Annotated in this window: 34 protein-coding genes, 4 tRNA genes and 2 pseudogenes; 23 read left to right on the top strand and 17 right to left on the bottom strand. The window is 68.6% G+C overall.

Features of this window, described 5'->3' with window-relative positions; translation table 11 throughout:
• Together NY1_RS43970 and NY1_RS40030 are read left to right on the top strand one after the other, a co-directional pair.
• A partial coding sequence (locus tag NY1_RS43970) for an MFS transporter (RefSeq protein WP_501193567.1) occupies positions 1–530 on the top strand: 530 nt, incomplete at its 5' end.
• A 20-nt stretch (positions 531–550) separates the two neighbouring features.
• Positions 551–1,126 (top strand): DUF2771 domain-containing protein, encoded by a 576-nt coding sequence (locus tag NY1_RS40030; RefSeq protein WP_067723003.1) that lies wholly within the window; start codon positions 551–553, stop codon positions 1,124–1,126.
• Positions 1,127–1,201: 75 nt separating this feature from the next.
• On the opposite strand, the gene NY1_RS40025 is transcribed toward NY1_RS40030, so the two are convergent.
• Positions 1,202–1,630, bottom strand: a complete 429-nt coding sequence (locus NY1_RS40025; RefSeq protein ID WP_084536275.1) for a cold-shock protein — start codon at positions 1,628–1,630, stop codon at positions 1,202–1,204.
• 187 nt (positions 1,631–1,817) lie between these two features.
• On the opposite strand from NY1_RS40025, the gene NY1_RS40020 reads away from it, so the two are divergent.
• From NY1_RS40020 to NY1_RS40005, 4 genes are all read left to right on the top strand, one after another.
• The gene (locus tag NY1_RS40020) at positions 1,818–2,051 is read left to right on the top strand and encodes a hypothetical protein (protein WP_067723001.1); all 234 of its coding nucleotides are present in this window, start codon (positions 1,818–1,820) and stop codon (positions 2,049–2,051) included.
• A 434-nt stretch (positions 2,052–2,485) separates the two neighbouring features.
• Positions 2,486–3,109, top strand: coding sequence for a resuscitation-promoting factor Rpf1 domain-containing protein (locus NY1_RS40015; protein WP_067723000.1), 624 nt, complete (start codon positions 2,486–2,488; stop codon positions 3,107–3,109).
• Between the two features lie 155 nt (positions 3,110–3,264).
• Complete coding sequence (locus tag NY1_RS40010) at positions 3,265–3,453, top strand: hypothetical protein (RefSeq protein ID WP_067722999.1); 189 nt, start codon at positions 3,265–3,267, stop codon at positions 3,451–3,453.
• A 209-nt stretch (positions 3,454–3,662) separates the two neighbouring features.
• Complete coding sequence (locus NY1_RS40005; protein WP_084536273.1) at positions 3,663–6,002, top strand: helicase-associated domain-containing protein; 2,340 nt, start codon at positions 3,663–3,665, stop codon at positions 6,000–6,002.
• Positions 6,003–6,202: 200 nt separating this feature from the next.
• Here NY1_RS40005 and NY1_RS40000 read toward each other — a convergent pair whose 3' ends face one another.
• On the bottom strand, positions 6,203–6,706 hold the full coding sequence (locus tag NY1_RS40000) for an LppU/SCO3897 family protein (protein ID WP_233434690.1): 504 nt from the start codon (positions 6,704–6,706) through the stop codon (positions 6,203–6,205).
• Positions 6,707–7,038: 332 nt separating this feature from the next.
• Entirely contained in the window at positions 7,039–8,598 is a 1,560-nt protein-coding gene (locus NY1_RS39995; protein ID WP_067722997.1) for an endoglycoceramidase I, read from the bottom strand.
• 276 nt (positions 8,599–8,874) lie between these two features.
• Here NY1_RS39995 and NY1_RS39990 point away from each other — a divergent pair, with 276 nt between their 5' ends.
• The 4 genes from NY1_RS39990 (at position 8,875) to NY1_RS39975 (ending at position 13,556) form a co-directional block, all read left to right on the top strand.
• Entirely contained in the window at positions 8,875–10,533 is a 1,659-nt protein-coding gene (locus tag NY1_RS39990) for a DNA repair helicase XPB (protein WP_067722995.1), read from the top strand.
• A gap of 37 nt (positions 10,534–10,570) precedes the next feature.
• Complete coding sequence (locus NY1_RS39985; protein ID WP_067722993.1) at positions 10,571–11,239, top strand: DUF3239 domain-containing protein; 669 nt, start codon at positions 10,571–10,573, stop codon at positions 11,237–11,239.
• A 210-nt stretch (positions 11,240–11,449) separates the two neighbouring features.
• Complete coding sequence (locus tag NY1_RS39980; RefSeq protein ID WP_067722991.1) at positions 11,450–12,088, top strand: LysE family translocator; 639 nt, start codon at positions 11,450–11,452, stop codon at positions 12,086–12,088.
• A 49-nt stretch (positions 12,089–12,137) separates the two neighbouring features.
• On the top strand, positions 12,138–13,556 hold the full coding sequence (locus tag NY1_RS39975) for a M1 family metallopeptidase (protein WP_369690473.1): 1,419 nt from the start codon (positions 12,138–12,140) through the stop codon (positions 13,554–13,556).
• 18 nt (positions 13,557–13,574) lie between these two features.
• Here the strand turns inward: NY1_RS39975 and NY1_RS39970 are convergent, their stop codons facing one another.
• The 3 genes from NY1_RS39970 to sigJ form a co-directional block, all read right to left on the bottom strand.
• The gene (locus NY1_RS39970) at positions 13,575–14,219 is read right to left on the bottom strand and encodes a LysE family translocator (RefSeq protein WP_067722987.1); all 645 of its coding nucleotides are present in this window, start codon (positions 14,217–14,219) and stop codon (positions 13,575–13,577) included.
• A 195-nt stretch (positions 14,220–14,414) separates the two neighbouring features.
• On the bottom strand, positions 14,415–15,590 hold the full coding sequence (locus NY1_RS39965) for a pyridoxal phosphate-dependent aminotransferase (RefSeq protein WP_067722985.1): 1,176 nt from the start codon (positions 15,588–15,590) through the stop codon (positions 14,415–14,417).
• 213 nt (positions 15,591–15,803) lie between these two features.
• Entirely contained in the window at positions 15,804–16,724 is a 921-nt protein-coding gene (sigJ, locus tag NY1_RS39960; protein ID WP_067723010.1) for an RNA polymerase sigma factor SigJ, read from the bottom strand.
• A 91-nt stretch (positions 16,725–16,815) separates the two neighbouring features.
• On the opposite strand from sigJ, the gene NY1_RS39955 reads away from it, so the two are divergent.
• Entirely contained in the window at positions 16,816–17,397 is a 582-nt protein-coding gene (locus tag NY1_RS39955) for a GNAT family N-acetyltransferase (protein ID WP_067722982.1), read from the top strand.
• A gap of 3 nt (positions 17,398–17,400) precedes the next feature.
• A complete protein-coding gene (locus NY1_RS39950) occupies positions 17,401–17,943 on the top strand; it encodes an SAM-dependent methyltransferase (RefSeq protein WP_067722980.1) in 543 nt (180 codons plus the stop codon).
• A 118-nt stretch (positions 17,944–18,061) separates the two neighbouring features.
• Here NY1_RS39950 and NY1_RS39945 read toward each other — a convergent pair whose 3' ends face one another.
• The 3 genes from NY1_RS39945 to NY1_RS39935 form a co-directional block, all read right to left on the bottom strand.
• Positions 18,062–19,153 carry a 3-deoxy-7-phosphoheptulonate synthase gene (locus NY1_RS39945; RefSeq protein ID WP_067722978.1) on the bottom strand — a complete coding sequence of 364 codons (1,092 nt, stop codon included), beginning with the start codon at positions 19,151–19,153 and terminating at the stop codon, positions 18,062–18,064.
• A 269-nt stretch (positions 19,154–19,422) separates the two neighbouring features.
• On the bottom strand, positions 19,423–19,785 hold the full coding sequence (locus NY1_RS39940) for a PH domain-containing protein (RefSeq protein WP_067722976.1): 363 nt from the start codon (positions 19,783–19,785) through the stop codon (positions 19,423–19,425).
• A gap of 20 nt (positions 19,786–19,805) precedes the next feature.
• Entirely contained in the window at positions 19,806–20,687 is an 882-nt protein-coding gene (locus tag NY1_RS39935) for an oxidoreductase (RefSeq protein ID WP_067722974.1), read from the bottom strand.
• 159 nt (positions 20,688–20,846) lie between these two features.
• Between NY1_RS39935 and NY1_RS43965 the strand changes: the two genes are divergently transcribed.
• Both NY1_RS43965 and NY1_RS39930 read left to right on the top strand, forming a co-directional pair.
• Entirely contained in the window at positions 20,847–21,011 is a 165-nt protein-coding gene (locus NY1_RS43965; protein ID WP_169815480.1) for a DUF5993 family protein, read from the top strand.
• Entirely contained in the window at positions 21,008–21,667 is a 660-nt protein-coding gene (locus NY1_RS39930) for a disulfide bond formation protein B (RefSeq protein WP_218028565.1), read from the top strand. The genes NY1_RS43965 and NY1_RS39930 overlap by 4 nt, the downstream gene beginning before the upstream one ends.
• Here the strand turns inward: NY1_RS39930 and NY1_RS42495 are convergent.
• Positions 21,664–25,638: pseudogene (locus NY1_RS42495) on the bottom strand (non-ribosomal peptide synthetase); the annotation flags it as partial. The gene NY1_RS39930 and the pseudogene NY1_RS42495 overlap by 4 nt on opposite strands.
• A 285-nt stretch (positions 25,639–25,923) precedes the next feature.
• Between NY1_RS42495 and NY1_RS39920 the strand changes: the two are divergent.
• Positions 25,924–27,543: a (2,3-dihydroxybenzoyl)adenylate synthase gene (locus NY1_RS39920; protein ID WP_067722972.1), complete on the top strand. Its 1,620-nt coding sequence runs from the start codon at positions 25,924–25,926 to the stop codon at positions 27,541–27,543.
• A gap of 111 nt (positions 27,544–27,654) precedes the next feature.
• Positions 27,655–28,524: an oxidoreductase gene (locus NY1_RS39915; protein ID WP_067722970.1), complete on the top strand. Its 870-nt coding sequence runs from the start codon at positions 27,655–27,657 to the stop codon at positions 28,522–28,524.
• A gap of 27 nt (positions 28,525–28,551) precedes the next feature.
• Here NY1_RS39915 and NY1_RS39910 read toward each other — a convergent pair whose 3' ends face one another.
• A complete protein-coding gene (locus NY1_RS39910) occupies positions 28,552–29,883 on the bottom strand; it encodes a salicylate synthase (RefSeq protein ID WP_067722968.1) in 1,332 nt (443 codons plus the stop codon).
• Between the two features lie 212 nt (positions 29,884–30,095).
• On the opposite strand from NY1_RS39910, the gene NY1_RS39905 reads away from it, so the two are divergent.
• Positions 30,096–32,465, top strand: coding sequence for a glycerol-3-phosphate 1-O-acyltransferase (locus NY1_RS39905; protein ID WP_067722966.1), 2,370 nt, complete (start codon positions 30,096–30,098; stop codon positions 32,463–32,465).
• Positions 32,462–34,012: an HAD-IB family hydrolase gene (locus tag NY1_RS39900; RefSeq protein WP_084536265.1), complete on the top strand. Its 1,551-nt coding sequence runs from the start codon at positions 32,462–32,464 to the stop codon at positions 34,010–34,012. The genes NY1_RS39905 and NY1_RS39900 overlap by 4 nt, the downstream gene beginning before the upstream one ends.
• Before the next feature lie 65 nt (positions 34,013–34,077).
• Here the strand turns inward: NY1_RS39900 and NY1_RS39895 are convergent, their stop codons facing one another.
• From NY1_RS39895 to NY1_RS39875, 6 genes are all read right to left on the bottom strand, one after another.
• Positions 34,078–34,779: a polyprenol monophosphomannose synthase gene (locus tag NY1_RS39895; RefSeq protein ID WP_067723004.1), complete on the bottom strand. Its 702-nt coding sequence runs from the start codon at positions 34,777–34,779 to the stop codon at positions 34,078–34,080.
• 130 nt (positions 34,780–34,909) lie between these two features.
• Positions 34,910–35,083, bottom strand: a complete 174-nt coding sequence (locus NY1_RS43960) for a hypothetical protein (protein WP_169815479.1) — start codon at positions 35,081–35,083, stop codon at positions 34,910–34,912.
• A 294-nt stretch (positions 35,084–35,377) separates the two neighbouring features.
• A tRNA-Phe gene (locus NY1_RS39890) sits at positions 35,378–35,451 on the bottom strand.
• Positions 35,452–35,485: 34 nt separating this feature from the next.
• Positions 35,486–35,559 (bottom strand) — tRNA-Asp (locus tag NY1_RS39885).
• A gap of 33 nt (positions 35,560–35,592) precedes the next feature.
• Positions 35,593–35,665: transfer RNA gene (locus NY1_RS39880), tRNA-Glu, on the bottom strand.
• A 92-nt stretch (positions 35,666–35,757) separates the two neighbouring features.
• A complete protein-coding gene (locus NY1_RS39875) occupies positions 35,758–36,423 on the bottom strand; it encodes a TetR family transcriptional regulator (protein WP_067722963.1) in 666 nt (221 codons plus the stop codon).
• 1,118 nt (positions 36,424–37,541) lie between these two features.
• On the opposite strand from NY1_RS39875, the gene NY1_RS39870 reads away from it, so the two are divergent.
• The 5 genes and pseudogenes from NY1_RS39870 to NY1_RS39850 all read left to right on the top strand — a co-directional run.
• Positions 37,542–37,614, top strand: a tRNA-Lys gene (locus tag NY1_RS39870).
• 134 nt (positions 37,615–37,748) lie between these two features.
• Positions 37,749–38,360 carry a DUF937 domain-containing protein gene (locus NY1_RS39865; protein WP_067722961.1) on the top strand — a complete coding sequence of 204 codons (612 nt, stop codon included), beginning with the start codon at positions 37,749–37,751 and terminating at the stop codon, positions 38,358–38,360.
• Positions 38,361–38,571: 211 nt separating this feature from the next.
• Positions 38,572–39,558 carry an acyl-ACP desaturase gene (locus NY1_RS39860; RefSeq protein WP_067722960.1) on the top strand — a complete coding sequence of 329 codons (987 nt, stop codon included), beginning with the start codon at positions 38,572–38,574 and terminating at the stop codon, positions 39,556–39,558.
• Between the two features lie 140 nt (positions 39,559–39,698).
• Positions 39,699–40,847, top strand: coding sequence for a tRNA dihydrouridine synthase DusB (dusB, locus tag NY1_RS39855; RefSeq protein ID WP_067722959.1), 1,149 nt, complete (start codon positions 39,699–39,701; stop codon positions 40,845–40,847).
• Between the two features lie 198 nt (positions 40,848–41,045).
• Positions 41,046–41,381: pseudogene (locus NY1_RS39850) on the top strand (LCP family protein); the annotation flags it as partial.

The raw sequence follows: 41,381 nt of genomic DNA, 5'->3' as shown, positions 1-41,381 counted from the left end.
ATCGCCCGGTGCAGCAGGCCGCCATGCTGGGCGTGGTCGGCGCGGCCGCGGCCATCGGCAATTTCACCGGCAATGCCACCGGCGCGCGCATGAAACTGGGCCGCCCGCAATTGATCGTGCTGCTCTGCACCATCGCCTGCGTGGGCATCGCGGTGGTCGCCGCCCTGCTGGACAATCTGATCGGCGCGGCGGTCGCCACCCTGATCGCGGCCGGCGCCAGCGCGCTGGCCAAGGTGTCGCTGGACGCGTCCATCCAGGACGATCTGCCGCCGGAGTCCATCGCCTCCGGTTTCGGCCGCTCCGAGACCGTGCTGCAGCTGTCCTGGGTGATCGGCGGCGCGATGGGCGTGCTGCTGCCCACCGAATGGTGGAAGGGCTTCGCCGCCGTGGCCGGAGTGATGGCGCTCGGATTGATCCAGACGGTGGTCAGCTACCGTGGTCATTCGCTGCTGCCCGGTTTGGGCGGTAATCGACCTCAGCACGCGAAACAGGAAGTCCCCGGCGCACACGGCGCGGGGGAAGCGGCCTAGTCAGGGACAAGGAATCAACGGTGAGCCAAGTCAAAGCCCGCACGCTCGTTGCCGCACTCGTGGCGCTGCTCGTGGTGGCCGTGGCGTACTTCGGCGTGATCGCGATGATCGCCCGCAATGCGGAGAAGCCGGAACCGGAGCTCACCGCGTACTCGCACGGCAAGTCGGTGACGGTGCAGCCGTACCAGTACTGCAATGTTCAGATGCAGGACTGCAAGATCCTGCCCGCCGAGGACATGTCGGGTTTCCCGGTGCCCCTCGAATGCGCGGCGGGACAGCCGGATTGCCACACCGGTAAGCCGGTGGACCTGCGGGTGCCGGGCGGGGATCCGCTGCAGTTGTCGCTGCCCAAGGACATCGCGGGCAAGCCGTGGTTGATCACCGCGATCTACCGCACGCCCTCCGGGGCGACCGCGCAGAACACGGTCAGCTTCCAGGATTACGACAAAGGCACGGTGGCGGTGACCATTCCGTCGCTGAAGGAATTGAAGCTGGTCGTGGTCGAGGTGCAGCTGCCGATTCTGGTGCGTGACACCACCACCGGCCAGGAGGGCTATCTGCCGCATCAGGCGTGGTCGATCCACACCGAGGTCTAGCCGATCTCGCAACAGACGAAAAGAGCCCGGAAGCAACCGCTTCCGGGCTTTTCGTTTTCTTGCTCAGGGCTCGGCCTAGTGGTCGAGCTCCCGCGCGACGCCGCGCACCACTTCGGCGATGCGCTGGGAAGTCTTGCGGTCCGGGTACTTTCCGCGCCGCAGATCCGGCTGCACCTTGGTTTCGAGGATGGTGATCATGTCCTCGATCAGCCCGTGCAGTTCGTCGGTGGACTTGCGCACCACCGGCGCGTCGGAGGTCTTGCCGCGCCGCTCGCCGCCGCGCTCGTTGCGCAGCGACGGCGGGGTCTCGAGCAGCTTCAGCGAAAGCGCCTGCGGCCCACGGCGACCCGCGGCCATCCCGAATTCCACCCGCTGCCCCGGCTTGAGCGCCTCCACACCGTCAGGCAGCGCCGACGATCGAACGTAGACGTCCTCACCCTCATCCTGGGAAAGGAAGCCGAAGCCCTTTTCGACGTCGTACCACTTCACCTTGCCGGTCGGCACTGCGCTCACCCGTTCGTCATTCGATGCCCGGGAAGTTCCGGGCACAGTCGTGGTCGCCGGACGAGTTACGCCCGCAACCTTTCCGTTTGCGAAAAGAAGCGCGCCCCACACAGCTATGCAGGACGCGATTGCCTTCGAGTCTACCCCGGTGTGAATAGCGCGAGCACATGAGTTTTACGGTCTGAATGTGCCAGATTCCTCTTCCGAGCAGACTTCGCGCAGGTCCGCGAACTGGCTGCTCTATCTCGCCCTGACGCTGCTGTCCGTGGGATTGCTGGCGGTGATCGCGGCCTTCGGCATCGGATTGCTGACCGATTACGAGCCGGGCGCGTGGCTGTACCTGGTGGCGATGGCGGGCACCTCGTCCGGGTTCCTGCTGGCCCTGGTGTTCGCCCTGTGGTCGGGCCGCCGCGCGCGCTGACGGCGCCTCACCGAGATCATTCCGCCGCGGTGAGCGACACGTCCGGTTGCCCGGTTCGTTACCCCGCTACACCTGTGATCTTCATCACATAACAGAACGGTCACAGCGGGGTGACAGCCCCCTATCGGCGCGGACTCGCCGTGACCACCTGCACAGAAGCGAAACGGAACCGCTTGCGCCGGTTAGGGACCCACCCGGACACGACGGTTACCAAATGGTGATTTTTCCCGGGGACCGTCGTAATGTCTCTCACCAGCCGGGTCAGCCCGGCGCCACCGGCCCGCCGCACCGAACCTCACCCGCGGGCACGGACCCCAACTGGAACCAGGGTGAGGGCGAGGAACAGCGCGCACCAGCGCGCCGGAGCGGACGACCTCTCAGTTCGCCCCCGGTAGTCGGTCTCGCAGGAGCGTACGAGAGGAAACGACCAGAACATGAGTGGACGCCATCGCAAGCCGAGTAACACCGGCCGCACCGTCGCCAAGGTTGCCCTGACGGGTATCGCCCTCGGCGGGGCCGGAGTCGCACTGGCCGGAAACGCCAGCGCGGCACCCGACTCCGACTGGGATCGCCTCGCTCAGTGCGAAGCCGGCGGTAACTGGGCCATCAACACCGGCAACGGTTTCCAGGGCGGGTTGCAGTTCTCGCCCAGCACCTGGACCGCCCACGGCGGCGGCGAGTACGCCGCGACCGCCAACCAAGCCACCCGCGAACAGCAGATCGCGGTCGCCGAGAAGGTGCTCGCCTCGCAGGGCTGGGGCGCCTGGCCCTCCTGCTCCTCGAGCCTCGGCCTCTCCAGCGGCGCCACCCAGCGCTCCGTGCCCTCCACCGACACCGCGCCCAAGTGGAATCCGCAGGCCGCGCAGGAGCAGGTGGCGGACAGCAGCCAGCAGGTCTTCCAGGCCGTGGACCGCGCCATCGAGATCGTCCAGCAGCAGGGTGTCAACATCCCGCAGCAGGCGCTCGACTTCCTCAACGCCACCAAGGCCAACAACACCAAGTTGGACCCGGCGGTCGTGAACTTCTTCGAAGCGAACAAGGGTTTCCTGCCCCACTAGGACCCGCGCGTTCGCGTTACGCAAATGCCCCGCATCAAAGGCGATGCGGGGCATTTGTGTGTTCGGGGCCGGGTTCCGGCCCGATCATCGTGCGGCGGGCAAACTTCCGGGTGCCGGACGGTGCCGTCCGCGGGGGCGCATGCCAGAATGAGCGCGTGGTGAACAAGACGAAGAAACCCTATGTGGACAACGGCTGGCCCGAGACGGCCAACGGCGATCACGCGGTCACCGAGCTCTCCTCGACCCGCTCCGGCAGCCTCTCGCCCTACGGCGAGGACACCGAGTTCCCGCTGCCGGCCGATCAGCTGCCCTACGTGCACCCGCACACCGTCATCAATCGCTGACGTACTGATCGGTTTCCGATGCGGTCAACGGCGCGTCCCGCTTTCCAGCGGCCGCCGCGCACCCGACGTCTGTCGCCCGCGGCGGCCGTTGTACCGCGTCTCGGAACACCCGCGCGCCGTGCGCATGCCACGAGCGTGACCGCCGCCGCGCCGTCGGCCAGGACCACTACTTCGCAGCGGCCGGACACCGGCCGCCTGGATCGGACGCAGTGACCGATACCGCTACCCCCACCGCCGGATCCGGTGATGCCGCCACAACCGCGGCCTCGGACGGGCCCCAGCTGTCCGAATGGCTGGCCAAACGCAGCGACGAGGATCTGGTCACGCTGCTGCAATTGCGGCCGGATCTGGCCGTGCCGCTGCCCGCTTCGATGGCGGTGCTGGCCGCCCGCACCGAACAGCGGGCCTCGGTGCTGCGGGCCACCGACGAATTGGACACGCTCGACTTCGCGGTCATCGAAACCCTGGTGGTGGAAGGCGCGGCCGATGGTCGGCGCGCGCAACCGGTCCCGCGCACGCGGTTGAAGAAACTGCTCGGGGATCGGGTCACCGCGGTCGCGCTCGGGGCTGCCATCGAGCGATTGCGCAGCCGTGCGCTGGCCTGGGGGCCGGACAAGGCGCTGCGGCTCACCCCCGCCGCGCAGGAGGCGCTGCCGTGGCCGCTGGGCAGCACCACGGAGCTGCCGGACGCGCTCACCGAACCCGAGATCGTCACGGCGCTGGGTGAATTGCCGCCGCCGGAACGCGGGCTGCTGGAGAAGCTGGCGACCACGGGGCCGCGCGGGCGTACCCGGGACGCCGCGCCCGGCACGCCCGAGGATCGGCCGGTGCAGCGGCTGCTGGCGCGGCGGCTGCTCAATTGGATCGACGAGGAGACGGTGGAGCTGCCGATCTCGGTCGGTCAGGTGCTGCGCAACGAACCCGTCACCGATCCGCACGCTTTGACGCCGCCGCAGGCGGAGCAGCAGAAGTACGCGCCCGCCGATGTGAACGCGGCGGCGGCCGGTGAGGTCGGCGAACTGCTGCGACACGCGGGCGATGTGCTGGAGGTGCTGGGTCGCGGGCCCGCGCCGGTGCTGCGCTCCGGCGGGCTCGGGGTGCGCGAATTGCGCCGTATCGCAAAGCAAACCGGTATCGACGAGAACCGCATCGGGCTGATCGCCGAGGTGCTCGCGGCGGCGCGGTTGATCGACAAGGGCAGTCCCGAACCGCTGCCCGACGGCGACGGCGCCGACGACTTCTGGGCGCCCACCACCACGTCCGACGCCTGGTCGGCGGTGGTGCCGCCGCGCCGCTGGGTGGTGCTGGCACAGGCTTGGCTGGACCTGGACCGCTGCCCGTGGATGATCGGCCTGCGGGATGCCAATGACAAGCCGCTGGCGGCGCTTTCGGCGGAGCTACGCAATGTGCACGCGGTGCGCGATCGGCGCGCCATTCTGGGTCTGCTCGCCGAATATCCCTCCGGCACCGCGATTTCCGCTGCCGATCTGGGGCGGGTGCTGGCGTGGCGGCAGCCGCGCTGGCGGCGGCACTATCGGCTGGAGGCGGTCACCAATACCCTCGCCGAAGCGCAGGCGCTGGGCCTGGTGGCGCGCGGCGCGGTGACCTCGGCGGGGCGGGCGCTACTGCACGGCAGTCCCGAGGACGCCGAATCGGAGATGGCGGCCGCGCTGCCGGAACCGGTGGATCACGTACTGGTGCAGGCGGATCTGACGGTGATCGCTCCCGGCCCGCTCACGCCCGAGCTCCAGGACCGCGTGGCGCTGGTCGCCGATGTCGAATCAGCGGGCGCCGCAACGGTTTACCGCCTCAGCGAAACCTCGGTCCGGCGCGCGCTCGACGCCGGCGCGACGGCCGCCGAGCTACACAACCTGTTCACCACCCACTCTCGCACCCCGGTCCCGCAATCGCTGACCTATCTCATCGACGATGTGGCCCGCCGCCACGGCCGCCTGCGCGCGGGCATGGCGCAGTCCTTCCTCCGCAGCGAGGACCCGACCCTGCTGGCCGAAGTGCTCACCGCCCCCGTAGCCGGCCAGCTGGCCCTGCGCGCCATCGCGCCCACGGTCGCCATCTCCCAGGCTCCGCTCGGCGAACTCCTGGAACAACTACGCGCCGCCGGTTTCAGCCCCGCCGGCGAAGACTCCTCCGGCGCGGTGGTCGACCTCCGCCCCCGCGGCGCCCGCCTCCCCGCCCGGAACAACCAGCGCCCCGGCTGGCGCCCCAATCCCCCCAGCACCGAACAACTCCTATCCCTGGTGGCCGAACTCCGCGCCGGCGAACGCGCCGCCAGCGCCCGCCCCGGCCAGACCGTCCGCGCCGACGGCAGCCGCACCAGCACCGCCGCCACCCTCAACCTCCTGCAACTGGCCGTCCGGACCCGCCGCCCCGTCCACATCGGCTACGTGGACGCCTCCGGCGTAGCCACCCAGCGCATAGTCGAACCCCTGAAGGTAGGCGGCGGCCAACTCGACGCCCTCGACCCCGTAACCGGCTCCGTCCGCCACTTCACCCTCCACCGCATAGCTTCGGTCGCCCTCGTCGAATAACCCGAAACAAAAAAACAGCCCCCGAACTCTGAACGAGTTCGGGGGCAAAGCTTTCGGAGTGAGAGGCCGAAGCCCAGCCTCCCCGCTCACAGCGGTTCAGGAGCGGGGCCGACCTCCTGTCCGAGGGGTTCGGGGCGAAGCCCGTTCGTCCCTCCCGAGGGGGTTCGGGGGCGGAGCCCCTGAGAGTCCCGAGAGTTGGGTTATCCCTTGGGGTTGCCCAGGCAGAAGGTCACCTTCGGGTCCGGGACGACGCGGAAGCCGATGGCGGTGGTGGCGTCGCAGAGGAATTCGTCGGCTTGGCCGTCGATGCGCTTGGTCACCTTGAAGGAGGCTTCGGGGGCGGTGCAGGCCACGTACTTGTACCCGGTGGTGGCGCTCTCGTTGTAGCAGGCGCCTTCCTTGAAGTTCGGGGTCAGGCACAGGAACGCGGTGGTGCCGCCGTTCAGGGTCTCCTCGTAGGAGGTCTGCTCCTCCTTGCAGTCGACCTTCTTGTCATTGACCTGCGCCACCTGGTAGACCGCCTTCTCCGAGGAGCAGGCGATGGGCTCGGTCTTGGAGTCGACGGCCGACCCCTCGATGACATTGATGCAGTCCCCGACCTTCGCCTTGGCGGTGTCGGATTTGCTGGCGTCCTTGATCATCGAACACCCGGTCACGGCCAGCGCGGCGACCGCTATCGCCACCAGGGCGAGCACGAGGCGCACGACGAACCTCGTTCCTGCGAACTTCACTAGCGAAAACCTTTCTCACCGAACGGGTTCACGGCTGCCGTGAACGCGGTGAGCGTACCCGGGCGGGCCCGGCTACCGCATCAGCCTGGCGGGGGTATGTCAGATGCCGGTCATCCGGAGCCCGCCCAGCGCCATGAACGAGAGGTTGAGAATGGTGGGCAGCAGGCGCTGAAGCATCTGCAGGGCAAGGATGTTGTTGTCCACGAGTGTTCCCTCTCGATTCGGTCATGCGTCCAGAAGTGGCGCCGTGCACTGTGTCGTCACGGGCCCGCCGGCCGTTACACGGCGAGCCCGATCGCTCCGCCTCAGCCGGCCGAACCCGAGCCTACCGACCCCGCCGCACCGGAACCGCTTCCCGCCGAACCACTTCCACCGGATCCGCTCGCCGAACCACTGCCGCCCGAGCCGCTCGCCGATCCGGTTCCGATCGGCCCAGTGGGCACCGTCGCCCCGGCCGAACCGGGCCGGTTGATGTACACGGTGACCGGACCCGAACCGTTCGCCGTCACGGTCACCGGGCGCGCATCGGCCGCCGAGGTGACCGTGCCGCCGTCCACCCGCACGGCATACCCGCCCGGATAGTGCAGATCCGACACGTAGATCTCGGTCTGCCCGGTTCCCGCCCGCGGCGTGTACCGATAGGCGAAGTCGCCATTGCCCGCATCGAAGATCATCCGCCCGGGCGTCCCGGCCGTGGCCTGCGGATAGGTGCGCACCAGTTGCCGCCCCAGATCCCCGAGGAACGGATCCCCCTTCGGCCCGCCCGCCCCGAAGCGCGAGCTGTAGTGCCAGTACTGCCAGCCGATGAATCGCTCGTCGGCCCGGGTGAGCGTATTGCTCACCACGGTCGCGTCGCCGTCGCCGAATTCGGTGACCAGCGTGGGCAAATGGGTGCGCGCGGTGAAGGCGTCGATATTGCCCCAGGTCTTGTCCTGCTGCGGCCCGCACAGCGCGCGCAATGCCTCGGGCAGCCCCAGATAGATGGCCAGCTGACTCGGAATGCAGTAGTCGTGCGGCGCGAAGGCGATATTCGGCGCGGTGATCGGCGGATTCTTACCCAGATTGGTGGGCATGGTCTCGTTCCAGGTCACATTGGGTTCCCAGAAGACGTTCACCGCGCCGTCCCCGGCCCGCACCGCATCGGTCAATTTCTGCATGGCCGCTTGGTATTTCACATCGAAGCCCGGGCAGCCGTCGGGGAAGCAGGACAGGAACGCCGTGCCCGGCCACGGCTCGTTCAGCAGCTCGATGCCCAGCACCCCGGGATGTCCCTGGACACGCGCGGCCAGGGCGCCCAGCGCCTGCCCGAGATAGTCGAGCACGCCGTTGCTGTTGTTCCACACCTCGTCCCAACCGCGATTCATGCTGGGCATCAGGTAGTACAGCGGGAATCCGATATTGGGCTCCAGCGCGCCGGGCCGGGCCGCGAGCGACCATTCCGGGAAGCCGTTGCCGTTCCAGATCTTCGACAGCCCGTCCTGGTGATTGTCGAGCAAGGTGTGAATCCCGTACTGCGCCAAGGTGTCCACGATCCCCGCGACCCGATCGAGGTAGGCGGTGTCGACCACGCCGCGGGTGGGCATGAGGCCGTCGAAAGAGACCCCGAGCCGCACGGTATTGACCCCGTGCCCGGCGAGCAGCGCCGCGTCGTCCGCCGTCAGCGTGAGCCCGTCGCCGGCTTCCAGGTAGGGCGCTTCCTTGTCCACATTGTTGACGCCGTGCAGCAGCACCACCCGGCCGTCGGCGTCGACGAAACTCCCGCCCTCGACGTGGACAGCCCGGGCCGCCGCTCCCGCCGGGGCCGCCGTCGCGGCCGGGGTGCCGGTCAGCGCCAGCACGCAACCCAGTGCGGCCGCGGCCGCCATCCAACCTCTGCCGTCGATTCGCACCGGGCACCCCTGTTCAGTTTCTGGTCAATCGTTCATATGGACGCACGTCCAGTAATGCGGGTGATCGTAGCCACCCGAATTGGGGTCTTGATCGTTTTCGGCGAATCCGCTGGGTAATCCACCCGGCGCGGGAATCGATGAGGTGTCATGCGGCGTTGTCGGTAACCGACGCAACGCACGCGGCCGGGCTGTCGGAGCCATCAGGAAGAATGGACCACGGCCCGTTCGAGGCCGCACTTACCGGGAGGTGCCGTGACCGACGGTCCGCTGATCGTTCAAAGTGACAAGACGCTGCTGCTCGAGGTCGACCACGAGTCGGCCAATGCCGCGCGTCAGGCCATCGCGCCGTTCGCCGAGCTGGAACGCGCGCCGGAGCATGTGCACACCTATCGCATCACCCCGCTGGCGCTGTGGAACGCGCGCGCCGCGGGGCACGACGCCGAGCAGGTCGTCGACGCCCTGGTGAACTTCAGCCGGTACGCGGTGCCGCAGCCGCTGCTGGTCGACATCGTCGACACCATGGCCCGCTACGGGCGGTTGCAGCTGGTCAAGCATCCCGCGCACGGCCTGGTGCTGGCGAGCCTGGACCGCGCGGTGCTGGAGGAGATCCTGCGGCACAAGAAGATTCAGCCCATGCTGGGCGCGCGCATCGACGACGACACTGTCATCGTGCATCCCTCCGAGCGCGGGCGGATCAAGCAGATGCTGCTGAAGGTGGGCTGGCCGGCCGAGGACCTGGCCGGTTACGTCGACGGCGAGGCGCATCAGATCGATCTGGACTACGCCAGCAGCGACTGGCATCTGCGCGACTACCAGGAACTGGCGGCCGACTCGTTCTGGGCCGGCGGGTCCGGCGTGGTGGTGCTGCCGTGCGGCGCGGGCAAGACCATGGTGGGCGCGGCGGCCATGGCCAAGGCCAAGGCGACCACGCTGATCCTGGTCACCAATACCGTGGCGGGGCGGCAGTGGCGGCGCGAGCTGCTGGCCCGGACCTCGCTGACCGAGGACGAGATCGGCGAATACTCCGGCGAGCGCAAGGAGATCCGCCCGGTCACCATCGCCACCTATCAGGTGATCACGCGCAAGACCAAGGGCGAGTACCGGCATCTCGAGCTGTTCGACAGCCGGGACTGGGGCCTGGTCATCTACGACGAGGTGCATCTGCTGCCCGCGCCGGTCTTCCGGATGACCGCGGATCTGCAATCGCGCCGCCGGCTCGGCCTGACCGCCACGCTGGTGCGCGAGGACGGGCGCGAGGGCGACGTGTTCTCGCTGATCGGGCCCAAGCGCTACGACGCGCCGTGGAAGGACATCGAGGCGCAGGGCTGGATCGCCCCGGCCGACTGCGTGGAGGTGCGGGTGACGCTCACCGACGCCGAGCGCATGGCCTACGCCGTCGCGGAGCCGGAGGAGCGCTACAAACTGTGCTCGACGGCGCGCACGAAACTCCCGGTGGTGGAATCGATTCTGGCCCAGCACAAAGGTTCGCCCGCGCTGGTCATCGGCGCGTACCTGGATCAGCTGGACGAGCTGGGCGAACACCTGAACGCGCCGGTCATCCAGGGTTCCACTCGCACCAAGGAGCGCGAGGAACTCTTCGACGCGTTCCGGCGCGGGGAGATCCCGGTGCTGGTGGTGTCGAAGGTGGCGAATTTCTCCATCGATCTACCGGAAGCGTCTGTGGCCGTGCAGGTTTCGGGCACCTTCGGGTCCCGCCAGGAGGAGGCGCAGCGGCTGGGTCGCCTGCTGCGGCCCAAACACGATGGCGGCCAAGCTCACTTCTATTCGGTGGTGGCACGTGACACGCTGGATGCCGAATACGCCGCGCACCGGCAGCGTTTCCTTGCGGAGCAGGGGTATGCCTATCGCATCACCGATGCGGACGACCTGCTGGGGCCGGCTATAGGATAACTGGAGGATAAGCCTCCGGAAGGCGAGGGGAACGCACGTGCGACGCTTCGAATTCGCGGTTGACCGTGAGCATGCCAGGGCGGTCAACGAAGTGGTCGCCTACCTGCGGCGGCTGCGGTTGCTCGCGATCGGGGCGGCGGTGGCGCTGGGCGTCGGCACGGCGTTCCTGGTCTGGCTGAACCACCCGTGGTCGTATCTGCTGGCGGTGGCGTTCCTGCTGGGCGCGGGGACGGCGCTGTTCATCGGACTGTGGACGCCGTACCGGGGGCGGGTGGAACGGCTCTACGCGACCGGGGAACTGGTGCCGGCCGTGGTGTCGGAGACCAACGGCAAGGGCGCGACCCTGCTGGCGCTCATCGACGTGGCCAAGCCGAGCACCGACGGCCCGCGCTACGCCCTGGTCACCCGCACCGTGCGCTCCCTGCCCGGCCATCGCGCCCGCGAAGGCGAACGCGTCCCCGCCGTCACCGTCCGCATCGACCGCGCCCCCGGCTCGGTCGGCGACCTGTGGCAGTCGGTGAGCGCCATGCCGATCGCCTGGGGCACCCGCGACCTGAACATCATCGACCGCGCCCGCACCGCCATCCGCGAAGTGGAATGGCAACTGCTGACCGACAATCTGGACCTGGCCGCCAAGGTCCGCCGCGTCGACGCCAAACGCCTCCTGCTCGACCCGCGCCAGCTCCCCGAGGAGCTGCGCGGGTAAGCACGCGGGGCCGCGCCCGACGGTCGCGTCACCCCCACTCGGTCCGGACGCGAATCGCGCCTGCTCGACCGTGAGTGAGGCTTCACCACTCCCGCAGTTCACCGAGGCAAGCCTGAAAGTCTCCACGGTTGGGGTTTCAGGGGGAACCCCTGAGAGTCCGAGAGTTGTCATACTCTCGAATTCACTTGCACCACTTCGTAGAATGATTCGATGATCCCAGCTTCGCACCTGCTGGCGTTCGTCGTCGCAGCCACCGTCATCATCGTGATTCCCGGACCCGGCGTGCTTTTCGTCATCGGGCGGGCCCTCACCGACGGCCGCAAGGCCGCCCTGCTCTCGGTGGCCGGGCACGCCATCGGTGTGCTGGTCGTATTGTGCCTGGTCGCGGCCGGTCTGGGCACCGTGCTGGCCGCCTCGGCCGTCGCGCTCACGGTGGTGAAGCTCGCCGGCGCGCTCTATCTGATTCACCTGGGTATACAAGCCATTCGCGAGCGCCGGTCCCTGCGCGACGCCCTGCTGACCAAGACCGAACCGGTGCGCGGCAAACGCCTGTTCCGCCAAGCCATCCTGGTCGGGCTGTCGAACCCCAAGGCGATCATCTTCTTCTCGGCGGTGCTGCCGCAGTTCGTGGACCCCGAGTCCGGCCCGCTGCCCTTGCAGCTCCTCATTCTCGGCGTCATCTTCCTGCTGATCGCCATGGTGTCCGACAGCGCCTGGGGCCTGGCCGCCGGCACCGCGCGCGCCTGGTTCGCGCGCTCCCCCAAACGCCTGGAGGCGGTCGGCGGCGCGGGCGGCGTCATGATCATCGGGCTGGGCGCCAGCGTGGCCGTGTCGGGTACGAGTAACTGACAAATCGGGCGACTAGGCTCGCGGGGGTCGAACCAGCAGGCGAGAAGGGGTGGCCCAGCACATGGCGCACGGGTGGCGGCGGTACACGATGCTGGGCGCGGCATTGCTGACCATGGCGAGTGCGGTTCCCGCGCAAGCGGATACGGCCGACCCGTTCACCGGCGCGCCCGGCCTGAACGACCCCTACTATCCGATGGACGGCAATGGCGGCTACGACGCCAAGCACTACGACGTCACCATCGGCTACGCGCCCGACACCCATCGGCTGACCGGATCCACCCGGGTGGACGCGGTCGCCACCCAGGCGCTGCGCACCCTGAACCTGGATTACAGCGGCCCCGCGGTCACCAAGGTGTCGGTGAACAATCTCCCCGCCTGGTTCGACCGCGCCGACGAACACGAACTGGTGGTCACCCCGCTGCTGCCGCTGCTCCCGGGCCTGCCGTTCACCGTGCAGGTGGAGTACGCGGGCGAGGTGACCTCGACCGAGGGCGAGGGCTGGGTGCTCTCCCCCAGCGGCAGCGCTTTCGTTGCGGGCGAACCGCATTCGGCGACCAGCTGGTATCCGCTCAACGACACCCCCATGGACAAGGCCACTTTCAGCCTGCACGCCACGGTGCCGCAGGAGTGGGAGGTGGTGTCGATCGGGGTGCGCACCGATGACGCGGTGCGGGACGGCATGCGCACGGTGGGCTGGGAGATGCGTTCGCCGGTCATCGGCTATCTGACCACCATCGCCATCGACCGCTTCGAGTTCCTGGAGCAGCGCGCCGCCGACGGCACCCCGCTGCTGAGCGCCTTCGCGCCCGACGCCACCAAGGCGCGCGAGGTCGAATCGCGGCTGCCCGAGATCCTGGCTTTCGAGACCGAGCTCTACGGCCCGTACCCCTTCGAGTCCGGGGGCGGCATCTACGTCGATTCCGAACTGCCGTTCTCCCTGGAGACCCAGTCCCGCCCCATCTACGCGCCGTGGACCGATCTGAACACGGTCGTGCACGAGATCGCGCACCAGTGGTGGGGCGATTCCATGTCGGTCAAGCAGTGGTCCGACATCTGCCTGAACGAATGCTTCGCCAGCTACACCGCCGACTACCTGTGGGCGGAACGCAAAGAGGGCAAGGACGTCGATCAGGAGTATCGCGACACCGTCGCCAAGTACCACGACGACCCCAAGTTCTGGCAGTACGCCCTGGCGAATCCCGGTGTGGGCGACGAGTTCACCTCGGTCTACTACCGCGGCCCGCTGTTCCTGCACGCCCTGCGCCGCACCCTGGGCGACGAGGTGTTCTTCACCGCGGTCCGGGATTTCGTGACCGCGCACAAGTACGGCAATGCCTCGATGCCCGAGTTCCGCCAGTTCCTGCAATCGCGGACCCCGCACGACCTGACCGGTTTCCTCGCCGCCTGGCTGGATCGCACCGAACCGCCGGCGGCCGAATACCTCTACCCCGGCAGCCTGCACGTCTGACCCGGGCCGCCGGAACCGCTACGCGGGCAACGGCCGCGCCCGATCGGTGGCCATCAGCGCCGCCATGGCCCCCAGCACCGACCCGGTCACGTACCGCTGCGCCCGCAGCCACAACGGCCGCCCCGCAAGGAAACTCGCGATCCCGCCCGCCCCGACCACGATCAATCCGTTGACGCACAACGCGATAACGATCTGCACCGACCCCAGGCACAGGCTCTGCAACCACACCCGCCCCTGTTCAGGCGCGACGAACTGCGGAATCAACGCCATGTACATGATGGCGATCTTCGGATTCAGCAGGTTCGTCACCAGCCCCATGGTGAACAGGCGCCGCACCGGATCCGCGGGCAGCGTATCCGGCGTGAACACCGAAACCCCGCCCGGCCGAATCGCTTTCCACGCCAGCCAGGCCAGATATCCCGCCCCGGCCAGCTTCAACGCCATGTACAACCCGGGCACCACCGAGAACACGGCCGTGATTCCGGCGGTCGCAGCCGCCAGATAGACCCCGAACCCGACCGCGACCCCGCCCAGCGACACCAGCCCCGCCCGCCGCCCCTGGGACACGGTCCGCGACACCAGATACATCATGTTCGGCCCCGGCGTGAGCACCATCCCCAGCGCCGCCGCCGAAACCCCGAGCACCGCCGTCGTCCCGATCATTGCTCGATCATCCGAAAACTGGCCGCACTTGTCGCGGTCCAGTTCACAAGCCGTGGACCGCTATCCAACTGCCAGTTCACGAAGCCACGTGTCCCCTCCGTCATTCCGGCGTGCTTTTAGCCGGAATCCACCCGGTTCGCTGAGGCATGGATCCCGGCTAAGAGCATGCCGGGATGACGGAGGAGAGGTCCGGGCTCAGGCCGGCGCGTGAGCGGCACGGAGGCGGCGGACGCCCTCCGCGAGGGTTTCCTCCTTCTTGCAGAAGGTGAAGCGGATGAGGTGGTTCCAGGACGCTTTGTCGTCGGCGAAGACGCTGACCGGGACCGCGGCCACGCCGAGGCGGGCGGGGAGTTCGCGGCAGAAGGCGTAGGCGTCGGTGGCGCCGAGCGGGGTGATGTCGGCGCAGACGAAATAGGTGCCGTCGCTGCGTTTTACACCGAAGCCCGCTTCGCGCAGGGCGGCGGAGAGGCGGAGGCGCTTCTCGGAGATGGTGTCCCGCAGCGCGGCGACCCACTGCTGTTCGTTCTGCAGCGCATGCGCCACGGCGGGCTGGAACGGACCGCCGCCGACGAAGGTGAGGAATTGCTTGGCGGCCAGAACGGCGTCCAGCAGCGGGGCGGGCGCACAGGCCCAGCCGATCTTCCAGCCGGTGACGCTGAAGGTCTTGGCGGCGCTGGAGATGACGACGGTGCGCTCGGCCATACCGGGCAGGGTGGAGATGCTGATGTGCTGGTGGCCGTCGAAGTAGAGATGCTCGTACGCCTCGTCGGACATGACGATGAGGTCGTGTTCGATGGCGAGCTGCGCGATGGCCGTCAGATCGGCGCGGGAGAGCACCGCGCCGGTCGGATTGTGCGGCGAATTCACCATCAGCAGGCGGGTATTCGGGGTGATGGCGGCGCGCAGGCTGTCCAGATCGAGGGCGAACCCGTCGCCGTCCGGCACCAGGCGGGCGGTGCGGCGCTGCGCTCCGGCCATGGCGATGGCGGCCGCGTAGGAGTCGTAGTACGGCTCGATCAGCACCACTTCCTGCCCCGGTTCGACCAGGCCGAGCACGGTCGCGGCAATGGCCTCGGTGGCGCCCACGGTAACCAGCACTTGGCTGTCCGGGTCGTAATGCGTGCCGTAGCGCCGGGCCCGATCCGCGGCGATGGCCTGGCGCAGCGCCGGCACCCCACGCCCGGGCGGGTACTGATTGAACCCGTCCGCGATGGCCTGCCGCGCCACCTCGAGCATGCCGGCCGGACCGTCGGAATCCGGGAACCCCTGCCCCAGATTGACCGCGCCGTGCCGGACGGCGAGCTCGGTCATCTCGGCGAAGATGGTGGACGCGAAGGGGCGCAGGCGGGCGACGGTGGGAATCTGCGGCATGACCGGAGAATAGTCGACGCGGTGCGGTCCCCCGGACGGCGCGCGACCCGGAAACCGGTGGCCGGGGCTGGTCCGCCGCCCGATCGGGATTTCGGCTCGGGCTGATCGCAGGGCCGGTGCTCGGGTCCGCACATTGATGCGGCGCGGTCGCGAAATCGCGGCCGCGCCGTTCAGTCCGGATGCCGCCCCCACGCCAGTGGCCACCCCGCCAAGTCAGTGCGGCACCCGAATACCTGTCAGCTTAGCCGGATTGGCCAGATCGTAAGCGCCCCAAATTTTTCCGTCTTTCACGGTGAAACCGAAAACTCTGGTCGGCGTGCCGTGGTACCCGTCGCCCGATGCGCGCTCGTGCACCAGCAGCCCCAATTGCCCGTTCACCAGCACCAATTCGTTCGCGGCCACCCGCTCCGGGTCGCCGACGCCGTGCAGGCGCTGGATGCCCAGCCACAGCCGCGCCACCTTCTCCGGCCCGGACACCACATTGATGGTGGTGGAGGTGGTGCCGCCGGCATCGCCGATGGTGTGCACGTCCGGATGCAGCAGCGCCACAACGGCATCCATATCCGCCCGCGCCAGCGCCGCCAGCAATTGCCGCACCAGCGCCTCGTGTTCCGCGTCCGGAGCCGGTTCCGGCGTCCGCGCCGCCGCCTTGCGCGCCCGCGCCGCCAGCTGCCGCGCGGCATCGGCGGTGATCCCGAGGATCTCGCCGATCTCGTCGAACGGCACCGCGAAGCCTTCGTGCAGCACGAAGGCCACCCGCTGCGGCGGCGTGAGCCCGTCCAGCACCACCAGCGCGGCGAATCGGTAGTCCTGTTTGCGCACCAGCGCGGCCAGCGGATCGGGTGTGCTGGAGGGTTGCCACGCGGTCACGATGGGTTCCGGGAGCCATTGCCCCACATACTGTTCCCGCCGCGCCGCGGCACTGCGCAGCCGGTCCAGGCAGATGCGGCTGACCACGGTGGTGAGCCAGGCCCGCAGATCCTCGATCTCGTGCTGCCGGGCCACCGCGAGCCGTAACCAGCTCTCCTGCACCGCGTCCTCGGCATCGGCGACACTGCCGGTCAACCGGTAGGCCACCGAGAGCAGATGCGGCCGATGGGTTTCGAACAGATCGGCGAGAAGAGCGGCTACCACCGGCCAAATGCTACGGACCCGAACCGACACGACCGCCACCGGTCTCGGAAACCTTCCACCTCGCCCCCGCCTTCCGTGCCAGCATGACCCGGTGGACCCGCATGCCCTGACCGACGGTTCGGTATGGCTTTCGCCGCCGGCCGTGCCCGATATCGACGCCATCACCGCCTGCTGTCAGGAGCCGTCCATTCCGGAGTGGACGACCATGCCGTCCCCCTACCATCGCGCCGATGCGGAAAAATTCGTCTACGACTTCGTACTGCCCGGCTGGGCGGGCGGCTCCCCCACCTGGGCGCTGCGCCGCGGCGAAGGTCAGCCGGTGGTGGGCATGATCGGGCTGAACCAGATCGATTCGCGGCGCGAGTCCGGCGCCGCCGAGGTGGGGTTCTGGATGTCGGGGCAGGCGCGCGGGGCGGGCTTGATGACCCGCGCCCTGAACCTGGTCTGCGCGGCCGCGTTCGATCGGTCGTTCCTGGGTCTGGAGCGCATCGAATGGCGGGCCATCGTCGGCAATCACGCCTCGGCCGCGGTGGCCCGCCGGTGCGGTTTCACCTACGAGGGCCTGCTGCGCGGCGGCTGCGTGCAGCGCGGCGTGCGCCGGGACAGCTGGATCGCCGGCCGTCTGCACACCGATCCGCCCGGTCCCGCGCCGGACTGGCCCGCGGGGGTGTGAGCGGTGGCCAGAGAGTCCAGGTTCGAGTGGATCGCCGACACCATGGATCTGCGCCCCGGCGATCACGTGCTGGAGATCGGCGCGGGCTCCAGCCCCTCGGTCACCTATCTGTCGGCGCGGCTGCCCCGGGGCCGCATCACGGTGGTGGACCGCTCGCCCACCGCCATCGCCAGATCGGCGAAAAAGCATGCCGCGCTGCTGGATTCCGGGATGCTACGGGTGCTGGAAGCCGAATTCGGGCAACTGCGCCCCGAGACCCTGCTCGACCGCCCCGGCGATCGTTTCGACAAGATCCTGGCCGTCAATGTGAACCTCTTCTGGACCGGCCCCGCCACCACCGAACTGGCCCTGATCCGCGACCTGCTCGCCGCCGACGGCACCCTGTATCTCGTATACGGCTACGGCACACCGGAATCGAGCGATCATCCGTCGCCGCGCCCCACCTCGGCCCGCCTCTCCGATTCGCTCTCCGCCGCCGGTTTCCGGGTGCACGTGATCACCTCCGGCGATCTGCTCTGCGCCATCGCCGCACCCCGCGGCGACTGAGCCCGGATACGCGTTCGGCGCACCCCCGCCGGACTGGGGGTGCGCCGAACGACTTCCGCGCGCCGGACCGCTCAGGGGTGAGCCGGACTCACCGAACAGCGGCGCGCGAGCCTATCTTTCAGGCCGGCAGCGCGCGGCGCGCGGCGACGGCGTCGGCGAGCCGCTCGAGCTGGGCCGCGGTGACGTCCCAGTCGATGCAGGCATCGGTGATGGACTGCCCGTAGGTGAGCTCCTCCGGGTGGCCCAGGGTCAGGTCCTGCCGGCCCGCGACCAGGAAGCTCTCCATCATCAGGCCGACCACGGTGCGCTCGCCGGCGGCGATCCGGTCGGCGATATCGGTGACGACATCGACCTGCCGGTTGTGGTCCTTGTTGGAGTTGCCGTGCGAGGCGTCGACCACCAGGCGCTGCGGCAGCGACGACTTCTCCAGGCGCAGCAGGGCTTCCGCGCAGGAGTCGGCGTCGTAGTTGGTGCCGTTGCTGCCGCCGCGCAGGATGACGTGGCAGTCCGGGTTGCCCGCGGTGCGGATGAGCGCCGAGCGCCCGTCGAGATCGGTGCCGGGGAACACGTGGCTGGCGGCCGCGGCGCGCACGCCGTCCACCGCAACCTGCACGTCGCCGTCGGTGCCGTTCTTGATGCCGACCGGCATGGACAGCGCCGAGGACAGCTGGCGGTGCACCTGGCTGGCGGCGGTGCGGGCGCCGATCGCGCCGTAGGACACCATGTCCGCGATGTACTGCGGGGTGATCGGGTCCAGGAACTCGCACGCCACCGGCAGCCCGAGCCCGGTGATGTCGACCAGCAGGCGGCGGCCCAGCACCAGACCGGTGTTGATGTCGAAGGATCCGTCCAGGTGCGGATCGTTGATCAGGCCCTTCCAGCCCAGCGTGGTGCGCGGCTTCTCGAAGTAGACGCGCATGACGATGTGCAGCCGGTCGCCGAGTTCGGCGGCCTTCACCGCGAGGCGGCGGGCGTAGTCGATGGCGGCTTCGGGATCGTGCACCGAACACGGGCCGACGACCACCATGAGGCGGTCGTCGTCACCGTTGAGCACATCGACGGTGGTCTTGCGACCGGCGCGCACGGTATCGGCGAGCACATCGTCGATGGGGTGGGCGGAGCGCACTTCGCGCGGCGACAGCAGCGGGCTGACGCTCAGCGTGCGCTGATCGTCGAGGTCGGCATGTTTGTCGAGATCGGCGAGAGTCATGATCGTGGGTTCCTGTTCTCAGGCCGGCCCACGGAGATTTCGTGGTGAAAACCCTTGCAGCCGGTCTGTGTTCGTCCGGCTCGGGGTGGAAGAGGTCAGCGCGAGGTCACGCCGCTCGGCCCACCCGGGGCCGGCTGGCTAAACCAGAAATACACGCGCTGCATGGCGGCGACTGTACCAGAGATGACACAGCGTGCGTATGACGTGCGACACCCGGGCAAACGTCGCCGGGAAACCCGTCCCACCTGCTGGGATTCGGGCGCTCGGCCTCAGGAGGCGATGTAGTGCAGGATCACGTCGTGCACATGGCGGGTCTTCTCGTCGCCGCGGAACTGCACCTCGTAGGTGTGGTGGCCGGTGCTGATGGCGATCTGCCCGGAGGAGAACCACTGCCCGGCGAACGATTTGTTGGCGACCACGCTGATGCTGCTGATCCGTGAATACGGGATGGAGGTGATGGCGACCTTCTTACCCACGAACGAATTGTCCTGGATGATGACGCGGCGATCGGTCAGCCCGAGGAACCCGGTCCCCACCCCGATCGCGTCGTAGACGGCGATGATCTGTTCCCCCGGCAGCAGCCCGTTCTGGATCTTCTCCAGTTGTTCCCGCCGGTCGTACGGGATGTTCATGTCCCCCAGCGTATTCCGATCTAGCGGCGCGTGAAGGGGAAGCTGACTTTGGTGAGCTGTTCGGACAGTTCCCAGAGCCGGCGCGCGGTCACTTCGTCGCGCGCGGCGGAGGTGGAAGACGACCGGCCGGGATGCCCGCGCAGGCCGCGCAGACCGGTGGGACCGTAGAACTCGCCCGGCTCCACCTCGGAGGTGGCGGCGAAAAGCGAAGGCAGCGCGCCCATTTCGGCGCTCTGCGCGAAGAGCTTGTTGCCCAGCGACAGGAACCGGTCCTGGATGGACTCGGTGTGCCCCTGCAGATCGGTGGCGGCGTAGCCCGGATGCGCGGCCACCGAGAGCTTCGGCGAACCGGAGGCGGTGAGACGGCGCTGCAGTTCGAAGGTGAACATGAGATTGGCCAGCTTGGACTGCCCGTAGGCAGCCCAGCGCTGATAGTTGCGCCGCTCCCAGTTCAGATCCTCGATATCGATGCGGCCGATGGCGTGCATGCCGCTCGACACCGTCACCACCCGATCCCGGATCTTGTCCAGCAGCAGCCCGGTCAGCGCGAAATGACCGAGATGGTTTGTGCCGACCTGCATTTCGAAGCCATCGGCGGTGCGCTTGAGCGGCACCGCCATCACCCCGGCATTGTTGATCAGCACATCGGCCGAGTCGATGCCGTCGGCGAATTCGCGAATGGAGGACAGGTCGGCCAGATCCAGGCGGCGCACCTGCACGCCCGCGCCGATCCGGTCCGCGACGCCACGCGCCTTGATCTCGTTGCGGCAGGCCATGACGACCTGCGCGCCCGCCCCGGCCAGCGCCCGGGCGGTGACCGCGCCCAGACCGCTGTTGGCCCCGGTCACGATGAAGGTGCGCCCGGTCTGATCCGGGATGTCGGTGATGTCCCAACCACTCACCCGATCGAGTCTAGGGGCGGGCGGCCGTCACCGCCGGGTCTCCGTCCGCCCGCTTCGGCGCCGGTGGTTAGCCGATGCTTTGCGAACAGCCTTGCCGCAACGGCGTGTCCGCCACCTTGTTACCCGCCACTACCAGCCGAAACAGGTACGGTCCGCGATATGGACACGCTCATAGTCGCGGGTTTGCTGGCCGTGGTCTATCTGATCTGGAAACAGGGATCTCGGCGTTCGTTCCTGACTCTCTGGTGGGTGGTCGCGCTGATGACCGGCGCGCTGCTGAAGTACCACATCACCAGCAGCCTCGGATTGGGGCTGACCTGGTGACCGAGACCGATATCGAGATCGAGGTCAGCCACTCGCGCGGTGGCGCGCTGGGTCAGCTGCAGTATTGGCTGGCAGTGATTTTCGTGGTCGGCTGGACCGGCGTGGTGTGCGGCGGGCTGGCGGTGCAGTTCTTCAACTGGGAATACCCGTGCCCGCTGTGCATGATCCAGCGGTACTTCATGTTCCTGGCCGCGCTGGGCGGGGCCTATATCGTGCGCAAGGGTATGACCGGGCTGATCAAGCCGCGCGATTACGCGGTCGGCTGGGGCCTGGCCATCGTGGCCTGCTTCGGCGGCGGGTTCACCGCGTGGCGGCAGACCATGCTGCACATCCTGCCCGGCGATCCCGGCTACGGCGGGGCGGTGCTGGGGCTGCATCTGTACGTGTGGGCGTGGATCCTTTTCGTCGCGGCCATCACGACCATCGGTGTGGTGCTGTCGTTTTCGTGGTCGACGGCGGCCACCGTCATTCCGGCGGCGCCGCATCGGCTCATCGGGAAGCTGGCTATCGGTTTCTGCGCGCTGATTCTGGTGGTGAATCTGGTGGCGGTGTTCCTCCTGGAGGGCTTCCACTGGGTACTCCCGGACGATCCCGCCTGCTACAAGTTCTTCTACGACCTCCACATCCTGAAAGACGGCTGCGAGCTGCCGGGTTAGGAGAGGGCGAGCACCTCGTCGTCGGACATGGCGGCGACCTCCAGGTACAGCGCGGCGATCTGCTCCAGGCGGCCCGCCGCGCCCGCCCGGCGCTCGCGTTCCAGCAGGCGTTCCGCGAGCCCGGCCACGGTGCGGGCGGCGAAGAAGTCCGAGACCACCGTGTCCGGCGATTCCAGCCAATCGCGCACCCGGGCCACCACGGCGGTGGCGAGCACCGAATCGCCGCCCAGGGCGAAGAAGTCGTCGGTGACGCCGACCCGGTCGCGCTCCAGGACGCCGGCGACGATATCGGCCAGGGCGCGTTCGGGATCGGTTCGGGGAGCGACGAATTCGCGTTCGGTCTCATCCTCCGCGAGCAGGCGTCCGATGGCCTTGCGGTCCGGCTTACCGTTCGAGGTGAACGGCAGTTCGGGCAGCAGTTCCAGGCGGCCGGGGATCATGTAGGCGGGCAGCAGGTCGGCCAGGGCATTTGTCAGAGCCGTTGCGTCCAAAGTGATTCCGTCGTTGGCGACGACCACCGCGGCGAGCTTCGGCGCGGACTTGCCGACGATCGCGGCGATGGCGTGGCGGACACCGGGCAGCGCGCGCAGGGCGCTCTCCACCTCGCCGAGCTCCACCCGGTAGCCGCGGATCTTCACCTGATGGTCGGCGCGGCCCAGGAATTCCAGGGTGCCGTCGGACAGGTAGCGCGCGAGATCGCCGGTGCGGTACCAGTTCACGCCCTCGTGGGTGACGAACCGGTCGGCGGTGCGCTCGGCATCGCCGCGATAGCCCGCGGCCACGCCGTCCCCGCCGATCCACAGCTCACCGGTGACCCAGTCCGGGCAGTCGTGCCCGGACGGGCCGACCACCCGGCAGCGCACATTGCGCAGCGGGGTGCCGTAGGGCACGGCCGACCATTCGGGCGGAACCTGGGCGTTCACCACTTCGCAGATGGTGGAGTGGATGGCGGTCTCGGTGGCGCCGCCCAGACCCGCGAACCGGCAGTCAGGTGCGACGGCGGCGAGCCGTGACGGCAGCGCTACGTCCACCCAGTCCCCGCCCAGGATCACCATGCGCAAGCTGTCCAGGGGCTGCCCGGCGGCGGCCGCCAGGGTCATATCGAGCAGGCTCGGCACGCAGTTGAGCACCGAAACCCGGTGCCGCCGCAGGATTTCCACCCAGCGGGCCGGATCCGCGCGCTGGGCGTCGTCCACCGCGACCACCGCGCCGCCGGCGCTCAGCAGTCCGAAGATGTCGTACACCGAGAGGTCGAATTCCAAGGCGGACAGGGCGAGTGCGCGATCCGCCGCGCCGATCCCGAACCGCTCGTTGAGATCGTCGATGGTGTTCATGGCCGCCCGGTGCGGCACCTCCACGCCCTTCGGCTTGCCGGTGGATCCGGAGGTGAACAGCACGTAGGCGATCTGCTCCGGGTCCGGCAGCACCGGTTCGGGCAGTGGTTCGGCGAACACCCGCGCCTCGGCCAGCGGAATCGCCCGCACCTCGGGCACCTCGGCCCCGGCGGTCAGTATCGCGACCGCCTCGCCGGTCCGCAGGATCTCGGCGCGCCGGGCGGCGGGCTGGTCGAAACCAACCGGCACGTACACCGCACCGGCCGCCAGCACACCGCAGATAGCCAGCACCTGATCCGGGCCCTTCGGCAACTGCACAGCCACCGAATCGCCCTGCCGCACACCGGCCGCCCGCAGCGCACCGGCCACCGCGAGCGCCTCCGCCGCGAGCTCACCGAAGGTGAGGGTCCGAATCGTATTGCCCGGGAGCGGATTCCGATCGCCATCTGTACGATCCCGGCCGTCGACCGCACCCACCGCGGCTACCGCCGCAGAGTCGCGACCGGCCGGTTCAAAGTTTGCCGATGCGAGCGCCTGAACACCGGTTTCCCAGATGACAGCGGCCGCATCCGGGTGCTGCGCGGCATGCGCGAACAGCCCCGCGTGCAGGACACGCCCGCTCACCGGCCCGTCGGTAGCGTTCACCCGGGCCCGAATGACGGCCTGTTCCACCGGAATCCGCACGGCCGCGTCGGCGTCCCACCCCGCATCCCCGGCGACCCGCCGCGGCACAGGGGCGGCACCCTGCTCCGCGCCACCGGCACCGCCCGATATGGCAGTGACCGCACTCGCGGCGACAGCAGCAGCAGGGGTCCCGGCAGCAGCAAGGGGCGCGGCAGCAGGCGTTGCGGCAGCAGCAGGCGTTGCGGCTTCTCCTGTGCCGAGCGGGGTTTCGGAGTTCACGGGGCCGTCAGGATCAGCGGCCGGGGCAGCGGGGAACAGCGGACCGGTCTCCTGGTCGCTGGAGCCCGCCAGGCGCAGGACCGCTTCGATGTAGCGGGTGAACATGGTCTCGACCATGTGCGCGGGGAAGGCGTTCTCGCGGACGTCCCAGTTCAGCAGCAGACCGCCGCGCACCTCGGTGACCTGGGCGTCCAGCAGGACCTGCGGGCCCTGGGAGATGATCCAGACGGGATCGCCGAAGGTGTCGGTGACCTGGTCGCCGAAGAGCTCGCCGAGGTTGATGGCGCTGGTGTAGACGATGGGCGCGAGCACCGGTTCGCCGCGGTGGCGGCCGAGGTCGCGCAGGACCTCGAGTCCCGAGTACGCGGAATGCGCTCCGGCGGAATGCAATTCGCGCTGCAAAGCCTGCGCACGCTCGGTGACGGTGGCGGGTTCGGTGACGTCGACTTCCAGCAGCACCGAGGAGGTGAAGTCGCCGATCACGCCGTCGACCTGCGGATGCACCGGTTCACGGTGGAAGAGCGGCAGATTCAGCAGGAACCGCCGCTGCGCGGACCAGCCGCCGATGGTTTCGGCGAAGACGGAGGCGAGGGCCATGGCCGGGGTGATGCCGCGCGCGTGCGCGTTGGCGAACATGCGCGCCTTCGCCTCGGGCGAGAGCCAGCGATGGAAACGTACGGTGCGCGCCTCGGCGTCCGGGGTCTCGAGCGCACGCGGAAGTTCCGGCGCTCCGGGCATTTCCGGCAGTCGCGCCTGCCACCATTCGCGATCGGCCGCGTGCTCGGGAGCGGGCGCGGCATGCTCGGCCAGGTACTGCCGGAACGTGTACTCCTGCGGCGGCAGCTGCTCACCGTGGTAGAGCCGCGCCAGATCGGCGATGAGAATCCGGTAGCTCATGGCATCCGCCGCGAGCATGTCCACATCGAGGTGGAACCGCGTGCGCCCCTCGGGCAGCAGCGTCAGCGCGATATCGACGACCTGCCCCTCCTCGACCGCCATCAGCTGATGAGTCCGCTTGTCCCGCAACTCCCCCAGCACCCGCTCGGCCTCGGCAGCCGTCGCACCACTCAGATCGGTGACACTCCACACCGGCCGCCCCGGCCGCTCCAGCGTCTGCTGAGTCCCGTCCGGCAGGAACCGCGTACGCAACATCGGATGCCGCCGCACCAGCGCCTCCACCGCCCGCCCGAGCCGCTCGGCCTCGACCCCCGCCCCGTCGAACTCGACATACAGATGCGCTGCCACAGCCCCGAGCTGCTGCCCATCGGACCGCCCGATCCAATACGCGTGCTGCATGGGCGCCAGCGCGAACGGCGTACCGTCATCCGGCACCACCGCGGCATTCCTACCGGAGGCGGGACCTACACCCGCCGTGCCTGAGATCTCATCCCCGGCGGACGTACCGGGCGCCGCGGCGGCCGAATTCACCTCTGGCGCATCGGAGTCGGCGGGGGCGGGGAGGGCCGGGGAGTTCACGGCCGCCGCACCGGGCGCGGGGATGGAACCGGCCGCGTCTACGACGGTTCCTTCCCCGGTCTGCGCCGGTGCGGCGGTCGTGCCCGCATCGCCGCCATCGATTGCGGCGTTGTCCCCGCCGAGCATTCGATGCCAGGCGGCGACGGTGGGTTCGGCGGCGAGCTGGGCGAAGTTGACGGCGAGGCCGCGCTTGCGCCAGGAGCCCGCGAGTTTCATGGTGCGGATGGAGTCCAGGCCGAGCTGGATCAGGTCGTCGTGGTCGGCGATGCCCGCGGCGTCGAGGTCGAGGTGGCGGGCGATGGCCGCGCGGATCTCGTCCTTGGCGATGCCGCCCCCACTGTTCCGGCCTGCCGGTAGGCCCGGTGCTGACTCCATTTCCGCTGGTGCTCCTTGTCTGAGGCGGCGGCCGGCCCGGGTCGACGCGGCGGGCGGCGCCACTGGCGATCCGGCGCGAAACCGGACTTGTCGAGCAGCAGCGTAACCCATTGAGATAGGGTTGCCTAACCTTTGTAACCGCACCCTTACCCGCTAGAGGCCAGAGCTGTGACATCGATTTCCACCGCCGCCGGGCACCACCGCGACGGCTTCGTGCCCTTTCCGACCGATCTCGCCGAGCGCTACCGGACGGCCGGGTACTGGGCGGGACGCCCGCTCGGCGAGCTGCTGCGCGACGCGGCCCGGCGGTGGCCGGAGCGGCCGGCCCTGCTGTCCGATACCGGGGCGCCCGTCAGCTACGCCGCCCTCGACGCGGCGGCCGACCGGATGGCGCACGGCTTCCGGAAACTCGGTCTGGCGCCGGGCGATCGGGTGGTCGTGCAGCTGCCCAACGTGCCGGAGTTCCTGCCGGTGCTGTTCGGCCTGCTGCGCGCGGGGGTCATTCCGGTGCTCACCCTGCCCGCGCATCGCCGGGCCGAGATCGAGCATCTGAGCAGGCTTTCCGAAGCGGCCGCCTATATCGCCGCGGACAGCTTCGGCGATTTCGACTATCGCGTCCTCGCCGCCGAGGTGCAGGCCGCGGTCCCGGCCCTGCGGCACGTGCTGGTGCACGGCGATCCGGGCGCGTTCACCGCCCTGGATTCCATTCCGGCCGAGGGCGATTCGCTCCCCGAGGTGGACGCGAGCGATATCGCCCTGATGCTGGTCTCCGGCGGCACCACCGGCCTGCCCAAGCTGATCGCCCGCACCCACGACGACTACACCTACAACGCGCAGGCCAGCGCCGAGGTGTGCGAACTCGGCCCCGAGGACGTCTACCTCGCGACCCTGCCCGTCGCCCACAACTTCCCGCTGGCCTGCCCGGGCGTGCTCGGCACCGTGGCCACCGGCGGCGCCATGGCCTTCGTCACCGATCCCAGCCCGGAGAACGCCTTCGCGGCCATCGAACGGCATCGGGTGACGGTGACCGCCGTGGTCCCGCCGCTGGCCCAATTGTGGTCCGCCGCGGTCGATTGGGAGGACGCGGACCTGTCCTCGCTGCGCCTGCTCCAGGTGGGCGGCGCGAAACTGGCCGAGGTCAATGCCCGCGAGGTCACCCCGGCGCTGGGCTGCCGCTTGCAGCAGGTCTTCGGCATGGCCGAGGGACTGCTCAACTACACGCGGGTGGAGGATTCCGACGACATCGTCTGCACCACCCAGGGCCGCCCGCTGTCCCCCGGCGACGAGGTGCGGGTGGTGGACGAGGAGGGCAACGACGTCGCCGACGGCGAGGAGGGCGAACTGCTGACCCGCGGCCCGTACACCCTGCGCGGCTACTACCGTGCGCCCGAACACAATGCGCGCGCCTTCACCCCGGACGGCTTCTACCGCAGCGGCGATCTGGTGCGGCGGCTGCCCAGCGGCCACCTGATCGTGTCGGGCCGGATCAAGGACGTGATCAATCGCGGCGGCGAGAACATCTCCTGCGACGAGCTGGAGGAGCACCTGCTCGCCTATCCGGGCGTCCGGCACGCCGCCGCCGTGGGCCTGCCCGATGCGGCGCTCGGCGAAAAGGCCTGCGCGGTACTGGTGGTGGAGGACGAGATGCCGACTCTCGCGGCGATCAAGTCCTTCCTGACCGAACGCGGCCTGGCCACCTACAAACTGCCGGATGTGCTGCGACAGGCGGACACGCTGCCCGTCACCGCCGTCGGCAAGATCGACAAGAAGGCGCTGCGCGGAGCCTAGCCGGGCGTTCCGCGCAACCCGGGCGCCGCTGACCGGAGTCGTTGCGGCCGTGTGTATTCGATCACGGCCGTTCGGCACGACAGGCCCGGGCCCGCATCATAGAGTTTGTCTATGGGTGGGTGGACGACAGCTGATATCCAGGATCTGACCGGCAAGACCTACATCGTCACCGGAGCCACCAGCGGCCTCGGCGCGGCGACCGCGCGCGCCCTGGCGGCGGCCGGCGGACAGGTGATCATGGCCTGCCGCAACGAGATCAAGGGCCAGGCGGTCGCGAAGACCATGTACGGGCGCGGTCAGGTGCGCGCGCTCGATCTAGCCGATCTCGCGTCGGTCCGCGCCTTCGCCGAGACCGTCGAACACGCCGATGTGCTGATCAACAACGCGGGCGTGATGGCGGTGCCGTTGAGCCACACCGCCGACGGGTTCGAAATGCAGATCGGGACGAACTTCCTCGGTCATTTCGCACTGACCGGCCTACTGCTGGACCGGATTTCGGAGCGGGTGGTGTCGCTGTCCAGCCTCACCCATCTGATCGGGCACATCGATCTCGACGACCTGAACTGGGAGCGCCGGCCGTACCAGCGCTTCGGGGCCTACGGGCAGTCCAAACTGGCCATGCTCATGTTCACCTACGAACTGCAGCGCCGGCTCACCGCCGCGGGCAGCGCCAAGCTGGCGGTGGCCGCGCATCCGGGCTACGCCGCCACCGAGATCAATTCCAAGACCCAGAACTTCCTGGAGCGCTTCATCTCGCTCGGCAATCGCCTGATCGCGCAGAGCGCCGAAATGGGCGCGCTGCCAACCCTGTACGGCGCGGTCGCCGACGCCCGCCCGGGCGCCTACTACGGCCCGGAATGGCTGGCCTGGCGCGGCCACCCCGTCCGCAATGCCTCCAGCAACGCCTCGCACGACGAGAAAACCGCCCGGCAGCTCTGGGAGCTGGCCGAGCGGCTGACCGGAGTCGAATTCCCGCTCTGACGAGCGGATTTCGGACGTGCGTGAGGGTCAGGCACGCACCACGTACGGCGCGACGCTGCCCAGCTTCTCGCAGGTCTCCTCGAATTCGCGTTCGGGCTTGGACTGCCCGACCACGCCGGCGCCGGCGCGCAGCCACGCCCCCGCACCGGTCTGGTAGACCGCGCGCAGCACCAGCGTCGCCTCCAGCGCACCGTCCGGCGAAACCGTCACCACGGCACCGGAATACAGCCCGCGGTCATCGTGGTCGAGGCGGAACACCGCGTCCACGCCGGCTGCCTTCGGGATGCCCGAGGCGGTCACCGACGGGAACAGCATTTCCAGGGCGTCCCACGGGCTGCGATCGGCGGCCAGCACACCCTTGACCGTGGAGGCCAGGTGCTGCACGCTGCCGCGCTCGCGCACCGCCATGAAATCGGACACCGCGGTGGTCTCCGGTTCGGCCACCGCCGCGATCTCGGCGAACGAGAGCTGCACCGACAGCGCGTGTTCCACGATCTCCTTGGGATCGCGGACCAGCTCGGCGCGGGCCGCCTCGTCCACGTCCGCGCCGCGCCCGAACGCCCGGGTGCCCGCGAGGGGTTCGGTGGTCACCACGCGATCGCCGTCCACGGCCGCCACCAGTTCCGGGCTGAACCCGGCCGCTTCCAGCCCGCCGAGACGCAGCAGGAAGGAGCGCGCGGGCGTGTTGTTGACCCGGCCCAGGCGGTAGGTCTCCGGAATGTTCACCGCGAACGGCAGTTCCACCTTCCGCGACAGGATGACCTTCTGGTACTTGCCGGAATTGATCTCCGCGACACCGGCCGCGACCCGGTCCCGGTACCCGGTCGGATCGACGGTCACATCCACCGGATGCGCCACCGGCAGCGCGCTGCCCTGGGCATTCGCGATCAGCTCGTGGATATCGGCGGTCTCGGCGGGCGTCGCCCCCGACACCCGCACCCCGGCGGCGTCGATGCGCACCTCGATGCGCGGAATCATCAAGTGCGCGAGGGTGGCCCGCGGGTGCACGTGCGCGGTCGCGCCCAGCGACCAGGCGCAGAACTCGAAGCCGATCCAGCCGTACGCATTGCGCCGCTGCGGAAGTCCGGCCAGCGCGCGATCCACGGCCTGCGCCGGGCTGCCGTCCCACGGCCCGGCGACGGTCTCGCCGTCCCAGGTGACCCGCAGTTCACCGGCATCGAGTTCGATGCCGCCGAGCGGATCGGCCGCGAACACCCACGCACCGGGCTGTTCGTAGACCACGTACTCGCCGAAGCGATCCGCTGCCGCCAATGCGGTCACCGCGGCCACCGGATCGGTGACGTGCTCACCCCACCGCTGTTCGCCCCCGGCTCGTACCCGCTCGTCCGCGACCGTCACCAGTCCTCCAAGGTTAGCTTTACCTTACTCAACTCGAGTGAGGTTAGCATTACCTTTCCAATAGGCGCGAGGCCGGCCGAGCGAGCTCGATCACTCCGCTCTACGACACTCCGAATCCCGCGGGCCGCTGGGTGAATTGACCGACCCGACCCGCCGCGACCACCCGATCGGCTTGAATGGGATACGGCGGTCCACCTGCGGAGGGAACGAAGATGCTCGATCACGACAGCCGGCTCCCCCGGGCCGCCAGCACACCGGGTTCCGTGGTCGCCCTGGTGGACGCGGCCGGGCAGGTGGAACGCGAACTCGTCGGCAATTGGCTGGCCGAAGGCGGCATCGCGCAGGAATTCGGCACCAGCGCCCCCGTCACCCAGCTCGACCTCGATCCCGACGCGGTGACCGCGCGCCTGGTCGGGCGCAGCGACGATCCGCTCGTGGTGCCGGTGCGGGTGCTGTGGCTGCCGCCGGAACGAGACGGCGTGCGGCGCACCACCTTCAACGATCTGCTCACCCTCACCAATCCGCGCAAACCCAATCGGTTCGTGCAGCGGCGGCTGCTCGCCAAGGCCCCCGACCGGCACCTGGTGCTCACCGGCGCGCCCGCCCGGCTGAGCGAGCTGCGGGCCAATAATCCGGGATCGGCCGGAGCGCCGGAAGCCTTCGCGCGGGCCATCGTTCGCGCCGGCATCGTGGCCCTGGAACGCGCCGAACGCGCGGTCATCGGCGACCGGTACAAGGTGCCGCGGCTGGTGGCCGAGGAGATCCTGGACTCGCCGGAATTCCTGCGGCGGCTCGACGTCATCGCCGAAGCCACCGGCACCTCCGCGCGCGAGGTGTACCGGCGCGCCGAGAAGGCGCTGAAGGAACTGGTGGCCGCGCAGAGCCGGCTGGTGTCGGACCTGTTCACCCAGGCCATGCGGCCGGTGCACGCCTCCACCTGGAAGGTGGACAGCGACGAGACCGGGCTGGACCGGCTCAAACACCTGAACCGGCGGTACCCGCTGGTGTTCCTGCCCTCGCACCGGTCCTACGTGGACGCCTTCGTGCTCGGGGACATTCTGGCGCGCAACGACTTTCCGCCCAATCACGTGGTGGGCGGGGCCAATCTCAAATTCTGGCCGATCGGGCCCATCGCCCGGCGCACCGGCACCGTGTTCATCCGCCGCAGCTTCGGCGACGACGAGGTGTACAAGGCGGTCGTCGAGGAGTACTTCGCCTATCTGCTGGCCAAACGCTTCAACCTGGAGTGGTACTTCGAGGGCGGGCGCACCCGCACCGGCAAACTGCGGCCGCCACGCTACGGCCTGCTGAACTACCTCGCGGCGGCGCTGCGGTACAAACGCATCGACGATGTGATGCTGGTGCCGGTGTCGATCACCTACGAGCGGCTCAACGAGATCGGGGCCATCGCCGACGAGCAGACCGGCGGCCGCAAACAGGCCGAGGGGCTGGCCTGGCTGGCGCGCTACGTACGCAATCAACAGCATTCGGCCGGACACGTGTACGTCCGGTTCGGCACCCCGCTGTCGGCGCGGGAAAGGCTGACCGCGCACGGGGATCCGCTCACCGCGCACCCGCCCGTCAACGCCCCCGACGAGGTGCTGGAGCTGGAACACAAAGCGGTGCAACGGCTCGCGTTCGAAGTCGCCGTCGGCATCAACGACGTCACGCCGGTCACCGTGAACGCGCTCACCACGCTGGTGCTGCTGGGCGTGCACGAACGCGCGCTCACCAGAACCGAACTGCGGGCCGCCATCGCACCCGTGCTCGGGTATCTGGAGAGCCGGGACCTGCCGCGTGGCGAACTCGCCACCCTGCGCGACGATCACGGGCTGGCGGTGGTGCTGGAACAGCTGGCCGTGGCCAAGGTGGTGACCGTGTATCGCGGTGGGCTGGAACCGGTCTACTCGATCGGCGCGGGCGCGCACCTGGAGGCCGCGTTCTATCGCAACAGCGCCGTGCACTGGTTCGTCAACCGCGCCATTCTCGAACTGTCGGTGCTCACCGCCGTCGAAGCGCCCGAGGGCGATCAGCTGCGGGTCGGCTGGGAGACCGCCTACCGGCTGCGCGATCTGCTCAAGTTCGAGTTCTTCTTCCCCGAACGCGCCGAATTCACCAGCCAGCTCACCGCCGAGATGCTGCGCGTCGATCCGGAATGGCACCGGCGCACCGCGGCCGGGACGGTCGGCACCGAAATCCTGGCCAAGCTGGCCGAATCCGGGTTCATCATGGCGCACCGGGTGCTGCGCTCGTTCATCGATGCGCAACTGGTGGTGGCCGAACGGCTGGCCGCGAGCGATCCGGCGGCGCCGGTGGACAAGAAGGCGCTCGTCGCCGAAGCGCTCAGCGTGGGCAAACAGATGCTGCTGCAACAGCGTCTGCACAGTCCCGAATCGGTGTCCTCGGAATTGTTCGGCAGCGCACTCAAACTCGCCGACAATCACGGCCTGCTCGAACACGGCGACGATCCGGCCGAGCTGGCCGAGCGGCGCGCCCGGTTCGCGGCCGAACTGCGGGCCATCGGGGCGCGGATCTCACGGGCCGCCACCCTGGACCCGTCCAATCGGCTGGACACGCTATGACGCATCGGGCCGGCGATTCGACACTGTCCGGAGGCGATGCGCTGCAACCGACTCCGCTGGAACCGGGGCTCGGCATCACCCAGCAGCCGGTCGGGACGGTCAGCCTCGACGACACCCTGGCCGCGATCCGCTCCGGACCGCAGGGGCCGCGCATCGCCGCCGTCTTCGATTTCGGGGGCACCGTGGTCGCGGGGTTCAATCCGCCCGCGCTGCCGAGCCGGATGCTGCGGCGGCGCAACAGCGAACGCACGCTCGCCGCCGAACTGCTGGGCGGCATCCGGGGGGCGCGCAGCGAAGGCGAATACGAGCGGTTCCTGCAGCAGATCATGTACTCCTGGGCGGGCGTGCCGGAGGCGGAACTGGAAAAGCTGGGCGCACAGGTGTTCCAGCGCACCGTGTACGGGCACCTGTATCCGGAGGCGTGGCGGCTGGTGCGCGAGCACGAAGCGGCCGGGCACACCATCGTGCTGGTGAGTTCGCTCACCCGGTATCAGGTGCGGCCGGTAGCCGCGGAGCTCGGCATCCCGCACGTGCTGTGCACCACCATGGCGGTGCAGGACGGCGTGCTGACCGGGCACGTGGAGGGAAAACCGCTGTGGCGCAACGGCAAGGCCGATGCGGTGCGGCGGTTCGCCATCGCGCACGATATCGACCTGGAACACAGCTGGGTGTACGGCGACAGCGCCGCCGACCTGCCGTTATTACAGCTGGGCGGGCAGCACGTGGCGGTGAACCCGGATCCCCGGGTGCTGCTGGAGGCCGCCGAGAAGGATTGGCCGGTACTGCATTTCCGGCCCCGGCAGTCCCCGGGCGCGGCCGACTACGCGCGCACCCTGGCCGGTTTCACCGGGCTGCTCGGCGGGGCACTGTTCGGGGTCGCGGCCCAGGCGCACACCAAACAGCGCCGCCGGATGGCGGATTCGATGATGACCTACGCGGCGGACTCGACGCTGCGCGGCACCGGGGTGCGGGTCCGGGTGAGCGGGGCGGAATACACCCGGGCGCCGCGGCCGGCCGTGTTCATCTTCAATCACCAGAGCCAGTTCGACATCGTGGTGCTGGCCGAGGTGCTGGGGACCGGATTCACCGGCATCGCCAAGAAGGAGATCACCAAGAACCCGGTGTTCGGGCCGCTCATGCGCTTCGTCGAGGTGACGTTCATCGACCGGGCGAATGTGGTGGCGGCCAAGGCGGCGCTGGCGCCGGTGGTCGAAACCCTGCGCGGCGGACTGTCGGTGGTGATCGCGCCGGAGGGCACCCGGTCGCTGACGCCCAGTGTGGGGCCGTTCAAGAAGGGCGCGTTCCACATCGCGATCCAGGCCGGGGTGCCGGTGATTCCGGTGGTGATCCGGAACGCCGGGGAAATCGCCTGGCGGAATTCGGCGATCGTGCGCAAGGGGGTGGTGGACGTGGCGGTACTGCCGCCGATCGACGTCAGCGGCTGGAATCCGGCCGAAATGGACGGCGAGGTGGAGAAGGTGCGCCAGTTGTTCGTCGAGACCCTGCTGCACTGGCCGGATCTCTCGCAGCCCGGCGCACCGGACTGATCTCTTCCAAATCCAGTCTGCGTTCGCGTCCCGTCAGGGCCGCGAACGCGAGATCCCAGAGTGGGTCAAACCTGCTTGCCGAACAGTAGCTTCCACGGCATCAGGGCCGATTCGAGCTGGACCTTCAAGCTCATCTTCGAAGCGCCCAGGGTCCGCTCCTCGAAGCGGATCGGCACTTCGGCGATCTTGATGCCCTTCTTGACGGTGCGGTAGTTCATCTCGACCTGGAACGAGTAGCCGTTCGACTTGATCGAGGCGACGTCGATGGCGCGCAGCGTATCCGCCTTCCACGCCTTGAAACCGGCGGTCGCGTCCTTCACGCCGAGCCGCAGGATCATGTTCACGTAGAAGTTGGCCCAGGCGGACAGCGCCTTCCGGTACCACTTCCACTCCTCGGCGGTGGAACCGCCGGGCACATAACGCGATCCGAGCACCACGCCCGCGTCGGTGGTCTCCAGCTTCTCCAGCATGGCCGGGATGACCTCGGCCGGGTGCGACAGGTCGGCGTCCATCTGGATCACCACGTCCGCGCCCTCGTCCAGTGCCTTCGTGATGCCGGCGATGTAGGCCCTCCCCAGGCCGTCCTTCTCCGTACGGTGCAGCACGCTCACGGCGTTCGGCAGATCCGCGGCCAGCTTGTCGGCGACCTCGCCGGTGCCGTCCGGGGAATTGTCGTCCACAACCAGCACGTGCAGATCGGCCACCGGTAGCGCGGTCAGCCGCTCCACCGCCACCGGCAGGTTCTCCCGCTCGTTGTAGGTCGGCACCACCACGGTCACCTTCAAGGCAAAGCCCTCCCGCTCGTTTCTTGCCCGTTTCAGCTCAAGAAACGGTACTTGATAGGTCTGAGCACCACATGACCGCATCATCGGGGGGCGCCGCGGCATCACCGCGTCATCAGTCTTCTTCCGCGTCGGCCGCCTTGTTCCGCGCCTTCGCGATCTCCAAAGCCCTTTCCGCCGTTGCCTTGTCAGGATAGGGCCCCATCCGGTCCCCCACCCACCCCTGCTTCCCCTGCACGGCCTGATGAGTGGACAAGTCGTAGTACCAAGCATTATCCGAGTCAGCCATGCCTCCAGCATGGCACCAAGATCAGCTCCGCCACACCCGAACACGCAGACAAGCCCGCCCCGCACTGACGTGCGGGGCGGGCGGCAGCCTCGGGCCCAGCACGAGGCGGGCACTACCCGCCCAGACGGCGTGGGACTACCCCCAAGGTGCGGGCTCACCCTCCCCAGCGGCGCGCGGGCTCACCCTCCCGGCGGCGTGAGGGCTCGCCCTCATTACTCTCTTGGGGGTATGGGGGCTTGCCCCCATATAACAAAAAGAAGGCCGCCCCCGGAGGGGGCGACCTTCTGAAGGTTGTGGCCAGAGCCGGGATTGAACCGGCGACCTTCCGCTTTTCAGGCGGACGCTCGTACCAACTGAGCTACCTGGCCGGAGGCACCCAACTGAATGCCATCGCTAGTCTTGCGACCCTGACGGGACTCGAACCCGCGACCTCCGCCGTGACAGGGCGGCGCGCTAACCAACTGCGCCACAGGGCCTTGCTTGCTCCGACAACCATGTCTCCATGGTTGTACCCCCTACGGGATTCGAACCCGCGCTACCGCCTTGAAAGGGCGGCGTCCTAGGCCGCTAGACGAAGGGGGCCCGGCCAGATTGCTCTGGACCGTTGCTCAACGGCATCCGTTGGGAGCGGAGATAGCTTATGACAGCATCCGCCGTAATCCCAAATCCACTGGTCAGAGACCCAAATTGAGATCTTCCAACCGAGCGGACACCTTCCAGCCCACGCGCCGGAACTCCTCGATCCACTCCGGCGTCGCGGTGGCGTCGATGACCACCTCGAGCGCTTCGGCGAAACGGGAACGCAGATCCACCGGGCCGCCCAGCACATCGGAGATATAGCGCTGGCCCGCGAGGGCCGCCGCCAGGGTGCGGGTGAACCGGTCCGGATCGGCGTCCGAGCGCAGTTGTTTGTGCTCGATGGCGCGCACCGCGAGCAGCCGGATGGACCGCCCGAGGATGCGGCCGCCGCCGGCCTGGATGTCGCGATAGAACTCCGGTTCGATGATGAGCCGGAACTCCGCCTGGATGATGATGTCGTTCTCCAAGCGCAGCGCGATCTCGTCGATCATGCCGTGCAAGGTGTCCAGTGGCCCGAGATCGCCTCGGGCGAGCCATCTTTCAGTCGAGGCGCGGTAGCGGTCCACTGCGGCTTCCAAGACCGCCCGCGCCAGATCCTCCTTCGAGTCGAAGTGGAAGTACATGGCGCCCTTGGTCGCCCGGGAACCTTCCAATATGCGGTTGAGCGATGCAGCGGCATAGCCGCTCTTCCCGAACTCAACGGCGGCGGACCTGATGATCGCCGCGCGTGTCCGGCGGGCCCGCTCTTGCTGCCGTGCCATGCTCGAAACGCCTCCGAAGCTAGCTACCGCCGCAAACCTTTTCAAAGTTGCGACGCAAAGTTACGTGTCTTTCAAATACTTTTGAACGGGCTTTGCCCGAATTACCAAACTTTTGGTACGAAAAAGCGCGAAAAACTTGAAACACACCAACTGGTATAGTTTTTCCCGCCCGGGTGCACCGCAGGGGGTGCGCACCCGGGCGTTCACGTCGTGTCGGTCGTCCTCCCGCAGCTTCATCTGTTATGGAGCCGCGATCGGCACGACCGGTCGCGACACGTTCGGGCACATCAACGATAAGCCGAATCCCGTGCCGCCGGGGCAATCCCGGTTCTTCGGGAATTCACCAGTCGGTCAAGTTACCCGGAAAGCGCACCCTGCGTGAGGTGTACCGGAAAGTCAGTTAGCCAGACCGCCCCCTATCGTGCACCGCAATTTCACAGCTACCGAATGGGCGATTGGTCCGAATAGCTGAATTCGCCCATATCCCAGTGATGTTCGGCCCCCGGCCCCGCAGACCCGATTCCGGGCGCACCGCACCGGCATCGCGCCCGGACCTGCACCGCCCCCGCGGCGACGGGCCCGTACGATCCCCTCCCCCGACACCAAAAAGCTTGCCACACATCACCATTGGATGATATTCACACGTGGCCGCCACGAAACAAACTGAGTGGCAACACGATTGCCGAGCGCCGTCCGCCCCCAGGCATGCGCGCGCTCACCTCGGCTCCGCGACACGCCGTCGCGGCGCCCTGCCGGGCCGCGCGGGCGCGTCCCGTCATTGCAATCAGACCCCCCAGCCCGCTTGGCGTGTCCCCCCACCGACCGGTCCGAACCTTCACAACCTCTCATCGTGCCTCCGGCGGTTACCGTCACCGACAGATTCCGACCGGTTCGGCACGTGCCGTCATCGGTTCGGCACACCGTGTCATCGCGCGCTCCGGCACCCGCCGGCCCGCCCGCACCACGCACCGCGCCGCCGCGATACCCGGCCGGCCCCCGTGGCGCGCCGTCGCTCCCTCCGCGTCAACCGCCATGACCTGCGCAAACATCAATGGCCCGAGCACAATCGGATACTCGTTTAACACTTGTGCACACGGCGCACTACACTCACATCCCGCGCCCCTATAGCTCAGTTGGTAGAGCTACGGACTTTTAATCCGCAGGTCCCAGGTTCGAGCCCTGGTGGGGGCACTCGGTCGCGCGGGGCCCGGATGCTACATCCGGGCCCCGCGCCACATCCGCGAATCTGTAGCAATCTGTCCGGTTTTCGCCTACCGTGAGCCTGTTAGGGCTTATCCGGGTCCCCATCACCACAGGCGGAGTTCATGACTTCCTTCGATGACCTGCTTTCCCAAGTACCCGTCGCACAGATCGCCGACAAGCTCGGGGTCGATCAGGCGACCGCGAACACCGCGATCAGTGCGGCCATCCCCGTCCTGCTCGGCGGCTTCCAGGCACAGGCCGGCAACCCCGATGCGGCAGCGCATCTGGAAGGCGAAATCGCAAAGCAGCCAGAGGATCTGCTCGAAGGCGGCGTCAATATCGACCAGGTCGACACCGCGGCCGGCAACCAGGTGGTGGAGCAGACCTTCGGCGCCGAGAAGAACACCGTGATGAGCGCCCTGGGCAATGTCGGCGGCAGCGCCATCACCCAGGACCTGATGTCCAAGCTGCTCCCCATGCTGGCGCCGATCGTGCTCGCCTACGTGGGCAAGAAGATGCTCGGCGGCGCGGGCGCCGGCGGCGGCGCGGCGACCGGGGCCCAGGCGGGCGGCGGCGGCATCGGCGACATCTTGGGTAGCCTGCTGGGGGGCGCCACCGGCGGCGGCCAGGGCGGCAGCGGCGGTCTGGGCGACATCCTCGGCAAGGCGGTCGGTCAGAACGCGGGCAGTGTGCTCGGGAACGTGCTGGGCGGATTGCTCGGCGGCAAGAAGTGACATTGCACCGAGTCCCGGTGTGCGGCTAACGAACTGCGGCCCATGGCGATAGACGTCGCTGTGGGCCGTTGTCGTATGACAACGGTCACCTCCTGCGCAATGGCAATCGTGTGAGTTTCACATCACCCTACGGTCACGTAAGGTATGGGCCGCGGCACTGCGGCCGGCGAGGGAACCAACTGCAAATACGCACAACATGAAGGGCATGTTTATGGCAAAGGATCTGACTCAACTCGAGCTGCTGACGGAGTTGGAGCCGGTTGCCGCGGAGAACGTCAACCGCCACCTCTCCCTGGCCAAGGAATGGCACCCGCACGACTACGTCCCGTGGGAAGAGGGCCGGAACTTCGCCGCCATGGGCGGCATCGACTGGGATCCGGAACAGTCCAAGCTGAGCGAGCTCGCCAAGGCGGCGATGATCACCAACCTGCTCACCGAGGACAACCTCCCCTCCTACCACCGTGAGATCGCCGAGAACTTCTCCCAGGACGGCGCCTGGGGCACCTGGGTGGGCCGCTGGACCGCCGAGGAGAACCGGCACGGCATCGTCATGCGCGACTACCTGGTGGTCACCCGCGGCGTCGACCCGGTCGCCCTGGAGCAGGCCCGCATGATCCACATGACCAATGGATTCGCCTCGCCCACAGAGGAACTGGAGAAGCTCCCGGGCAGCGCGGGCTTCCTGTTCTCGGTGGCGTACGTGACCTTCCAGGAACTCGCCACCCGCGTCTCGCACCGCAATACCGGCAAGGTCTGCGACGATCCCATCGCCGACCGCATGCTGCAGCGCATCGCCGCGGACGAGAACCTGCACATGATCTTCTACCGGAACATGTGCGGCGCGGCCCTCGACCTGAGCCCCGACCAGACCCTCGAAGCCATCACCCTCATCCTGGAGAACTTCCAGATGCCGGGCGCCGGTATGCCCAACTTCCGCCGCAACGGCGTGCTGATGGCCAAGCACGGCATCTACGACCTGCGCCAGCACCTCGAGGAAGTGGTGAACCCGGTGCTGAAGAAGTGGCGCATCTTCGAGCGCGACGACTTCAGCGCGCGCGGCGAGCAGACCCGCGACCGCCTCGGCAATTTCCTCGAGAAGCTCGGCAAGGACGTCGTGAAGTTCGAGGAACAGCGCGACCGCATGCTGGCCCGCGAGGCCGCCAAGCGCGAGAAGGAACTCGCGTCCAACGCGAGCTGATCCGCGACCGCCTGCCACGGCCCCGCCCGACCGCCACGGTCGGGCGGGGCCGTCGCTTTTCCACCCGGCGAATGTGATCGATGCCATCGGGCGGGACATGTGGGACCGGCCACAGGGGCGCGGATGAGACACTGGTCGGCGTGACGACGCTCGAGACCTCGCGAACCGCACTGCGGATCGGCCCCTATCCGGTCGATCCGCCGGTCGTGCTGGCTCCCATGGCGGGCATCACCAATGTCGCCTTCCGGACGCTGTGCCGGGAGTTCGGCAGCGCCACCTCGATCTACGTGTGCGAGATGATCACCGCGCGCGCCATTGTCGAGCGCAACGAGAAGACGCTGCACATGATGGCGTTCGGGCCGGACGAGAGCCCGCGCTCCATGCAGCTGTACGGGGTGGATCCCAAGACGCTCGGCGAGGCCGTGCGCATCATCGTCGGCGAGGGCATGGCCGACCACATCGATCTCAATCTCGGCTGCCCGGTGCCCAAGGTGACCCGCCTCGGCGGCGGCGCGGCACTGCCCTACAAGCGGCAGCTGTTCCGGGACATCATGCGCGCCATGGTTTCCGCGGCCGAACCGGCCGGCGTGCCGATCACCGTGAAGTTCCGGATCGGCATCGACGACGAGCACCTGACCTATCTCGACACCGGCCGCATCGCCGAGGCCGAGGGCGCGAAAGCCGTTGCGCTGCACGCCCGCACGGCCGCGCAGCGGTACTCCGGCGAGGCCGACTGGACCGCCATCGCGCGGCTCAAGGAAGCCGTCACCTCGATTCCGGTGCTGGGCAACGGCGATATCTTCAGCGCCGACGACGCGGTCCGCATGATGGCCGAGACCGGCTGCGACGGCGTCGTGGTCGGGCGCGGATGCCTGGGCCGCCCTTGGCTTTTCGGCGAGCTGGAGGCCGCGCTGCGCGGTGAGCCGATCCCGGCCGGGCCGAATCTGGGCCGGGTCGGCGAGATCCTGTTCCGGCACACCCAGCTGCTCGTCGAGCACGACGGCGAGGACAAGGCCATGCGGGACATCCGCAAGCACATGGCCTGGTATCTGATGGGCTTCCCGGTCGGCTCGGAACTGCGCCGCCGCTTCGCCACCGTCGGCAGCCTCGCCGAACTCGAGGACCTGATCGGGCAGCTCGATCCCACGGCCCCGTTCCCCAAGGACGCCGAGGGCCCGCGCGGCCGGCAGGGCTCGCCCGGCAAGGTCACCCTGCCCGAGGGCTGGCTCGACGACCCGGACGATCCGACCGTCCCCTGCGCTGCCGATGTGATGCACAGCGGAGGCTGAAAAGTCACCATCCGCTCCCGGCCGTATCGCCGTCGCACTGGCAGACTTTCCGCCAGGCGTCGATCCACCGCACCGAAGCGCACGCGGCGGACCAGCGGTGTTCGTGAGTTAGCCGGGACTAAATTCGGTTCAAGTGGTTCACCGTGGCGAAATCGTTATCATGGCGGTCGGCATCGAATAGCAAAGTGAGGTTCGTTGGTGGGTGACGATCGGTACGGGCGCACGCCTCGGCCCGGAGGTCGCGCCCCCTGGGAGCGCTCCGTCGCGGAAGACGCTGCCCAGAATCACACCGGCCGACGCTCCCGGCACAACGACAATGCCGCAGGCGGTTCCGCGCCCATCTCAGTACAGGATCTCGTCGAACGCGTGGACAGCGAACGCAAGACCCGGCGTCGTCGCCGTTCCGAACCCGACGAGAACCCCGGCGCCAACGGGCATTACGAAGAACCCGGCAATTCCGCGGGCTGGCCGGAGGTAGGCAGCGGGCCCACCCGCCGCCCCGCACCGGCGGATCCGGGCGGCACCGCGGCGCGC

The organism is Nocardia yamanashiensis NBRC 100130, from assembly GCF_001613325.1.
Lineage (GTDB): Bacteria > Actinomycetota > Actinomycetes > Mycobacteriales > Mycobacteriaceae > Nocardia > Nocardia yamanashiensis.
Note: the sequence above shows the minus strand (reverse complement) of the source record. Positions and strands in the feature narration are given on the sequence as shown.

Coding starts and splice junctions, on each gene's coding strand:
- NY1_RS39915 (WP_067722970.1), top strand. CDS start 27,655: ATGGGTGGGTGGACGACAGCTGATATCCAGGATCTGACCGGCAAGACC.
- NY1_RS39900 (WP_084536265.1), top strand. CDS start 32,462: ATGACGCATCGGGCCGGCGATTCGACACTGTCCGGAGGCGATGCGCTG.
- NY1_RS39860 (WP_067722960.1), top strand. CDS start 38,572: ATGGCAAAGGATCTGACTCAACTCGAGCTGCTGACGGAGTTGGAGCCG.
- NY1_RS43965 (WP_169815480.1), top strand. CDS start 20,847: ATGGACACGCTCATAGTCGCGGGTTTGCTGGCCGTGGTCTATCTGATC.
- NY1_RS39965 (WP_067722985.1), bottom strand. CDS start 15,590: ATGCCGCAGATTCCCACCGTCGCCCGCCTGCGCCCCTTCGCGTCCACC.
- NY1_RS43960 (WP_169815479.1), bottom strand. CDS start 35,083: ATGGCTGACTCGGATAATGCTTGGTACTACGACTTGTCCACTCATCAG.
- NY1_RS40015 (WP_067723000.1), top strand. CDS start 2,486: ATGAGTGGACGCCATCGCAAGCCGAGTAACACCGGCCGCACCGTCGCC.
- NY1_RS39940 (WP_067722976.1), bottom strand. CDS start 19,785: ATGAACATCCCGTACGACCGGCGGGAACAACTGGAGAAGATCCAGAAC.
- NY1_RS39905 (WP_067722966.1), top strand. CDS start 30,096: ATGCTCGATCACGACAGCCGGCTCCCCCGGGCCGCCAGCACACCGGGT.
- NY1_RS39945 (WP_067722978.1), bottom strand. CDS start 19,153: ATGACTCTCGCCGATCTCGACAAACATGCCGACCTCGACGATCAGCGC.
- NY1_RS39970 (WP_067722987.1), bottom strand. CDS start 14,219: ATGATCGGGACGACGGCGGTGCTCGGGGTTTCGGCGGCGGCGCTGGGG.
- NY1_RS39995 (WP_067722997.1), bottom strand. CDS start 8,598: ATGGCGGCCGCGGCCGCACTGGGTTGCGTGCTGGCGCTGACCGGCACC.
- NY1_RS39875 (WP_067722963.1), bottom strand. CDS start 36,423: ATGGCACGGCAGCAAGAGCGGGCCCGCCGGACACGCGCGGCGATCATC.
- NY1_RS39865 (WP_067722961.1), top strand. CDS start 37,749: ATGACTTCCTTCGATGACCTGCTTTCCCAAGTACCCGTCGCACAGATC.
- NY1_RS39980 (WP_067722991.1), top strand. CDS start 11,450: ATGATCCCAGCTTCGCACCTGCTGGCGTTCGTCGTCGCAGCCACCGTC.